Origin of the sequence: Streptomyces sp. NPDC096132, assembly GCF_044763345.1 — a bacterium.
Lineage (GTDB): Bacteria > Actinomycetota > Actinomycetes > Streptomycetales > Streptomycetaceae > Streptomyces.
In genome coordinates, this window is the sequence record NZ_JBIWGA010000003.1 from 226895 (window position 1) to 284565 (window position 57671).

43 protein-coding genes and 3 pseudogenes (2 of these 46 running past the window's edge) are annotated in these 57671 nt (G+C 70.4%); 30 read left to right on the forward strand and 16 right to left on the reverse strand.

The genetic code is table 11. The features are described 5' to 3' along the window. A protein-coding gene (locus ACIRF9_RS08800; protein ID WP_403818380.1) for a carbohydrate ABC transporter permease crosses the window boundary here: on the reverse strand, positions 1-281 show its start. It extends 469 nt beyond the left edge of the window; the window shows 281 of its 750 coding nt (coding positions 1-281); it begins with the start codon at positions 279-281; the stop codon falls past the left edge of the window. Between ACIRF9_RS08800 and ACIRF9_RS08805 the strand changes: the two genes are divergently transcribed. The 4 genes from ACIRF9_RS08805 to ACIRF9_RS08820 all read left to right on the forward strand — a co-directional run bounded on the left by ACIRF9_RS08805 (position 247) and on the right by ACIRF9_RS08820 (position 6148). Continuing rightward, a complete protein-coding gene (locus tag ACIRF9_RS08805) occupies positions 247-1563 on the forward strand; it encodes a glycoside hydrolase family 36 protein (protein ID WP_403818382.1) in 1317 nt (438 codons plus the stop codon). The two genes, ACIRF9_RS08800 and ACIRF9_RS08805, sit on opposite strands and share 35 nt — an antisense overlap. A gap of 62 nt (positions 1564-1625) precedes the next feature. Continuing rightward, on the forward strand, positions 1626-2453 hold the full coding sequence (locus ACIRF9_RS08810) for an FAD binding domain-containing protein (protein WP_403818384.1): 828 nt from the start codon (positions 1626-1628) through the stop codon (positions 2451-2453). After that, on the forward strand, positions 2450-5167 hold the full coding sequence (locus ACIRF9_RS08815) for a molybdopterin-dependent oxidoreductase (RefSeq protein ID WP_403818386.1): 2718 nt from the start codon (positions 2450-2452) through the stop codon (positions 5165-5167). The genes ACIRF9_RS08810 and ACIRF9_RS08815 overlap by 4 nt, the downstream gene beginning before the upstream one ends. A 6-nt stretch (positions 5168-5173) precedes the next feature. Then, positions 5174-6148 carry an antibiotic biosynthesis monooxygenase gene (locus tag ACIRF9_RS08820; protein ID WP_403818388.1) on the forward strand — a complete coding sequence of 325 codons (975 nt, stop codon included), beginning with the start codon at positions 5174-5176 and terminating at the stop codon, positions 6146-6148. A 55-nt stretch (positions 6149-6203) separates the two neighbouring features. On the opposite strand, the gene ACIRF9_RS08825 is transcribed toward ACIRF9_RS08820, so the two are convergent. From ACIRF9_RS08825 to ACIRF9_RS08850, 6 genes are all read right to left on the reverse strand, one after another. Beyond that, a complete protein-coding gene (locus ACIRF9_RS08825) occupies positions 6204-6962 on the reverse strand; it encodes a DUF2182 domain-containing protein (RefSeq protein ID WP_403818390.1) in 759 nt (252 codons plus the stop codon). After that, positions 6959-7573 carry a DUF1326 domain-containing protein gene (locus tag ACIRF9_RS08830; protein ID WP_403818392.1) on the reverse strand — a complete coding sequence of 205 codons (615 nt, stop codon included), beginning with the start codon at positions 7571-7573 and terminating at the stop codon, positions 6959-6961. Before ACIRF9_RS08830 ends, ACIRF9_RS08825 begins: the two co-directional genes overlap by 4 nt. Before the next feature lie 88 nt (positions 7574-7661). Beyond that, on the reverse strand, positions 7662-8924 hold the full coding sequence (locus tag ACIRF9_RS08835; RefSeq protein ID WP_403818393.1) for a metallophosphoesterase: 1263 nt from the start codon (positions 8922-8924) through the stop codon (positions 7662-7664). Positions 8925-9391: 467 nt separating this feature from the next. Continuing rightward, positions 9392-9883 (reverse strand): DUF4188 domain-containing protein, encoded by a 492-nt coding sequence (locus ACIRF9_RS08840; protein ID WP_403818394.1) that lies wholly within the window; start codon positions 9881-9883, stop codon positions 9392-9394. Positions 9884-9917: 34 nt separating this feature from the next. After that, positions 9918-10127 carry a 2TM domain-containing protein gene (locus ACIRF9_RS08845; RefSeq protein ID WP_403818396.1) on the reverse strand — a complete coding sequence of 70 codons (210 nt, stop codon included), beginning with the start codon at positions 10125-10127 and terminating at the stop codon, positions 9918-9920. 50 nt (positions 10128-10177) lie between these two features. Next, positions 10178-10900, reverse strand: a complete 723-nt coding sequence (locus ACIRF9_RS08850) for an alpha/beta fold hydrolase (RefSeq protein ID WP_403818398.1) — start codon at positions 10898-10900, stop codon at positions 10178-10180. Between the two features lie 180 nt (positions 10901-11080). Here ACIRF9_RS08850 and ACIRF9_RS08855 point away from each other — a divergent pair, with 180 nt between their 5' ends. From ACIRF9_RS08855 to ACIRF9_RS08865, 3 genes are all read left to right on the forward strand, one after another. Further along, positions 11081-13648: an FAD-dependent oxidoreductase gene (locus tag ACIRF9_RS08855; protein ID WP_403818400.1), complete on the forward strand. Its 2568-nt coding sequence runs from the start codon at positions 11081-11083 to the stop codon at positions 13646-13648. 114 nt (positions 13649-13762) lie between these two features. Beyond that, complete coding sequence (locus ACIRF9_RS08860; protein ID WP_403818402.1) at positions 13763-16945, forward strand: ATP-binding protein; 3183 nt, start codon at positions 13763-13765, stop codon at positions 16943-16945. A 27-nt stretch (positions 16946-16972) separates the two neighbouring features. Further along, entirely contained in the window at positions 16973-17188 is a 216-nt protein-coding gene (locus tag ACIRF9_RS08865; protein ID WP_403818404.1) for a BTAD domain-containing putative transcriptional regulator, read from the forward strand. Here the strand turns inward: ACIRF9_RS08865 and ACIRF9_RS08870 are convergent. The 3 genes and pseudogenes from ACIRF9_RS08870 to ACIRF9_RS08880 form a co-directional block, all read right to left on the reverse strand. After that, a pseudogene (locus tag ACIRF9_RS08870) lies at positions 17166-17387 on the reverse strand (transposase family protein); the annotation flags it as partial. The gene ACIRF9_RS08865 and the pseudogene ACIRF9_RS08870 sit on opposite strands and share 23 nt — an antisense overlap. A 47-nt stretch (positions 17388-17434) precedes the next feature. After that, entirely contained in the window at positions 17435-18019 is a 585-nt protein-coding gene (locus ACIRF9_RS08875; protein WP_403818405.1) for a carboxymuconolactone decarboxylase family protein, read from the reverse strand. A 13-nt stretch (positions 18020-18032) separates the two neighbouring features. After that, the gene (locus ACIRF9_RS08880; RefSeq protein ID WP_403818406.1) at positions 18033-18566 is read right to left on the reverse strand and encodes a cupin domain-containing protein; all 534 of its coding nucleotides are present in this window, start codon (positions 18564-18566) and stop codon (positions 18033-18035) included. Between the two features lie 251 nt (positions 18567-18817). Between ACIRF9_RS08880 and ACIRF9_RS08885 the strand changes: the two genes are divergently transcribed. From ACIRF9_RS08885 to ACIRF9_RS08895, 3 genes are read left to right on the forward strand one after another with little or no spacing between them, the layout of a single operon-like run. Beyond that, on the forward strand, positions 18818-22021 hold the full coding sequence (locus ACIRF9_RS08885) for an ATP-binding protein (RefSeq protein ID WP_403818408.1): 3204 nt from the start codon (positions 18818-18820) through the stop codon (positions 22019-22021). Next, positions 22018-23211: a PLP-dependent aminotransferase family protein gene (locus ACIRF9_RS08890; RefSeq protein WP_403818410.1), complete on the forward strand. Its 1194-nt coding sequence runs from the start codon at positions 22018-22020 to the stop codon at positions 23209-23211. The genes ACIRF9_RS08885 and ACIRF9_RS08890 overlap by 4 nt, the downstream gene beginning before the upstream one ends. A gap of 48 nt (positions 23212-23259) precedes the next feature. Continuing rightward, a complete protein-coding gene (locus ACIRF9_RS08895; protein WP_403818411.1) occupies positions 23260-24615 on the forward strand; it encodes an MFS transporter in 1356 nt (451 codons plus the stop codon). A 55-nt stretch (positions 24616-24670) separates the two neighbouring features. On the opposite strand, the gene ACIRF9_RS08900 is transcribed toward ACIRF9_RS08895, so the two are convergent. Beyond that, positions 24671-25849, reverse strand: coding sequence for a globin domain-containing protein (locus ACIRF9_RS08900; protein ID WP_403818413.1), 1179 nt, complete (start codon positions 25847-25849; stop codon positions 24671-24673). Between the two features lie 173 nt (positions 25850-26022). Here ACIRF9_RS08900 and ACIRF9_RS08905 point away from each other — a divergent pair, with 173 nt between their 5' ends. Next, positions 26023-26163 carry a hypothetical protein gene (locus ACIRF9_RS08905; protein ID WP_403818415.1) on the forward strand — a complete coding sequence of 47 codons (141 nt, stop codon included), beginning with the start codon at positions 26023-26025 and terminating at the stop codon, positions 26161-26163. Positions 26164-26266: 103 nt separating this feature from the next. On the opposite strand, the gene ACIRF9_RS08910 is transcribed toward ACIRF9_RS08905, so the two are convergent. The 3 genes from ACIRF9_RS08910 to ACIRF9_RS08920 all read right to left on the reverse strand — a co-directional run bounded on the left by ACIRF9_RS08910 (position 26267) and on the right by ACIRF9_RS08920 (position 32383). Further along, positions 26267-26869 (reverse strand): hypothetical protein, encoded by a 603-nt coding sequence (locus ACIRF9_RS08910; protein ID WP_403818416.1) that lies wholly within the window; start codon positions 26867-26869, stop codon positions 26267-26269. Then, entirely contained in the window at positions 26829-29147 is a 2319-nt protein-coding gene (locus ACIRF9_RS08915) for a BTAD domain-containing putative transcriptional regulator (RefSeq protein ID WP_403818418.1), read from the reverse strand. The genes ACIRF9_RS08910 and ACIRF9_RS08915 overlap by 41 nt, the downstream gene beginning before the upstream one ends. Positions 29148-29461: 314 nt before the next feature. Continuing rightward, positions 29462-32383, reverse strand: a complete 2922-nt coding sequence (locus tag ACIRF9_RS08920) for a BTAD domain-containing putative transcriptional regulator (protein WP_403818420.1) — start codon at positions 32381-32383, stop codon at positions 29462-29464. Between the two features lie 737 nt (positions 32384-33120). On the opposite strand from ACIRF9_RS08920, the gene ACIRF9_RS08925 reads away from it, so the two are divergent. The 9 genes and pseudogenes from ACIRF9_RS08925 to ACIRF9_RS08965 form a co-directional block, all read left to right on the forward strand. Continuing rightward, the gene (locus ACIRF9_RS08925; protein ID WP_403818422.1) at positions 33121-33924 is read left to right on the forward strand and encodes an alpha/beta fold hydrolase; all 804 of its coding nucleotides are present in this window, start codon (positions 33121-33123) and stop codon (positions 33922-33924) included. Between the two features lie 35 nt (positions 33925-33959). After that, positions 33960-36143, forward strand: coding sequence for an MMPL family transporter (locus tag ACIRF9_RS08930; protein ID WP_403818424.1), 2184 nt, complete (start codon positions 33960-33962; stop codon positions 36141-36143). 324 nt (positions 36144-36467) lie between these two features. Beyond that, the gene (locus ACIRF9_RS08935) at positions 36468-36890 is read left to right on the forward strand and encodes a hypothetical protein (RefSeq protein WP_403818425.1); all 423 of its coding nucleotides are present in this window, start codon (positions 36468-36470) and stop codon (positions 36888-36890) included. A 26-nt stretch (positions 36891-36916) separates the two neighbouring features. Then, complete coding sequence (locus tag ACIRF9_RS08940) at positions 36917-38530, forward strand: FAD-dependent oxidoreductase (RefSeq protein WP_403818427.1); 1614 nt, start codon at positions 36917-36919, stop codon at positions 38528-38530. Between the two features lie 719 nt (positions 38531-39249). After that, positions 39250-41226 carry a serine/threonine protein kinase gene (locus tag ACIRF9_RS08945; protein ID WP_403818429.1) on the forward strand — a complete coding sequence of 659 codons (1977 nt, stop codon included), beginning with the start codon at positions 39250-39252 and terminating at the stop codon, positions 41224-41226. 358 nt (positions 41227-41584) lie between these two features. Beyond that, positions 41585-44425: an AAA family ATPase gene (locus ACIRF9_RS08950; protein ID WP_403818431.1), complete on the forward strand. Its 2841-nt coding sequence runs from the start codon at positions 41585-41587 to the stop codon at positions 44423-44425. Positions 44426-44924: 499 nt separating this feature from the next. Next, the gene (locus ACIRF9_RS08955) at positions 44925-45455 is read left to right on the forward strand and encodes a hypothetical protein (protein WP_403818432.1); all 531 of its coding nucleotides are present in this window, start codon (positions 44925-44927) and stop codon (positions 45453-45455) included. Further along, positions 45452-48004, forward strand: a complete 2553-nt coding sequence (locus ACIRF9_RS08960; protein ID WP_403818434.1) for a M48 family metallopeptidase — start codon at positions 45452-45454, stop codon at positions 48002-48004. The genes ACIRF9_RS08955 and ACIRF9_RS08960 overlap by 4 nt, the downstream gene beginning before the upstream one ends. A gap of 70 nt (positions 48005-48074) precedes the next feature. Then, positions 48075-48269: pseudogene (locus ACIRF9_RS08965) on the forward strand (integrase); the annotation flags it as partial. 141 nt (positions 48270-48410) lie between these two features. Here the strand turns inward: ACIRF9_RS08965 and ACIRF9_RS08970 are convergent. Then, a complete protein-coding gene (locus tag ACIRF9_RS08970) occupies positions 48411-49241 on the reverse strand; it encodes a hypothetical protein (protein ID WP_403818436.1) in 831 nt (276 codons plus the stop codon). Positions 49242-49568: 327 nt separating this feature from the next. Here ACIRF9_RS08970 and ACIRF9_RS08975 point away from each other — a divergent pair. The 7 genes and pseudogenes from ACIRF9_RS08975 to ACIRF9_RS09005 all read left to right on the forward strand — a co-directional run. Further along, a pseudogene (locus ACIRF9_RS08975) lies at positions 49569-50141 on the forward strand (lipid II:glycine glycyltransferase FemX); the annotation flags it as partial. A 138-nt stretch (positions 50142-50279) separates the two neighbouring features. Continuing rightward, on the forward strand, positions 50280-50636 hold the full coding sequence (locus ACIRF9_RS08980) for a zinc ribbon domain-containing protein YjdM (RefSeq protein ID WP_403819017.1): 357 nt from the start codon (positions 50280-50282) through the stop codon (positions 50634-50636). Between the two features lie 631 nt (positions 50637-51267). Then, a complete protein-coding gene (locus tag ACIRF9_RS08985) occupies positions 51268-51609 on the forward strand; it encodes an ArsR/SmtB family transcription factor (protein WP_403818438.1) in 342 nt (113 codons plus the stop codon). After that, positions 51606-53297: a SulP family inorganic anion transporter gene (locus tag ACIRF9_RS08990; protein WP_403818440.1), complete on the forward strand. Its 1692-nt coding sequence runs from the start codon at positions 51606-51608 to the stop codon at positions 53295-53297. The genes ACIRF9_RS08985 and ACIRF9_RS08990 overlap by 4 nt, the downstream gene beginning before the upstream one ends. Before the next feature lie 55 nt (positions 53298-53352). Then, entirely contained in the window at positions 53353-53760 is a 408-nt protein-coding gene (locus ACIRF9_RS08995; protein ID WP_403818442.1) for a pyridoxamine 5'-phosphate oxidase family protein, read from the forward strand. Further along, the gene (locus tag ACIRF9_RS09000; protein ID WP_403818444.1) at positions 53760-54185 is read left to right on the forward strand and encodes an ATP-binding protein; all 426 of its coding nucleotides are present in this window, start codon (positions 53760-53762) and stop codon (positions 54183-54185) included. Before ACIRF9_RS08995 ends, ACIRF9_RS09000 begins: the two co-directional genes overlap by 1 nt. A 66-nt stretch (positions 54186-54251) precedes the next feature. Then, positions 54252-54665 (forward strand): STAS domain-containing protein, encoded by a 414-nt coding sequence (locus ACIRF9_RS09005; RefSeq protein ID WP_403818446.1) that lies wholly within the window; start codon positions 54252-54254, stop codon positions 54663-54665. Between the two features lie 111 nt (positions 54666-54776). Here ACIRF9_RS09005 and ACIRF9_RS09010 read toward each other — a convergent pair whose 3' ends face one another. Next, a complete protein-coding gene (locus tag ACIRF9_RS09010) occupies positions 54777-55253 on the reverse strand; it encodes a 2-phosphosulfolactate phosphatase (RefSeq protein ID WP_403818448.1) in 477 nt (158 codons plus the stop codon). 357 nt (positions 55254-55610) lie between these two features. On the opposite strand from ACIRF9_RS09010, the gene ACIRF9_RS09015 reads away from it, so the two are divergent. The 3 genes from ACIRF9_RS09015 to ACIRF9_RS09025 form a co-directional block, all read left to right on the forward strand. Next, entirely contained in the window at positions 55611-55961 is a 351-nt protein-coding gene (locus ACIRF9_RS09015) for an ArsR/SmtB family transcription factor (RefSeq protein ID WP_403818449.1), read from the forward strand. Between the two features lie 102 nt (positions 55962-56063). After that, complete coding sequence (locus ACIRF9_RS09020) at positions 56064-56420, forward strand: hypothetical protein (RefSeq protein WP_403818451.1); 357 nt, start codon at positions 56064-56066, stop codon at positions 56418-56420. A gap of 98 nt (positions 56421-56518) precedes the next feature. Continuing rightward, positions 56519-57671, forward strand: partial view of an ABC transporter ATP-binding protein gene (locus ACIRF9_RS09025; protein WP_403818453.1) — the 5' portion only. It continues 767 nt past the right edge of the window; the window shows 1153 of its 1920 coding nt (coding positions 1-1153); its start codon is at positions 56519-56521; the stop codon falls past the right edge of the window.

A 57671-nucleotide genomic window follows, 5' to 3' on the forward strand; every position in this document is an offset into this window, starting at 1 on the left:
GAGTTGAGCAGGCCCTCGTCGCCGGGGAAGTACAACAGCCGCCACACCTCGGCGACCACCGCGACCGCCGCGACGACCGGCAGGAACGCGGCCGAGCGCACGAACCACAGGGTCCGGGCCCGCCCTTCGAGCAGCAGCGCGAGGACGAAACCGACGAGGATCGCCCCCGCGGTCTGCGCCACCGCGTACACCGCGGTGTGGCCGAGCGCCCGGCGGAAGGTCTCCTCCTCCAGGATCCGCCGGTAGTTGTCCAGGCCCACCCACCGGTCGAGCCCCGCCACCGCCCTGCGCCGTCTCGCCGCCCGCCTCGCCGCCACCGCCGCGCAGCCGCCGCTCGGCCTGCCGCCGGCCGGCCGCGGCCCCGCCTACTCCACCTGGTACGCGCTCGGGCAGGACGTCACCGCCGACGCCGTGGCGCACGAGGCGCGGCTCGCGGCCCGGCTCGGCTGCGCACTGCTCATCCTGGACGACGGCTGGCAGCGCGGCGGACGCCTCCGCGGCTACGCCTGGGCCGGTGACTGGCAGACCGACCCGGAGAAGTTCCCCGACCTGGCCGCACACGTCGCCGAGGTGCACGGCCTCGGCATGGCGTACATCGCCTGGGTGGCCCCCCTGCTCGCCGGGCCCGACTCGCCCCGCTGGCGCGAGCCGGCGCCGCTCGCCCCGCTGCCCAGCCCCACCGCGCCCGGCGCCCATGTTCTCGACCCCCGCGACACCCGGGTGCGCGCCCATGTGGTCACCACCTGCGCCCGGCTCGTCGGCGACCACGGACTCGACGGCCTCAAGCTCGACTTCCTGGACGACGCCATGGTGTACGCCGAGGACGGGCGCGGCGACGTCAGCGCCGCCATGGACCTGCTGCTCGGCGAGATCCGCGACGCCCTCACCCCGCTGTACCGCGCCACGCCCCTCATCGAACTGCGCCAGCCCTACCTGGGGCCCGGCACCGCCGCGTACGGCAACCTGCTGCGGGCCACCGACTGCCCGGCCGACGCCGTCGCCAACCGCGTCCGCACCGTGGACGCCGGGCTGCTGCGCTGCGGCGGCGCCGTCCACTCCGACATGCTGATGTGGGACCCGGACCACACCCCGCAGGCCGCCCTGCGTCAGTTCCTGGCCGTCCTCCACGCCACACCACAGCTCTCCTGCGGACTCGGCGAGCTGCGGCCGTCGCACTACAAGGCGCTGAAGTTCTGGCTCGCGCAGTGGGCGAGACTGCGGCCGCTGTTCGGGGAGGGGGAGTTCGAACCGGGACGGCCCGACGAGCTGTACCCCGTCGTGCGGGCCGCGAGAGCGGAGCGCGAGGCCGTCGTCGTGCACGACGAGCGGACCGTGGCCCTGGATCTGACCCGGCGCCGCACGGTCGACATCGTCAATGCCACGGCCACCGACGCCCTCGTCCTCGACCTCACCGACGGCGGACCGTACGACATCTGGTGCAGGGCGTACGACGTGACCGGCGAGCTCGTGCACGAACACAGCCTCGACGCCGTCACCGGCGGCCCACTCAAGGTCGCGGTGCCACCCTCCGGTCTGCTGTCGCTGCGTGTACGACTGGGGTAAAATATGACAAAAGGGTCTGGGGTGGGAAGGCAACCGTTCCGTTGCCCCATAGGTCGGCTTTCATGGACCTCAACACCATCACCGAAGTAGTCCGGCGACCGTCCGAGCGGCCAGGCCAGGACTGGCAGGAGGGTGATGCCTGGCTCGCCGGCGGAACATGGCTCTATTCCACGGAGCAGCCGGACCTGCGACGGCTGATCGACCTGACGGCGTTGCGCTGGGAGCCTCTTGTTGTCACGGACAAGGGCCTGGAGATCAGCGCGACATGCACCATTCGCGATCTGTACGCCTTCCCGTGGCCGGAGGGCTGGACCGCCGGAATCCTCTTCCGGGAAAGCTGTGAGGCATTCCTGTCGTCGTTCAAGGTCTGGAACGCGGCGACCGTCGGCGGAAACATCTGTATGTCCCTGCCCGCCGGCCCGATGATCACGTCGACCGTGGCGCTGGAGGCGCAGTACGAACTGTGGGCGCCCGACGGCTCCGTGCGCTTCGTCGACGCCCTCGACTTCGTCACCGGCGACCACCGCAACGTCCTCACGCCCGGGGAGATCCTTCGGCGCGTCACCATTGCGGAGCGTGCGCTGCGCAAACGCACCGCGCGCCGTCGCTTCTCACTGACCCGGCTCGGCCGTTCGACCGTGTTCCTCGTCGGCACGCAACGGCCGGGAGCGAGTGACCTGTTGCTCACCGTCACGGCCGGTACCACGCGGCCGGTCCGCCTCGCCTTCGACGTCCTGCCCGATGTCCGGACCCTGCGGCAGAGCATCGACGCCGTGCCGGCCGACGTCTGGTTCACCGATCCCAACGGAACCCCTGACCACCGTCGTCATCTGACACGGCACTTCGCCGAAGAGATTCGCCGCGAACTCATGGAGGGGGACCTGCCATGAGCTACCTCGTGAACGGCAGGGAATTCGACCGGGAGCCGGCCCCCGGCCAGTGCCTGCGCACCTTCCTGCGCGAACTCGGCCACTTCGGCGTCAAGAAGGGGTGCGACGCGGGCGACTGCGGCGCCTGCACGGTGTGGCTGGACGGCGCACCGGTACACAGCTGCATCACCCCCGCGTTCCGCGCGGACGGCCGTCAGGTGACCACGATCGAGGGTCTTGGACGGCCCGGCGCCCCGCATCCGATGCAGCGGCAGTTCGAGGACGCCCCTGGCTTCCAGTGCGGTTTCTGCACCGCCGGGATGATCATGACGTCGGCGACCTTCAGCGAGGAGCAGAAGGCGGACCTGCCCAGGGCGTTGAAGGGCAACCTCTGCCGTTGTACCGGATACCGGGCGATCGAGGACGCCGTGAAGGGCGTCAGTGCGGTGGAGACGGCGGCACCGGGCAAGGCCGTCGGGACGAGTGCCGGCGCGCCCGCGGGCCACGATGTGGTGACGGGGCACGCCGAGTTCACCATGGACACGCGGATCGACGGCATGCTGCACCTCAAGGTGCTGCACTCACCCCACGCGCACGCCCGGATCCGCTCGATCGACAAGAGCGCCGCCCTCGCGGTGCCCGGCGTGCGCCGGGTCTACACCTGGGAAGACGTACCCCGCAGACGCTTCACCACGGCGATCCACACCGACCACCTGGTCGATCCGGACGACACCCGCATCCTCGACGACACGGTCCGCTTCGCCGGCCAGCGTGTCGCCGCGGTCCTGGCCGACACGGTCGGGGCGGCCGAGGAGGGCTGCCGGCGTCTCGCGGTCGAGTACGAGGTGCTGCCCGCGGTGTTCGACCCGGAGGCGGCGATGGCCGACGGCGCACCCCAGTTGCACGGCTCCGACGATCCGTTCGTCCGTGACCCGGTCCACAACATCCTGCTCGAACTCCACTCCCACATCGGCGACGTCGACGCCGGCTTCGCGGCGGCCGACGTGATCCACGAAGGCACGTACTTCTCACCGCGGGTGCAGCACGCGCATCTGGAGACCCACGGTTCGATCGCCTGGATGGAGGACGGCCGGCTGAACGTGCGCACCAGTTCGCAGTCACCGTCGATCGCGAAGGTCAAGCTGGAGTACCTGTTCGGGCTGCGCCCGGACCAGCTGAGGGTGTTCTGCAAGCGCGTGGGCGGCGGATTCGGCGGCAAACAGGAGGTGATCGCGGAGGACCTGGTCGCGCTCGCCACCCTGGACACCGGGCGGCCCACCTGTCTCGAGTACACCCGTGAGGAGGAGTTCACCACGGCCTCGCCGCGGCATCCGATGACCCTGACGGTCACACTCGGCGCGAAGGCCGACGGGACGCTCACCGCCCTCCAGGTACGCAATGTGTCGAACACGGGCGCCTACGGCAACCACGGCGGCGAAACGGTGTACGCGGGCGGAGCCGCCGTCATGATCTACCGCTGCCCCAACAAGAAGTACGACGCGTACTCCGTCTACACGAACACCGTGCCGAGCGGGGCGCTGCGCGGCTACGGAATGACGCAGCCGGCGTTCGCCGTGGAGTCGGCGATGGACGAACTGGCCCGCGCCCTTCACATCGACCCGCTGGAACTGCGCCGACGCAACATCGTGCGGCCGGGTGAGCCCCTGGTCGCCCTGCACGACGGCCCCGACGACGTGGTCTTCACCGAGGACGGACTCGCCCAGTGCATCGACCTCGTGGGCGGCGCCCTGGCCCGTACGGCCGACCAGCCGCCCCCTGGCCCGGCGTGGCTCGTCGGAGCCGGCGTGGCGAGTTCCCTGCACGAGACCGCGCCCCCGACGGAACACCTCTCGGAGGCCTGGGTCACGCTGGGCGACGATCTCATCTACGAACTGGCCGTCGGGACCGCCGAGTTCGGGGAGGGAACCTCCACGGCCCATGTCCAGATCGCAGCCGGTCAGCTGGGCACGACGCCGTCGCGGATCCGCCTGGTGCAGTCCGACACCGACCGCACGGGATTCGACACCGGTGCCTTCGCGAGCGCGGGCCTCTTCGTGGCGGGCAACGCGGTCCTGCGGGCGGCCAACGCGGTGCGCGACCGCATCCTGGAATTCGCCGCGGCGCACACGGGCGTCCATGTCGTGCTGTGCACGATGGACGACGACGGTGTCGTCTGCGGGGACCGGCGGGTGTCGCTGGCCGAACTCGTCGCGCTGGCCCGGACGCGTGGAATCCGCTTCACGGCCGCACGCAAGGCGTACGGCTCGCCCCGGAGCGTCACCTCCAACACGCAGGGATTCCGGGTCGCCGTGCACCGCGTGACGGGTGAGATACGGATCCTCTACAGCGTGCAGGCGGCCGACGCCGGTGTGATCATCAATCCGGCGCAGGTCCGGGGACAGGTGGAGGGCGGTGTCGCCCAGGGAATCGGCTTCGCGCTGACCGAGAACCATCACGTCGACGACAGCGGCGTCATGGTCAACCCCAACCTCCGGAACTACCGCATCCCCACCTACGCCGACATTCCCCGTACCGAGGTCCTCCTGGTGGACTCGGCGGACTCGGTGGGGCCCATGCGGGCGAAGGGGATGGCGGAGTGCTGCATCAACCCGGTCGCCCCCGCGCTCGCGAACGCGGTGCAGGACGCCACGGGCGTCCGCTACCGTGCGCTGCCGCTGACTCCGGAACGCATTTACGGCCGGCTCCCCGCGGAGCAGTCGGCGTCGGCGGGTTGAGCCACCATGAGCGCCGAGAGGAACATGGCCGCCGCGGCGACGGCGATCATCGGCCAGAAGGTCCTGCCCGGGATGGAGCGGGAATTCGAGTCGTGGCAGGAGGACCTCAACACCGCGGCCGCCTACTACCCCGGCTTCCTCGGCGCCGAGATCTCCCCGCCGACCCGGCTGCAAGCCGACTGGGTCGTCGTGTACCGGTTCAACTCGGTGGCGCATCTGCAGGCGTGGATCAACAGCGCGACCAGGCAGACGTATCTCGACGTCGGTGCCAAGTACTTCGACGGTCCGGCGACCCAGCAGGTGGTCAGCAGCGGCACCCAGTCACTGGATCCGCTGGTCACCGTGGTGGTCACCCACCGCGTCCACCCGAACCAGGTCGACGACTTCCTCGACTGGCAGCACCGCATGGTCCAGGAGGAGAGCAAGTTCGAGGGGTTTCGCGGGACCGAGCTCTTCCGCCCCGTCGAGGGGCTCCAGGAGGAATGGACGACGCTGTACCGCTACGACAACGCAGAGCACCTCGACGCCTGGCTGACCTCGCCCGAACGGCACCAGATCCTGGCCGAGGGCGCCAAGTTCAGCGACTTCGCACTGCATACGATCGACAACTCGTTCGGCAGTTGGTTCGCCTTCGAGGGCAACGGCAGGGAGGCACCGCCGCCGCCCTCCGAGACCAGAACCTCCCTCGCCGTCTGGGTCGGCCTGTACCCGACGGTCGTGCTGCTGACGCTCGCTCTGTCCCCGCTGCACATGCCGCTCTGGATCGGCCTGCTCGTGGGCAACCTGCTGTCGAGTTTCATCATGAGCTTCCTGACCATGCCCTACTACGTGAACCCGCTGCTCGGGCGATGGCTGCGGCCACTCCCGACCGAGCCTGCGGCAAGAACCAATTTCCGAGGCCTCGGTGTCGTCGCTGTGGCGATGGCCTTCTGGGCTGTCGTCTTCTACCTCGTCACGGTCCGGCTGTGGACGCTGCCCTGACCGGCGACCGCATAGACGGACCGGAAGACGGCATCACGCGGGCGAGGCCCCCTCCTCACATCCCGCCCATGCCGCCGCCGGTGAGGCCCGGAGCCAACGCGGGGACCCAGAAGACGGCGCCGGCCAGGGCGATCGAGACGATTCCTGTGGCACGGGCCACCAGGCGGCCGGCCGGAGCCAGCTTCTCAGCGGTGATCACGGCGGTCAGGGCCACCATCGCCCAAAGGTTCATCACACCGAACGCCGCCAGCAGCACCATCAGCGACCAGCAGCAGCCCAGGCAGAAAGCCCCGTGGTGGGCTCCGGCACGCAGATCGCGCGAGGGCCCCGGGTACGAGGCGTAGCGCAGCATCAGCCCGATCGGCGAGCGGCACTTCGCCAGGCAGCGGTCTTTGAGTGGTGTGAGCTGGTAGACGCCGTTGACCGAGAACACGGCCGCGGCCACCGCGGTCCCCGCCATGGCGGGGAGGCCTGCCGCGTGACCCAGACCGGTGGCCAGCCCGTACGCGGGCAGCCCGGCCGCGGCCCAGACAAGCAGGTAGGCGACCGTGAAAACGACCATGCGCGGAGCCCGGTGCACGGTGATGGTACGCGCGTAGAGCGCGGCGACGGACGCCGTGGCGGGCAGCATCATCGCAGCCGTCATCAGCGTCCACATGCCCAGGAAAGCGGGCAGGCCCAGGCCCATGGTGCCCGGCATCGCCTGCTGGTCGCCCCAGCGTGTCACCATCCAGACCCAGGCGGTGGCAGCCGCGACCAGCAGCAGTCCCGCAGGACTCGCCCTGCGGCTTACGGTGACCAGCCGACTGGTCACGCGGACCACGTGAAGGGCGCCGAGTGTCCGTTGCCGCCGGAGAAGTCCCAGGACCGGCCGTACACGCCCTCACCGGTCGCCCGGGTGGACCGGGCGACGGTCACCGTGCTGTTCACCGGGTGGAACAAGCCGGTCAGGCTCATGACCGGACCGTCCTCGCCGAACTGTGGGGCAACCTGGTCCGCGATCTCGACGTCGATGGCGTCGCCCACCCGTACGGAGTGGCGGCGGCCGTCGTCGCGGTAGTCGATGGGAACACGCTCCACGCCGAGGACCTCGCCGATGAGCGGAGCGAGCGCAGCCATCGGCCCGCCTGCCTGGCCGGAGAAGACCTTGCCCAGCGCCTCCGCCTGGTCGTCGTCGGCCGCGGCGTCCAGGTACAGCGCCACCTGCCAGCCGCCTTCGGCCATCACCCGGGGTGCGTCGACGAAGACGGCGACGCTGCGGTCGGAGACGTCCACGCCGTCCAAGTTCCCGCTGTCCACATGGAACGCGAGGGTCAGCTGGCAGCGCTCGTGGTCGGCCGGTGCGGTGAGGCCCGAGGTGGTGCAGGGGCACACCACGTCGCAGTTGCAGCTTTCCAGATACGTGCCGGTCAGATTCCAGGGCATGGCTCTTGGCCTCCCTCTATTACGTCCCCCTCGGCAAAGGGCATGCATCGGGAGGCTCCGCTCCGTCCCGGTGCCACTCCTCTCCAGCCTATTCCCGACGACCCTCGTCTCGCAGATCCGCTGTCGGCGCAGCTCCCGCGGCCCCAGGATGCGGGCTGCGGAGTACGAGCAGGGTGATCTCGCTGGGGGCGAAGACGCGGAACGGCGGGCCCCAGAAGCCGGTGCCGCGGCTGGTGTAGAGGAGGGTGCGGGTGCCGTGGTGGCTGAGGCCGGCGAGGGCGGGCTGGTCGAGGCGGACCAGGTGGTGGAAGGGCCAGATCTGGCCGCCGTGGGTGTGCCCGGAGAGCTGGAGGTCGATGCCGGCGGCTGCCGCCCGGTCGATGAACTTGGGCTGGTGGGCCAGGAGCAGGACGGGCAGGTCGGGGTCGGCGCCGTTCAGGGCTCCGGCGAGGTGGGCGCGGTGGCCTGCCAGGCCGGAGGACTCGGCGGTGACGTCGTCCACGCCGGCGACCACGAGGGTGTCGCCTCCGCGTTCGAGCAGCAGATGGCGGTTGCGCAGCGGTTCCCAGCCCAGCTCGTCCATCAGGTCGACCCAGCCCTGGGCCTCGCTGTAGTACTCGTGGTTGCCGGTGACGTACACACGGGCCCGGGTGGCCCGCACGGTTGCGAGTGGGGCGGCCTGGGCGCGGCGGCGTTCGGCCGTGCCGTCCGCGATGTCGCCGGTGTGGCAGACCAGGTCGGCTTCCAGGGTGTTCACGGTCTCGCACACCCGTGCCGACCAGCGGGCGCGGTCGAGTGGGCCGTAGTGGGTGTCGGTGATGAGGACGACACGGATGCCGTCCAACCCGGCACCCAGTCGCGGGAGTCGCACGTCGAGGCTGCGCACGCGTGGCACGCGGCGCGCCTCGGCGTACCCCCAGGCGAGCAGCACGGCGGCGGTGCCGAGGACGGCCCAGGTGACGATGCGGGCCCGGTCCTGGCTCTCGCCGACGCCGGCCACGGTCAGGGCGAGCCGCACGAGGACGCCGAGCAGAACGGACCAGGTGAACAGCACCCAGCTGGTGCCCAGCAGGGTGTCACCGATGATCGCCGCCCGGTCCTGCTGGCGCCGGCCGTGGCCGCGCACCATCGCGAGCGGCATACCGACGAGGCCGAGGACGAACAGGACGGTGCCGACCAGCCTGACGGGCAGCGGCCACTGCTGCCCGCCGTACAGGAGCACCCAGCAGGGCACGGCCCACAGCAGGACCGGGGCGATCAGGGGGATGTAACGCATCAGGCGGTGCAGCCGACTCTGCCGCGGCGCTCGCGCCTCACCCTCGGCGGACCGGGCGTTGCTGGTGTCGGTCACGCTTCCCCTCCCTGACCAGACTGCCGTCTCGCGCACTGTATCCGGTCGCCTCGGGCCGACCGGACCGGCGTCTGAGGTGCTGCGCACTCTATGCAAGTCCAAGGGACTGCGGCTGTGCCAGGCCGCCCCCGTGCCCGCACCCGTACAGAATCCGTTTCCGCAGCGGCTTGGGGCAGCAGATCGAGCAGGGCGGCTTCGACACGCAGGACGATGCGATCGAGCGCCTCACCCGGGGAATGAGGTCAACATATTGCGCACCCTCAAGGCGATTCTGCGGGACGCCTACGACAAGGGGGCGAGACCTCGTCAAGGGCCTATGTGAAGCAGGCTTTGGCTGTCGCGGGTGACGTGGCCGAGCGGATGGGGCACAGGTCGATCGAGGAGACGTACCGCACCGCCTGTGATCGCTCGTGACGCGTGAGGACCCCCGTCGGCTTGCTCCGGCGGGGGTCCTGCGTAGACCTTCGTCACCTCTCTGCCGCCCTCAGACGCTGGGCCGCCGTGTCGCCGCGTCGACCGACCGGTACGACACCTGTCGCGGCGCCGAGGCCGTAGGCGGGCATGTCGACGTACACCGACTCGTAGGAGCCTGCCGGGACGATGAACGTCTCGTGCCAGATACCCACATGCCCCTTCCCGGCGCGTGCTCGTCGGTTGAACGCCGACCATGCGGGCCGGTGCTCCTTGTCCTGCTGGTGGGCGTAGGCGAGGAGCCGTTCCTTGTCGGACCAGTACTGGATGACGTAGAAGTCTCGGAGGCTGCCGTAGAGCACCTTGTAACCGAGAAGCCCGCTGGTCTTTTCCTGCGACAGCTCACGCAGCATTCGCGGCATCGACATGAATGCCGGCAGCCAGCTGGAGAATGCTCGCAGCCGGTTGATCCGTAGCCCGATGTGGAAGACGACGACGTCGCCTTCGGCGGCGGCGGTGTTGCGACCCGGAACCACTTTCTCGGACATGATTCTCCTCTGGTCCTGCTGGCGATGGTTCAGGTCATGACCGGGCGAGTGATCGGGACTTCGAACGGATCGCCCAGAAGTGGATCACCAGCCCGATACCCCAGCCCAGAATCGACCACAAGGGCCAGAAGAAGTGGTCGGGTGTGAGAATCCCCCACAGCACCACCTGGGCCACATTGGCGATGACGTACCGGAAAAGGTGGACCCGCAGGCCCCACCTCATGGCCTTTTCGCTCTTGTGCACTTTCCCTCCCATGGATCATCGGATCGATGCACTCGCGGTGACCAGCGGTGCTATCGCGGGAGCGTCTGCTCCTGCACGGCTGTCTCGATGAGGGCCACGGTCGCGCCCGGCCGGGAGACGAACACCATGTGCGACGCGCCCTCGACCACCTGGGTCTTCGCGCCGGAGCGCTGGGCCATGAACTCCTGCGTCGCCGGGGGGATGATCCTGTCGGCGCCGCTGATCAGGTTGTAGTTCGGGATCGTGTGCCAGGCCTGCGGACCGGTGGCGGGCTCGCCCAGGGCGGCGCCGGTGGCCGGGCGTTGCGTGATCGAGTAGAGGGCGGCTTCCTCCGCCGACACGTCGGCCGCGAAATGGGGATGAAAGACCTTCGGGTCGATGTAGAGGTCCACCTGTCCGTCCGGCAGCGGCACAGGCTTCAGGGACTCGCCCACGGTGCTGCCCGGGAACTTTTCGACCAGTGCCTGCGCGCTCTCGCCCGTCTCCGGCACGAACGCCGCCAGGTAGACCAGTGCCTTCACGTTCGCGTTTCCCTCGGCGGCGGCGGAGATGACCGCACCGCCGTATGAGTGCCCGACCAGCACGATCGATCCCTCGATGCTGTCCAGCAGTGCCTTGACGTGTGACGCGTCAAAGGCGAGCCCTCGCAGTGGATTCGGCGCGGCGACCACCGGATAGCCGTCGGCGACAAGCCGCTTGGCGACGGCGTTGAAGCCGCTGCTGTCGGCAAATGCTCCGTGTACGAGCACGATCGTCGGATTCCCGCTCACCATGGACCAACCTCTCTTTCGGGGGACCCTCACGCCCGGCGCAAAGCTATGACGGCGCACTGGACGGGAATTGAATGAGACCGGCACCTGGTTCCGGGTGGCCTTCCACTGATCATTCAGTCGACGTCAAGTCGGTTCGGCCAATCTGAGCTCTCGGAGGACGGATGACTGGGGGGGTTGCAGATGGTGTCGGACGAGGAAGCCGATGTGGTGGTGATCGGGTCGGGTATGGGCGGTCTCGCGGCGGCGCGCACGATCGCGCAGTTCGGCGGGAAGCGTGTTCTCGTCCTCGAACAGCACTACACGCTCGGTGGGATGACGCACGAGTTCTCCCGCGCCGGGCGATACCGGTTCGGCACCGGGCTGCATTACATGAGCGCGAGCGCCGGCCCGTTCCTCGGGTTCATGACGGACGGGCGGGCGCAGCTCTCGCCCCTGCCGGACGAGTACGACGCACTGCACTTCCCGGGGTTCGATTTCGCCGTCCCCGCCACGAAGGAACGGTTCCGTGCGCGTCTGAAGGAACGGTTCCCCGCCGAGGCCGGCGCCATCGACGGCTTCTTCCGGACGACGCGCTGGGCCATGGCCGGGCTGACCGCGCGCAATGTCTTCGCGTCGTTCCCCGCCGGCGTACGAAGAGCGGGTGCGCCCTTCGTCGAGCGGCTCTTCCCGTCGACGTTCCGATCGTTGCGGGACCAGGTTTCCCGCAGTTTCCGCGATCCGCGACTGCGGGCCGTGCTGGCCGCGCGATGGGGGCTCTACGGCACTCCGCCGGCATCGAGCGCGTTCGGCTATCACGCGGCGGTCCCGCTGACCTTCTTCATGGAAGGCACCGCACATCCCGTGGGCGGCCCGCAGGAGCTCAACCGGGTCGTTCTGGAGATCCTTCAGCGGTACGGCGTGGTGCTGCGCTCCCGGCAGCGGGTCCATGAGGTCGTCGTCGAGGGCGGCAAGGTGGCCGGCGTCGACGTCGAGGACACCGCCACCGGCCGCCGCTACCGTGTGCGGACGGACACCGTCGTCTCGGCGGCCGGAGTGCGCAACACGTACGCCCTGATCGGGAAAAGCCACGAACTGGCGGAGCTGCCCGAGGAACGGTCGGCGGTCATGCTGTTTCTCGGACTGAACCGGTCGCCGGCCGAGTTCGGGCTGCGCGGCGAGAACCACTGGTTCATGCCGGATCTCGACGAGCACGACAGCGTTCATCGCCCTCCGGGGGAAGGCACGCTGTACGTGTCGTTCGCGTCGCTCAACAACCCCGCCGCCCGGTTCCACACGGTGGAGTTGCTGGAACTCGTCGATCCGAAGCTGGTCGACCAGTGGCGTGGGACGCCCGAGAACGAGCGACCGGACAGCTACCGGAAGTTCAAGGACGAGCTGACCGGACGGCTGATCGCCCGCCTGGAGGAACGCTGGCCCGGCTTCCGGGAGACGATCGCGTTCGCCGAACTGGCGACACCGCTGTCGTTCGAGACCTACCAGCACAGCGTGCTGGGCTCGTTCTACGGACTCGCGGCGACTCCCCAGCGGCTGCGCTCGGCTCGGGCGGGATGCCGTACTCCGGTCAAGGGCCTCTTCGTGGCCGGGCAGGACGCCTGGGGGTCCGGCGTGGTGGGGGCGCTGGCGGGCGGGCTGATGGCGGCGAACGCCGTCCTGAAACCGCGGCAGCTCGGGACGATGTGGCAGGCCATCCGTTCCGGCGGGATCACCCGGGATCCGGCCACGCCCTGGGAGGGCTATCTGCGCGTGGCCGGCATCGAGGTGCTGACCCCGACGGTCCGCAGGATCCGCCTCGAACCCCTGGACGGGGGCACGATGCCGTTCTCGTTCGCCGCCGGGCAGTACGTGAAGGTCGACCTGCCCGTCGCCGTCGAGCCGATCGAACGGTCGTACTCGATCTGCAGCAGTCCCGGGGAGAGCGGCTTCGTCGAGATCGCTGTGAAGCACGAGCCGGACGGGCTGGGCTCGGGGTTCCTGCATGAGGAACTGGAGGTCGGGCCGGCGTTGCGGGTGAGCGGCCCGCACGGCGAGTTCACCTGGGAGCCGGGCGGCGAGGCGGACACACTCCTGCTCATCGCCGGGGGCGTCGGGATCACCCCGCTGATGAGTGTCCTGCTCGCGGCCGCCGACGCCGGTCACACGGGGCGGATCGTCCTGCTGGCGAGCTTCCGGACCGAGGACGAGGTGGTGTTCGGGCCGGAGATCGAGGCGCTGCGGTACCGGCTGCCGGGGCTGGAGGTGTCGGTCTTCACGACCGACCGGAATCGGCGGATCGGTCTCGACGAGTTGCTGCCCCATGCGGGCCCGACGACCCTGGTGCACCTGTGCGGGCCGGCGCCCATGATGCAGGACATGATCGGCCGCCTGAGGGAACTGGGGGTGCCACGAGAGGCCATCCGCACCGAGGCGTTCGTGTCGGGCCGGAGCAAGGAGACCCGCCGGGAGAAGGCGCACGCCATCGCCGTCGCCGCCGCGGCGGCCGGTGTCACCGAGTTCGTGATCGGCAGGGCGGGCGGCGCCCCGGCGTTCCCGTGCAGCCCCGGGCAGTCGGTCCTTGACGCCGCCAACGCCGTCGGCGTCGCGTTGCCCCAGTCGTGCGGCGAAGGCGCTTGCGGTACCTGTCGGGTGCGGGTGCTCTCCGGCGCCTACGAGACGGATGACCGGGGGATGTTCTCCGCCGACGAGTTGGCGGCGGGCTGGCGGCTGGCCTGCCAGACACTGCCCACCGAGGACCTGGTGATCGGTCAGTAGGACGGGCCGGCTGCGGTTGTGCCTCGGCCGGCCGGCGCCCTGCCGCGTGAGTTCGTCCACCACGGGCAGCGCATGGCGGCGAGGGCGACCCGGGACTGGGAATGGAAAAAAGGAATGGCCTCCTCCGACGCATCTCTGCGTCTGCAGGTACTCGGTCCGTTGCGGGTCTGGCGAGACGGTGTGGAACTGGACGCCGGTCCTCCGCAGCAGGCGTATCTGCTCGCCGTTCTCCTCGCCCGTGCGGGCGAGCCGGTCAGCATCAGCGAGTTGGTCGACCTGATCTGGGCCGAGGACGTCCCGGCCTCGGCGGTCAACATTCTCCAGAAGTACGTCGGCGCGCTGCGGCGGCTGCTGGAGCCGGCGTTGCCCGCGCGCGAACCCGGCTCGTACCTGCAGCGTCGCGGTAGCGCGTACCTGTTCGTGGCTGACCCCGGGACACTGGACGTCGTCAGGTTCCGTGAGCTGGTCGATGCGGCCGAGGGCGGCGTCGCAGAGCAGCGGCTCGCTGCGGCACTCGACGGGTACTTGGAAGCGGTGGGGCTCTGGCACGGCTCGGCCGGCGACGGGATCGCCTACGGCTCGACCGGTATGGCGATCTTCGCCGGGCTGGACGACGAGTTCCGTCACGCCTGTGTGGCGGCAGCCGAGTTGGCGACACGGCTCGGCCGGCCCGAACGTGTGCTCCCGTCCCTGCACATGGCGGCCCGGATGGCGCCGTTGCACGAGAGAGTGCAGGCGAGTCTCATCGCCGCCCTGGCTGCCGCCGGCCGGCCGGCCGAGGCGCTGTCGGTGTTCCGGACCGTCCGCGCCCGGCTGGCCGAGGAACTGGGCGTCGACCCCGGCCCGGCACTGGTGGCAGCTCACCTGCGTGTGCTGGAACGGGCACCGGCTGAGGAAATGCCCGATGAACGGCCTGCGGCACCCACCACCGGGGCGTCGACCGCCGACTGCCTGGTCGGCCGGGCCGAGGAACTGGCTGTGGTGCGGCATGCGGTGGAATCGGCACTCGCCGGATCGACGGGGCTCGTGCTCGTCGAAGGAGAACCCGGAGTGGGCAAGACCCGCCTGCTGGAGGAGGCCGGCGCCGAGGCGAACCGGCGTGGCGCGCTCGTTGTCCGGGGCCATTGCCTGCCGGGGGACGGCACGCCGTCGATGTGGCCGTGGGCGCAGGTCATCAACGTGCTCCTGGATGACGTGCCGGCCGCAGCGCGGGGGGACTGGCAGGCGGGCGAACTCGGTCGTCTCTTGACATCGCGGGGCAACGGCCACACGGCGTCGGCCCTGCCGGACAGCGGCGTCCGGTTCCGCTTCTTCGAGCAGGCTGTCGCGCTCGTCCGCCAGGTATCGGCGCGGCGACCCGTGGTGCTCGTCGTCGACGACCTTCAGTGGGCCGATGCCGCCTCGCTGGATCTGCTCGGTCACCTGATGGCCCGGTTGCCGGGCGGCACCGCCGTGATCGGGGCGCTCCGCGACCGTGCGCCCGCGCCGAGCTCGGAACTGGGGCGGATGCTCGCCGCGGCGAGTCGGCTGTCCGGTCACCGCAGGATCCCGCTCGGACCGCTCGGCCCGGCCGAGGTGGCCGAACTCGTCCGCCGTGAGACGGGGCAGGACCCGGGCCCGGGGGCCACCCGCCTCATCCACACCCGCACCGCCGGCAACCCCTTCTTCGTCCGCGAGCTGTCCCGGTTGCTCGCCGACGGGGATGTCCTCACGGAGGCCACCGCGGCCCGGACCGCGGTACCGGCCACCGTCCGGGATGTCGTTCGCGACCGGATGACCGGACTGGGGGCTGACGCCAGAAGCCTGTTGCAGATCGCCGCGCTGATCGGCCGTACCGTCGACCTCGCTCTCCTTGCCCGCACCGCCGGTCTGGACCACGAGACGTGTCTGGACCGCCTGGAGTCGTGCGAAGGGCTCGGCCTGCTCGAACCTTCGCCCGGGGATCCTTACTCGTTCGGATTTCCGCACGACATGGTCCGCGAATCGGTGGCCGAGACCATATCGCCGCCGCGCGCGGCCCGGCTGCACCTGCTGGTCGCCGACGCGCTGGAGCACAGGGCCGCGGACACCGAACTGGTGGCCGAGCGCCTCGCACATCACCTGTGGTCTGCCGGGCCGCTCGCGGATCCGGCCCGAACCGCGACCGCGCTCGTCCGTGCCGGCCGCTGCGCCGCGGCCAAGCTGGCGCTCGAGGCAGCCGCGCGCCGGCTTCACTCAGCCGCGCGGGTGGCACGGACAGCGGGCCTGGCGGAGCTGGAGCTGGCTGCCCTGTCGCTGTTCACCGCAGTGGACGGCATGCGGGCGGGATACGTGGGTTCAGCGGTCGACCTGCTGGAGCGGGCCGAACACCTTTCCCGTGGACTCGACCGGGAACGGGAGGCCGCCGACTTCCTCTTCTCCCGCTGGGCCGCGTACGCCCAAGGCATACAGCTGGACCGCGCCGGCCGGTTGGCCGGCCAGTTGCTGGAGCAGGGCGAGGCGTCCGACGACTCTGCCGTGCGTGCCTACGGCTGGTACGCCTGGGGCATCCACCAGTGGGGTGTCGGCAACATCGGAGAGGCGTTCCGGTACCTGAGCCGCACGAACTGGACCGTGCTGGACGACCTGGCCCATCAGGAGGAAGACCCGCTCCGGCGCGATCTGCGGCTGATCGCGGCCGGGATGCTCGCGATGATGACCGCGCTGCACGGTGACACCGACGCGGCACTGGCCCTGCTCGACACGATGGGGGCCACCGCAGGAGACGATCCCTACGTGATCACGGTCTGGGCGGCCTTCTCCGCACGGGTCGCCGCGTTGATCGGCGACCCCGTGCGGGCACTGAGCGCGGCTGAGCGCGGGATCGCCGTAGACCCGGCGTTCTCGTTCGGCTACCTGGGCAGCTACCAACGGCTGGCCCGCTGCTGGGCACGTGCCGTGACCGGCGAGGACCCGGCCGGCGCCGCCACGGAGGCGCAGGACCTGATCGTCGCGTCGCTCTCCGACCCGCCACGCTCGGGCCTGGCCACCTGGTACGGGCTCCTCGGCGAGATGTGGCTGGCAGCCGGAAAGCTGGACGAGGCCGACGCAGCGCTCGACCGGGCGGACTCGGCCATAGAAACGTACGGCCAGCGCTACGCCGAAAGCCTGCTGCTTCTGCTCCGGGCCCGGGTGCTGCAGGCACGCGGCGAGCCGGTCGCCACCCTCCGGGCCGTCGCCGAGCGGGCGCACGCACTGTCCGTCGAGCGCGAGGCCCACCTGTTCGCCCGCCGTGCCGAGCAACTGATGGCCGAGCTTGCGGACAGCACACCCCGCTGACCTCGGCGTTCACGACGTCGACCGCCGGTGTTCCGGACGGTTCGGGCCAGGCTCGTGGAGGAGTTGGGCATCGATCCCGGCCCGGCGCTGGTGGCGGCGCACCGGCGCGTGTTGGAACCGGCATCGGCCGAGGAGTCGCCCTTCAAGCGCCGTCGGCCCTCGGTGGCGGACCGCCGCCGGACGACCGCCTGGTCGGCCGGGTCGAGGAACTCGCGGTGTTGCGGCGTTCGCGGAACCGGATGATCCGGTGGGTGCGGGCAGCGGTCAGATCGTGGGCGCGGCCGGGCAGTACGGGCGAGATCCACAGCGGCCGCCCGGCCGGGTCGGTCACCATCTGCACGTTCACGCCGTGTCCGCGGTGCTTGCGGGAGTAGTCGGCCCGGCTGTCGCCGACCCGGTCGCACTCCGCGAGAGCGCCGTCGAGCGGGACATGGTCGGGATCTGTGACGATCCGCAACGCCGCAATCGTCGGCAGACATCTTGTCGTCGTCACGGCTGGGCAGTTGACGGATCCCGACCGGGGACCGGCACGTCGAAGCAGTTCAGCACCATCGCGATGAGGCAGTAACTGCCGATGAGGAACACGAGCTCGCCGACCCCGTCATGGCCCAGCAACTGCGTGGCCCGGTCGTATGTGGAGTCCGGCAGTACGTGCCCGGAGGTCAACGCCATCGCGACGTCGTGGGCGACGGCCTGTTCGTCACTCAGCCCAGAGGGTCGCCCGCCCGCCGCCAAGGTCGCGATCTGTGCCGCCGGAAGGCCGACCTCATCTGCCGTCTGCTCGTGTGCGTACAGCAGGTACCGGGCGCCGTAGGCGCCGCCAACGGTGAGGATCGCCACCTCGCGAACGATGGGATCGAGGCGAGCCTCGGCCGCGACCGCCCGCTGCAGAAACAGAGCCGGGACCCCGAACGTGGGGAAGTGCAGCATCGCCGCGAACGGCCCGACGAGCGCGCCGTCGTCGTCCAGGATGACGACGCGGCCCTGCTCCTCGGTGACGAGGCCGGCGATGCCGTCATGCACCTCGCGGAGTTGAGGGTTGAGCTCATCGGGTGGGATGGGTCGAATACGCATACGATGCTCCTCCTCAGAGTCCGTCGGTGTACTGGCCGTCGATGAGTACGAAGGCGACCCGGCAGTTCGCAGCCGACCGGTTCGCCCATGCGTGGTTGGTGCCGCGCTGAATCACGATGTCTCCGGTGCGGACGATGGTCTCGCCATCGTCGAGAACCAGCGTGAGCTCGCCCTCGATGACGATCCCGTAGTCGATCGTCTGCGTGCGGTGCATCAACGGATGCGGGGCGCCGGCAGCGGACCGTGCGGCGTCGGCACCGCCCATCTCCCCGAACTTCTCGGCCGCCTCGACCCCCGTCAGGTTCCGGATTCGGTCGTCCTCCGGAGGGAAGTCGATCACCCGGATGCGAGTGCCACGCTCGGGAGGTCCGAGCACCAGCCCGTCCTCCGCCGGCTCACCCGACTGCCGGTCGATGACGGCCGGCGTCTGGCGTGTGTTCCACACCTCATAGAAGATCGGGCCACCAGGCCCGCCGATCTCCACCACGCGAGTCGGCGGTGCGTCCTGCGTGATCACCGCACGGTCGGACGCGTCATGGCCGGTCACGATTCTCCGGAACGGTTGCACTGGGCTCATATGGCGAGTCCCTCCCCTTGTAAGCAGCCCGGCAGGCATGGACGCCGCCGCGCACCGAAAGACTGGCGCCCGCCACTTGACGCGGAGTGGACCGTCTGCGGACCGTGCTCCACTGTCCGTAAAGTCCCGTACCCAGCGGTGGAATTCGGCCGGTCCACGTACACTCGCACGAAGCCGAAGAAGATCACGTCGTGTCCGTCCCGGGATCGAGGAGTGCAGCGGTGCCAGTCCTTGCGGCCCGGTCCGGCGGTGAAGATCAGCCGGCCGGGAGAGGCTCGCCGTATCTGCAGATCCTGGGCCCGTTGAGGATCTGGCGCGACGGTGTCGAACGGGATGCCGGGCCACGGCAACAGGCGTACCTCCTGGCTCTGCTGCTGGCCCGCGCCGGCAGGCCGACCAGCACGAGCGAGCTGATCGACCTGATCTGGGGCGATGCCGTCCCCTCCAGCGCCCTGAACGTTCTTCAGAAGTACATCGGCGCGTTGCGACGGCTGCTCGAGCCTCTGCTGCCCGCCCGCGAAGCCGGCTCGTTCCTCCACCGTCGCGGCACTTCCTACCTTTTCTCCGCCGACCCCGCCACGCTGGACCTCGTCGCCTTCCGGGAACGCGTCGATGCCGCCAGGGCCGCGCTGGCTCGGCACGATCACGAGGTGGCCCTCGATCACTACGTCGGAGCGCTCGGGCTCTGGCACGGCCCGGCGGGCGACGGCATCGCCGACGGGACCATCGCCACGACGGTCTTCGCCGCACTCAACAACGAGTTCTACGACGCGTGCACGGCGGCGGCGGAGCTCGCCGTGTCGACGGGCCAACCGGAACGGGTGCTTGCGGCTCTGCAACTGGCCGCATCGATGGCACCGTTCAACGAACCCGTGCTGGCCGGTCTCGTCGGCGTTCTCGGCGCCACTGGACGCCAGGCGGAGGCGCTGTCGGTGTTTCGTCAGGTCCGCGACCGGCTCGCCGACGAGCTCGGCATCGACCCGGGTCCGGCGCTGGAGGACGCGCAGCGGCGGATTCTCACCCAGTCCCCGGCCTCGCCGCTCGTGCGGGAGGCGGACCACGAGATCGGGCGGACCACGGCGGCCACCTTGATCGGCCGGACCGAGGAACTCGCCACGCTGCGGCGCATCGTGGAGCGCGCACTCGCCGACGACACCGCGATCGGCATCGTCGAAGGCGAACCCGGCGCAGGCAAGACCCGGCTGCTGGAGGAGGCCGCCGCCGTGGCGGGCCGGCTGGGTGCACTCACCGTCTGGGGCTCCTGCCTGGAGGGCGACGGGACACCGGCGATGTGGCCATGGGAGCAGGCACTGAGTCAGGTCGTCCACAGTCTGCCCGCTCCGGCGAGCGAACAGTGGCTCACCGGCGGGCTGGGAAGCCTCCTTGCGGCACGGGACGACGCAACCCGGGAACTTCCCGACGGCAACGCCCAGTTCCGGCTGTTCGAACAGGTCGTCGCCCTCGTCGGACAAGCCTCGGCGCGGCGGCCGACACTTCTGATACTCGATGACCTCCAATGGGCCGACGCCACCTCCCTGCAGTTGCTGCAACACCTGGCGGGGCGGCTGCCCCGGGGCACCGCGCTCATCGGCGCGTTACGCGACCGCGCACCCACACTCAGCCCGGACCTCTCCCGGGTGCTGGCCGCCGCCGGCCGGCGGCCCGGTCACCGGAGGTTCCGGCTCGGCCCGCTCGGTCCGGCCGACGTGGCCGAACTCATCCGCCACGAGGCCGGCCAGGATCCCGGCGACGCCGTCGCCCGCGCCATCCACGCCCGTACCTCCGGCAATCCGTTCTTCGTCCGCGAACTGTCCCGGCTCCTCAGCGGGGCCGGCGCGATCGGCGACGGCGACACGCCCGCGTCGGCCGGCGTCCCGTCCACCGTCCATGACGTCGTCCGCGACCGGATGGCCGGGCTCGACGACCGCGCCCGCGACCTGCTGCGCGTGGCCGCGCTCATCGGCCGCGACGTCGACCTCAGGCTGCTGTCCCGCGCCACCGGTGTGGACGTCGCGGACTGTCTCCATCGCCTCGAACCGCTGCACACGCTCGGGCTGCTCGAACCCGGGCCGCAGGACCCGTCCTCGCTCCGCTTCGCGCACGACCTCGTTCGCGAGTCGGTCTCCGAGACCGCGACGAAACAGCAGGTCACCCAGCTGCATCTGCGCGTCGCGGACGCGCTCGAACAGATCCATGCCGACGACGAGGACGTCGCCGAACGCCTCGCGTACCACCTGTGGGCCGCCGGCCCCCTCGCCGAGCCCGTACGCGCCGCGGAGGCGTTGATCCGCGCCGGGCGCCGCGCGGCAGTCAAACTCGCGTTCGAGTCCGCCAATCGACAGCTGCGCTCCGCCATACAGGTCACCCGGGCTTCCGGACTCATGGAGCTGGAGTTCTCCGCCCTCACGCTGCTCGCCATCGTCGTCAGACGACAGTCGGGGTACGACGCCTCGACGTTCGATCTGCTGGGGCGGGCCGAATACCTGGCCCGCACCCTCGGCCGGGAGGCGGAGGCCGCCGACTTCCTCTTCATCCGTCTGATGGGCGCCTACACCTCCATGGAGAAGGGCCGCGGGCAGTTGGCCCGCCGCATGCACGAGTTCGGTCAGGCGTCCTCCGCTCCCGCGGTCCGACGCTACGGCCGGCAGGCCTGGGGCCTGCATCAGTGGGACATCGGCAACATAGGGGAGGCCTACCGTTCCTTCAGCAAGGAGGATGTCGCCGCCGCCGACGGCACCGTCGCCCCGGACGAGGAGACACCGCTCCGGCTGGACGGCAGCATTCCCGGGGAAGGGCCCGGCTGGCGGGCAGTCATGACCGCGCTGCACGGCGATGTCGACACGGCGCTGGCTTTCGTCGACACCTGGGACACCCCGGGGGACCCGTACGCGGCCTCGGTCTGGGTCTACTACACGACCATGATCGCTTCCATGGCCGGGGACGCAGAAACGGCACGGCGAGCCGGCGAGCGGTGGGTCGCCGCCGGCCTCGCCCGCCTCAGCGCCCACATCGACCACTACATCCGGCAGTTCTGGTGCTGGGCACGCGCCCTCACCGGCGAGGATCCGGCCGGCGCCGCGGCCGAGGCCGAGGAACTCCTGGCCGCCCACCTGCTCGATCCGCCGCAATGGGGCGTCGCCTACCACTACGCGCTGATCGCCGAGATGTGGCTGGCGGCCGGATCGCCCGACCGGGCCGACGCCGCTCTCGACCGAGCCGACGAGGCGATGTGGGACCACGGCCAGCGTTACGCCGAAGGGTTGCTCCTGCTGCTGAAGGCGCGCCTGCTGCAGGCCCGCGGCGCACCCCTCACCGCTGTCCGGGCCGCCGCCGAACGGGCCTACACGCAATCCACCGCACGTGAGGCGCACCTGTTCGCGCGACGCGCCGAACGACTCCTCTCAGGACCTGGAGGCAACGCATGACCGGCCCTGAGGAACAGAGCGGGCTGACGGCCCTGGCCCGTGGGCTCTCGGTGCCGAAGGGCTTCGTCGACGCCAGCCTGGCCGCCCCTGCCTCCGGCGCGATCAGCCTGCTGGGTGGCATCCCCGCGCCCGAGGCTTTGCCGGTCGAGGCGATCGGCCAGGCAGCGGCGCAGCTGTGGCAGGCCCCCGACGCCGCGGTCGCGAGCCTGCAGTATGCGCCGGCGCGCGGATCCGCCGCGCTGTGCGACTGGATCGCGAAACGGGAGGGCGTCGACCCGAGCCGGATCGTGGTGACGAACGGTGGCATGCACGGCCTCGCGCTGGCGGTGCTGACCGTCGTCGAGCGCGGCGCCACCGTCGCGGTGGACGATCCGGTGTTCCCGGGTTTCCTGTGGGCCCTGGAGGTGTCGACGACGCGGATCCTGCCCGTACCGGTAGTGGCCGACGGATTCGACGTCGAACACCTCGCCCGGCGGCTCGCCACCGGCGCCCGGATCGCCGCGGCCTACACCGTGCCCGACTTCCACAACCCGGCCCAGGTCAGTCTCTCGGCGCCGAAGCGGCAGGCACTGATCGAGCTCGCCGAGCGGTACGGCTTCTACGTGATCGTCGACAATCCGTACCGCGAACTGCGCTTCGGCGGCCAGGACCAGGGTGTCGCGGCCTTCCACCAGTCGGATCGGGCGATCCACGTCAACACCTTCACCAAGACCCTCGGCCCCGGCTGGCGCGTGGGCTGGCTGGTGCTGCCGGACCACCTCGTGGACCCGGTGATCCGGCTGCGCAACCGCCTCGACGTCCACACATCCTCGGTGACCCAGGCGATGATCGAACGGCTGCTCACCGACGACGCCCAATTGTTCGACCGGATCGTGGACAGCGCCGCCGCGCTGTACCGCGAACGCGCCGGCGTGCTGATCGACGCCCTGCGGGAACAACTCCCGGACGCCTTCCACATCGTGGCCCCCGAAGGCGGGCTGTTCCTCTGGCCGCGGCTCACCGACGACGCCGTGGACCCCGCGGCGCTGTTCCGGCGGGCGGCCGCCCACGGCGTGCTCTACCAGCCGGGCGAGTTCTTCGCGGCGGACCCCCGGCGGCGGTCTGCGGCCCGGCACCTGCGGTTCGCCTACAGCGACCGCACCCCGGAGGAACTGCGGGAGGCCGTACGCCGGCTGACCCTGGCCTTCTGAGGACGCACTACGACAGTCACCCCATGGTGGATTTCCGGAAGGCGGCTCATGACCCACGTTCGGCTCCCCCTGCGCGCACTCGTCCCGTTCGCCGCCGGTTCGATCGGCATGGGCATCTGGGTCACCGTGCCGGGCATCTTCCTGCTGTACTTCCTGACCGATGTCCTGGCCGTGCCGCCGTACGTGGCCGGCCTGGCGTTGCTGCTGCCGAATGTCGCCGACATCGTGGTGCACCCGTGGGTGGGCCGGCTCTCCGATGCCAACCTGGCCACCACTGGCCACCGACGGCGACTGATGCTGGCCGGCTGCGTCGTGGTGCTCGCCTTCGTGGCCCTGTTCGCCGTGCCGTCGGACCTGCACGGGACGACCGCCGCGATATGGGTCTCGCCGGCGCTGGTCGCCGGCAACCTGCTCTACTCGCTCTACCAGGTTTCCTACCTCGCCACACCGGCCGACCTGGGCATCGGCTACCACGAGCGGACCCGCCTCATGGGCTACCGCAATGTCGTGATCACCGTGAGCGTCCTGCTCGCCGGCGTAGCCGCGCCGCTGGTCGCCGGCGACGATCCGGGCGTCGGCGACTACACGAGAATGGCCCTGCTGCTCGGCGCGGTCATGCTTGCGGCGATGCTGGTCGGCATCACCGGCGTCGCCCGCCTCAACCGGGCCGCGCCGGGCACCCCGGCTGGGCCGGGAAATCGGGGCGGGCTCCTTGTGGCGCTGCGCGACCGGCAGTTCCGTGCGCTGACCGCGTCCTATCTGACCGTCGCGATCACGATGAACCTGGTGCTGGCCGCCATGCCGTACTTCGCCGAGTACGAGTTGGGCCGCTCCGCGCTCACGACCGTGCTCATCGCGGCGTTCATGGCGCCGGCGGTCCTGACCACGCCCCTGTGGGTACTGGTGGCCCGGCGTCTCGGCAAGCAGCGCAGCCTGCTCGCCGCCCAGGCCGCGTTCGTGGCCGGCTCGCTGGTGCTGGCCCTGGGCGCCGCGGCCGGCCTGCCCCTGCTCATCGCAGCCGTGGCGGTGCTGGGCGTCGCGTTCGCCGCGATGCAACTGATGCCGCTGTCGATGGTGCCCGACGTCATCGCCGCCGCCGGGCCGGCCGGGACCGCCAGTGCGGGCAGCTACACCGGCGTGTGGACCGCCGCCGAGGCCACCGGCGGCGCATTGGGGCCGTACGTGTACTCGGCCTGCCTGGCTGTGGGCGGGTTCGTGGCCAGTACCGCGGGCGAGCACACCACGCAGTCTCCCGGCGCGCTGGCGGCCGTTCGCTACGGCTTCACCCTGGTACCGGCCGTGCTCATGACGATCGCCATCCTGCTGCAACGCCGGTACACCTTGGACAAGCGCGCCCACACCGCGGCGCCGCGTGCCGTCGCCCAGGACGAAGCAGTGGGGTGACGCCCGCCCGCTTGCCACGCCGGAACTGCGAGACCACTTGTCCTCGGTCAGTAGGCTAACGCGCCAACCACAGGTCGGGGCCGAAGACCTCGTAGTGGATCTCAGATGGGGCCACGCCCTTTTCGATGAGCTGGCTGCGCACTGCCCGCATGAAGGGCAGCGGCCCGCACAGGTAGGCTCGTGTGCACTGCGGGACATCAACTGCCTCAAGGTTGACGTAGCCCGTGTGTTCGGCACCGCTGCTGTCTTTCTCGTACCAGACGTGCATGGTGCCTCCAGCCAGCCTTCGCGCGTACGTTTCGTGGTCAGCACGCAGTGCGTGATCTGCGGGAGCGCGGTCACCGTGGACGACGATGACAGGGCCACTGTGTCTGTCCTGGGCAAGCTGCGACAACATGGCGACCATGGGGGTCACACCGATGCCGGCTGAAGCCAGCAGCAGCGGGCGCTCAGCGTCGTCGACGTCGAGAACAAGATCGCCGCACGGGGCCGACACGTCCAGGACGTCGCCCTCACGTACCTGCGAGTGCAGATGATGCGAAACCTCGCCCTCGGGCGTGCCCCCTACTTTCTTGACGCTGATCTGTCGCAGTGCCCCGCCAGGCACACCGGACAGGCTGTACTGCCGAATCTGCCGGGCGCCGTCAGGAAGTTCGACTTGCACTGATACATACTGCCCGGCCCGGAAAGCAGGCACGGGACCCTCGTCGACGGGACGCAGCAGGAACGTCACGACGTCTGCCGTCTCGGGGACGCGCTGGACGACTTTCCACTGTCTCCAGCCGTGCTCCACCGCTTCCTCGTCCAAGCGCCGCTCGATCGCCATGAGTGCGTTGGCCATGAGCCAATAGACTTCGTCCCAGGCAGCCGCAACGTCGGGCGTCACAGCTTCGGCGAGGACTTCGGCGATCGCGGCGAAGAGGTGCTCGTGCACGATCGCATACTGTCCGGCTTGAATGCCCAGAGAGACATGCTTGTGTGCGATTCGACCGAGCATTGCGTCCGGCCTCGTGTCGGGGTGCTCGATGAGATGTGCGGCGAAGGCCGCTATGGAGCCGGCCAGTGCCTGGCTTTGCGTCCCGGCTGCTTGGTTGCCCCGGTTGAACAGATCGCGCAGGAGTTGGGGATGTGCGGTGAAAAGACGTTCATAGAAGCGCGCGCTGATCTTGTTGATTGCAGCATCTACGAGAGGAAGGGTGCCGCGGACGGTAACGGTCGACTTTTCGGACAGCATTTTGCCCCCTGTGGAATCCATTCACCCTGACCGGCCGCCGCGAGACCGCCCGTGCCCGGCCCGATCGCAACGGCATCGGCTTCCTCGTCCACCGCCATCCACGACCTCCACTTGTCCGTCTCCGGGGGCTCAGACTGGCCGACCCGGCTTGACGGCGACTGGATGATCCGTGGATGCCGCCCGGAACCGTGCCCGATATCCAGCAGTTCTTGGGCACGGTGGGCGAAGAGACGGGCTTCGCGTTCGGTGGACAGCGCGTGGGCCCGTTCGGCGGTGGCCCGGACGGTGGAGGCGGGTTCGTCGCGGGCCTGTGACACTCACGCCCGGAGCACGAGCAGGAGACCTTCGGCGTAGCGCTGGCCGTACGTGTCGAGGGCTGCGGCGGCTTCGTCGAGCTTGCCGGCCGCGAGCCACATTTCACCGAGGAGGCCGTACCAGGTGGCCAGGCCGGAGCGTGGTGGCCTCGGCCAGTACCGCGGTGATCAGTCGTTGTGCTTCCGCCGCGGCGCCGGCCGGGTCCTCGCCGGTCACGGCGTGCGCCCAGCACAGAGCCAGCCGCTGGTGGCTGCGGAGGAAGACGAACGAGAACTCGGCGTCCAGGGCGCTCCCTCGCGCGGCCGTGCGCAGCGCCTGCGCCGGGTCGCCGGCCAGTGCTGCGGCCGTGCAGGCGAAGGCGGCCCGGACAATGATCACGCAGGGGTCGTCATCAGCGGTGGCCTCGATCGTGTCGAACAGTGCGTGCGCTGTGTCGAGGTCGCCGTGCAGCGCGGTCATCAGTGCGAGCATGGCGGGCCCGAGCAGTCGCAGATCGCGCCGGAGCGGGTACTCCCCACGGTGGGCCAGGTCGTCGAGTACGGTCGAGTCGGTCCGGCTCAGGTACCCGAGCGCCTCGCCGATGTTGCCGACGTCCCCTTGGTGGATGCCCCAGGCGTACTGGCCGTATGTGCGGACGACGGGGTCGGCGGATGCCTCGCCCTGTTCAGCAGCAGTCGGTGGCTTCCCGTTCCCTGCCCGGGCCATGTGCCAGGTGCTCGGCCCGCTCCAGCAGTTCGAGCGCCGAACCGACGTACCCCGCCCGCATCCCGTCCACCGCGTTGAAGAGCGACAGGGCGGACAGTTCCAGCTCGGCCAGGCCCACTGTGCGCGCCACCTGCGCGGCCGACTGCAGTTGTCGTGCGGCGGCCTCGCATGCTGACTTTCCCGCCGCGCAGCGACCCGCGCGTATCAGTGCGGCGGCGGTGCGCGCGGGGTCCGCGAGTGGGCCGGCGGCCCACAGGTGATGGGCGAGGCGCTCGTCGTCCGCTGTCGCGTGCTCCAGTGCGTCCGCGACGAGCAGGTGCAGTCGGATCGCCCGCGGTGGCGGTGTGGCCCCGACGACGGACTCGCGGACCAAGTCGTGCGCGAAGCGGACCACATACGGGTTTCCGGGCGAGGGCTCAAGGAGGCCGAGTTCCTGTAAGGGCTCAAGGCGGTCGAGGCAGGTCTGCACGTCTGGTCCGGCGGCGCGTGCAAGCAGTGCGAGGTCGACGTGCCGGCCGATCAGTGCGGCGATCTGCAACAGCCGTACGACATCGCTGTCCAGTCCGGCCATCCGGTCGCGAACGATGTCCCGGACGGTGGCGGGTACCGCGGTTCGTGCGGTGACGGCCTCGGTGAGGACGCCGCCGTCGGCGAGGAGGCGGGACAGTTCCCGGACGAAGAAGGGGTTGCCCGCGGTGCGGGTGTGGATGTTGCGGGTGGCACCGGGGCTGGGGTCCTGGCCGGTCTCCTGGCGGACGAGCACGGCCACTTCGGCCGGGTTGAGCGGGCCGAGCCGGATCCGGCGGTGGAGGGGAAGCCGGCTCACTGCGGCGAGCATCCGTTCCAGCTCCGAGCCGGGCGCCGGCGCCCGGTCGCGGAGAGCGCCGATCACGGTGGTGCCGCTGGGCAGATGAGCCGCCAGGTGGCTGAACAGATCCAGCGAGGAGGCGTCGGCCCATTGAAGGTCATCGACGACGACCATCACCGGCCGACCCGCCGACACCTGGCCGACGAGCGCGACCGTCTGCTCGAAAAGGCGGAACTGGTTGCCGCTGTCCGGCAGTACCGGAGTGGTGGGAACGTGGCCCCGCGGCCCCGCGAGGCGGCCGAGCTCGCCGACATGCCACTCCCGGCGCGCCGCGGCAGGCAGACCGCCGAGGACCGCACCGACGGCCTGCACCCAGGGCCACATCGAGGGCGTGCCGTCCCCCTCCAGGCAGCGGCCCCAGACGACGAGCGCCCCGCGCCGGTGGGCTTCGGCGCCGGCCTCCTCGATCAGGCGGGTCTTGCCCACTCCGGGATCTCCCTCGACCAGGACGAACCCTGTGCCTCCGGCGAGCGCCGACTCCACCGCCTGCCACAGCACCGCGAGCTCCGCGGTCCGCCCGACCAGGCAGTCGGCGGACGAGGTTCCGCTGGAAGGGGCCGACGGCCGTTCGTACGGCGTTTCCTCGGCCGGTGCCGGTGCCGGTGCCGGTGCCGGTGCCGGTGCCGGTGCCCGTGCCTGTTCCAGCACGCGCCGGGATGCGGACACCAGCGCCGAGCCGGGATCGATGCCCAACTCCTCGGCCAGTTGGGCGCGAACGGTCCGGAACACCGACAGCGCCTCGGCCGGCCGGCCGGCGGCAGCCAGGGCGGCGATGAGACTCGCCTGCACTCTCTCGTGCAACGGCGCCATCCGAGCGGCCAGGTGCAACGACGGGAGCACGCGCTCGGGCTGCCCCAACGACACCGCGAGTTCGGCCGCCGCGACGCAGGCGTCGAAGAACTCGCCGTTCAACGCGGTGAAGACTGCCATCGCGGTCAATCCGTGGGCGAGTCCGTCACCGGCTGAACCGCGCCAGAGCCCTACCGCCTGCACGTACCCGTCGAGCGCGACATCCGACTGCTGTTCCGCGGCGGCGGTTCCGGCTGCCTGGACCAGCGTCCGGAAGGTGACGACGTCCAGCATGCCGGGGCGGGCGGCGAAGAGGTAACCGTTACCGCGGCGTTGCAGATACGAGCCGGGTTGACGCGCGGGCAGCTCGGGCTCCAGCAGCCGCCGCAGCGCGCCGACATACTTCTGGAGAATATTGACAGCCGAGGCCGGGACGTCCTCGTCCCAGATCAGATCGACCAACTCGCTCATGCTGACCGGCTTGCCCGCGCCCGCGAGCAGCACTGCCAGCAGGTACGCCTGCTGCGGAGGCCCGGCATCCAGTTCGACGCCGTCCCGCCAGACCCGCAACGGACCGAGAAGCTGCAGACGCAGAGCCGCGCCGGAGGCAACCATGCGCATTCCTCCTACTCCTGCTTCTGCTCCTGCTCACCGGCCGACCGCGATCGGCCGCCGGGCCAGGCACTCCAGGGTGAGTTGCCACCAGGAACCTCCGGAGTCGGCCTCTCCTCAAGAGAACTGGACCGGTGTTCACAACCGATGCACATCCGATTCACTGATGAGGGACGCCCTCGGATCCCACCTCTTCGGAGAGCGGCTTCGGAGAGAGCACGGAGCGAGAGCGCGGGGCGCCGGGCCACGGTGAGCCCCCGACGAATACGCCAACCGGCCCGGCCGACGGCACTTGGCCGACCGGGCTCCGGAGCGAAGACGGGCTACGCGTCGGTGAGTGCGGTGTCCGCCTGTGAAGAGCTGCTCGGTCCGTCGAGCCGACGCAGTTTGGTGTGGAGCGGCTCGGTGTCGGCGTGGCCGAGCCGTTGCATCAACTCCAGCCCCTCGGTCCACGCGGCGCGGGCCGGGCCCGGTTGTCCGGCGCTGAGGTGGGTGTCCCCCAGGCGTATGAGGGTGCCGGTCACGAACCCGGGGAAGTCGCCCCGCTGATAGAGGTCGAGGGCGTTGCGATAGGCGGCGACGGCCTGCTCGTACTGGCCGAGGTCGTGGTGAGCGTGGCCGATGCTGTCCCACGTGTGCGCCGCGTTGGTGTCGTCTCCGAGTTCCTGGTGCAGAGCCAGCGCCTGTCGGCAGTGGTCGAGGGCTTGGCGGTTCTGGCCGAGCAGGGTGTGGTACCAGCCGACCGCGTTGAGAGCGAATGCTATGGCCATCCGGCCACGGTCGTCGTCCGCATCACGGCCGTTATGTTCTCGTCGTATCGCGAGGGACCGCTGTGCGGCGCCGAGCGCGGCTTCCGGATCGCCCTGGCGCTCCTGCACCCAGGCCAACATGAGATACGCCTCGGTGCAGGCTCTCGTCTCGCCCGATTCGGTGAAGAGTTCGATGGCACGCTCGGCATGAACCCGTGCCTCGTCGATGCGGCCCAGATCCCTTGTGGCGCCGGCGAGACCACAGTGGACATGGGCCTGGGCCGTCCGGTCACCCAGTCGGCGCGCCGCGTCGACGGCGGCGCGGTGCACGGCCTCCTCGTCCCGTAAAAGGCCACGCCAGTGCAGGTGGTCATCCATGGTCCAGGCGAGTTGCCAGGTGTGCACGTCGTACTGGTGGGCGACGGCCTGTTCGAGGAGCGCGAGCATCACCGCCTGCTCGGCCGTGAACCAGGCCGCCGCCTTTTCGGCGTCTTCGCCGAAATCCTCAGCACGTACCCCCTGAGCCCTGGGAGCGAGCGATACCAGCACGCGCGCACGAGCCGTCAGCCCGACCGCCTGATGGGCCGTGTGCAGGTAGTGGTCGAACATCCTGAGTCGGGTCGCTCGCACCTCCTCGGGCCGCTCGACGGCTTCGGTCAGTTCGGTGGCGTAGGCGCGCAGCAGGTCGTGGAATGCATAGCGGCCCGGGACGTGTTCGTCCACGAGGTGGGTCTGGGTGAGTTCGGACAGGAGCCGACGGGTGTGCGGGACGGTGAGCCCGGCCAGGCTGGCCGCCGCGGGCAAGGTGATGTCGGGGCCGGGGTGCAGGCCGAGCAGCCGGAACAGGCGGGCGGCCTCGGGGGTGAGGGCGTGGTAGGACCAGGAGAAGACGGCGCGCACGTCGGCCGCGGTATCGCCGAGGTGAAACGCCTCGAGGCCGCCGGCGCTGTCGCGCAGGTCGGTCACGATCGCCGCCAAGGGGAGAGCGGACCGGGTCGCGGCGCGGGCGGCGGTGACGGCCAGGGCCAGCGGCAGCCTGGAGCACCGGGCGATGATCTCCTCGGCCGCGTCCGGTTCGGCCGAGACCCGGCCGGGCCCGAGGCGCCGGGCGAGCAGCTCGCGGGCCTCCGGCACGGAGAGCACGTCGAGGTGGAGGGGGTGGGCGCCGTCCACGGCGACCAGCCCGGCGAGCCGGTCGCGACTGGTGACGATGACCAGGCAGCCGGGCGCCCCGGGCAGCAGGGGCCGCACCTGCGCGGCGTCGCGGGCGTTGTCCAACAGCACCATGACACGCTTGCCGGTGATCAGGGTGCGGTACAGGGCCGCGAGCGCGTCGACGTCCTGCGGGAGGCTGCCCGGGTCGGCGCCCAGCGACTCCAGCAGCGTACGCAACGCGTGCTCCGGCGGAACCGGCACACCGACCGGCTCGAAGCCCCGCAGGTTCAGATACAGCTGACCGTCGGGGAAGCGGTCGGTGACCTGTCGCGCCCAGTGCACCGCGAAGGTGGTCTTACCGACGCCCGCCATGCCCGCGATGGCGCTGATCACCACGGTGCCGCCCGACGGCAGCTGGGTCACCTCGGCCAGTTCGGCATCACGGCCGACGAACACCGGCAGGCCGGCGGGCAGTTGGGCCGGGACGACGCGGGCCCGGGCCGGGGTGGGCACCGGTGCGGGAGCGGTGTCGGCCGGGGCAGGTTCCTGTGCCGGGGTCGCCGAGCCCGGCGCAGCGAGCAGATCGGCATCGGCCCGCAGAACGCGCTGGTACAGAGCCTGCAACGGCGGCCCGGGATCGACCCCCAGCTCGCTCGCGAGCAGCGCCTGCGCCTCACGGTAGGCGGCAAGCGCGGCCGCCTGCCGCCCCGACCGGTACAGGGCGAGCATCAGCAGCTCCCGGAACCGCTCGTCCAGTGGATGCTCGGCGACCAGCCCGGTCAGTTCCGCCACCGCCTGCGCAGGGACACCGGAGTCGAGTTCGGCCGTCAGACGGGCCGTCTGCGCGGACAGGCGCAGCTCGCCCAGCCGCTGCCGCTGCAGCTGCGCGTAGTCCCCCCGCACACCAGCCAGCGCCGCGCCCTGCCACAGACCGAGCGCATCCCGCAAATACGCCGCCGCACCCTTGTTGTCCCCCGCCCGCCGCGCCCGCTCGGCCCGGGCCAGCAACTCCCGGAAGGCACCCAGGTCCAGTTGGTCCGGCGAGATCCGCATCTGATAGCCGTCCCCCGTGGAACGGATCACGGACGACGCCGTCTCCTTGGCGGGCTCCAGCACCTTCCGCAGCCGGTGCACATAACTCCGCAGAATGCCCAGCGCCGAGACCGGGGCCCTGACTCCCCACACAGCGTCGACCAGCGCGCTCGACAGCACCTGCGAGCCCTCCGCGAGCAGCAGTACCGCCAGCACCGCCCGCTGCTGCGGCGGACCGAGCTCGACCTCCTCCGTCCCCCGCCACGCCCTGACCGGCCCCAACACCGAGAACCGTAAGTGCCCTTCCAACGGGCTTCCTCCCTGGGTGATTTTCATCCGAAGCCAACCAGCAGGGCCGGCCTGCGGGCCCTGCCGAACTCTAGACCAGCACCTCGGCCGGAGGCGGGTTGTTTCTTGAGCGCAAGCCCGCAGATCAGGGGGCGGACTGCTGGTAGTCCATCACCGCGCCGAGTACGACCCCGGCGCCGCTGCGGGCCTCGGCCCGCCACCAGCAACAGGCTGCAACACGGCCGCGCGGCCCAACGTCCGCCGAGCTCGGTCGCGATCGACCGGGGGAGGCCCCGACTACGAGCACCGCGCGGCGCATGAGCGGCAGCGAGCCGGCCTCGGGAGCGGTGCCGGCGCACCTGGAGGAGCAACAGCGCGAGATCGCCGCGCAGGCCGAAAGCCACGCGGGGACGCATCGCGGAACTCACCGCGCAAGCGAAGGAGTTCGACCGGGGCGCCGAGGAGGTCCGCATCACCCGCAAGACCCTGCTGGCGGCGCCTCGTCCGTCCCCGCCGACGCCGTCGGCCGCGAGGCTGCCGGACCATCCGGCCCACCGGCAGATCATGGCGGTGTAGAGGCCACAAGCAATTTCACCGATGCGTATTCCGGCTTTTCGACGTGCTTGACAGCAACGGAACTGATGGTGAAGCGGCCCCTGAATGGTGCCCGGATTTCTGTTCAGTGCTCGTCAAGTAACCGGCTCTACGCTGACCCGCGATCACCACCGAGAACGCCGGTTACCGAAGGGCATACATCGATGACGACAACTCGCCGGGGGCTGTTGGCCGGGTCCGCCGCGGTCGTTGTGGGCGCCGCGCTCGACGCGCCCGCCGCGCAGGCACACACCGGAAGCGGAAGCGGCAGCGGCCGGAAGCCCACCGTGGTACTCGTGCACGGCGCGTTCGCCGACGCCTCCGGCTGGAACGGGGTCGCCTCCCGGCTCATCCGCGACGGCTATCCGGTCATCGCACCGCCCAACCCACTGCGCGGCGTGGCCTCCGACTCCGCCTATCTGGCCGGCATCCTCGCCACCCTCAGCGGCCCGCTCGTCCTCGTCGCGCACTCCTACGGCGGGATCGTCGTCACGAACGCCGCGACCGGCAACCCCAACGTGAAGGCGCTGGTCTACGTGGCCGCGTTCGTGCCCGATCAGGGTGAGACGCTGCTGGGCCTGCAGACGAAGTACCCGGGAAGCAGGCTCAGTGAGGCGGCGCTGGACTTCCGTCCCTACGGTGAGGGCCTCGTCGACGGCTACATCAAGAGGGAGTTCTTCCACGACGTGTTCGCCGGTGACCTGCCGAGGTCGACCACCGAGCTGATGTGGGCCGGCCAGCGGCCGGCGGACGTGCGCACCCTCGGGGAGCCGTCCGGCGCCCCGGCCTGGAAGACCGTTCCGTCCTGGTACCTCGTGGGCCGCGACGACCAGGTGCTGCCTCCGGCGGCGCAGCGGTTCATGGCGCGCCGGGCCGGCGCGCACACCGTCGAGGCCGACACCTCGCATGTCGCGATGATCGCGCGGCCCGCGGCGACGGCCGCCCTCATCAAGCGCGCCGCGCGCTGACACCACCGAGCCGACGAAGCCAGGAAGGGACGGCGATGTTCGAGAGGTGGGGGCGGACGGTGGTCAGCCGACGCTGGTGGGTGATCGGCCTGGCCGCGGCCTTCCTGGCGCTCGGCGGCATCTGGGGCACGCGGGTCTTCGGCTCGCTGACCACCGGAGGGTTCGACGACCCGGCCGGCCAGAGCTCGCGCGCGGCCGCACGTGCCGAGGCGACGCTGGGCCGGACGGGCAACGACGCGGTGGTCCTGTACAGCAGCCCCAGCACGACAGTTGACGATCCGGCGTTCCAACGAGCCGTCACCCAGACGCTCCAAGCGCTTCCCCATGACGTGGTGACCCGGACCGTCACCTATTGGAGCACCGGCAGCCCGGCCCTGGTCAGCCACGACCGGCACGCCACCTACGCGGTGCTGACCCTGGCCGGCGACGACGAGGAGCGGCGCGGCGAAGGGCTGGACGAGATCGAGGACGAACTGGCCGCGCCCGGCCTGCGGACCCAGGTCGGCGGCGCCAGCACGGTCGACCGCGACATCCGCGAGCGGGTCGCGGCGGACATCGCCTTCGCCGAGACGATCTCCATACCGGTGCTGCTCGTGCTCCTGGTCGTCGTCTTCGGCAGTGTGGCCGCGGCGAGCCTGCCGCTCGCGATCGGCGCTCTGGCCATCCTCGGAGCGTTCACCGCGCTGCGTGGGATGACCTACCTGACCGACGTCTCGGTCTTCTCGGTCAACGTGGTGACGATTCTCGGGCTGGGCCTGGCGATCGACTACGGCCTGTTCATGGTCGGGCGGTTCCGGGAGGAGATCGCCCGCGGGCTCGGTGTCGAGGACGCCGTCGCCCGCACGATGGCCACCGCCGGTCGTACGGTCGCGGTCTCCGGCGTCACCGTCGCCGTCTCGCTGGCCGGACTGCTGATCTTCCCGATGTCCTTCCTCCGCTCGATGGGCCTCGGCGGTCTGTCCGCGGTCGTGGTGGCGATGGTGGCGGCACTGACCGTGCTGCCCGCCCTGCTCGCCGTCCTCGGCCCCCGGGTCGAGGCACTTTCGGTGCGGCGGCTGTTCCGCCGCCCGCCGCCGGCTCTCCGGCAGGACGAGGTCGCGCACGGGTTCTGGTACCGCCTCGCGCACAGCATCATGCGCCGCCCGGTCGTCTACGCGACCGGGGTGCTCACGGTCCTGTTGCTGGCCGCCGCGCCCTTCCTGCGCGTTGAGTTCGGCGGTATCGACCCGAGGGTGCTGCCGACGGGTACCGAGAGCCGTGTGGTCTCGGAAACCGTCGACCGGGACTTCGTACGGAACGGTCAGGTGCCCATCGAGGCGATCGTGACCTCGTCGGACCGGGCCGGTCTGGAGCGCTACGTCGACGCCGTCCAGACTGTCGACGGGGTGTCAGGAGCCGAGGTCACGGGTCGGTCCGGCGACGTCGCCCGGGTCACGATCATGTACGAGGGCGACCCCATATCGCCCCGGTCGAGGGATCTCGTGAGCCGGATCCGGGCCGTACCGGCACCGCCGGATGGTGAGGCGCTGGTGGGTGGCCAGACCGCGCAGTTGGCCGACCAACTCGACGCCGTGGGCGATCTGCTGCCCTGGATGGCGCTGATCATCGGCGGCGCCGGCTTCGTCCTGCTGTTCCTCGCCTTCGGCTCCGTCGTGCTGCCGGTCAAGGCGATCGTGATGAACATCCTGTCGCTCGGCGCCTCGTTCGGCGCACTGGTCCTGATCTTCCAGGACGGCCATCTGTCCGGCCTGTTGCACTTCACCTCCACCGGGACGCTGGAAGCGACCCAGCCGATCCTGGTCCTCGCGGTCGTGTTCGGGCTGTCGATGGACTACGAGGTCTTCCTGATGTCCCGGATCCGCGAAGAGTACGACCGGACCGGCGACAACACCGCGGCGGTCGCGGTCGGGCTGCAGCGCAGCGGCCGGATCATCACCAGCGCCGCGCTGCTCATCCTGGTCGTGATCGGGCTGTTCTCCGTCTCCGGAATCACGTTCATCAAGCTGATCGGGGTGGCGATGCTCATCGCCGTCCTGGTGGACGCGACGATCATCCGGGCGCTGCTGGTACCGGCCACGATGCGCCTGCTCGGAAACGCGAACTGGTGGGCGCCGGCGCCCCTGCGGCGCTTCTACGCCCGCCACGGCCTCCGGGAAGGCGACGACCGGCCCCCCACGCCCGATCTCCGTCCCGCACCGGCCCCAACGCCGTCCGACTGACCCTCCTGCCGAGGACGAGACGAGGCGAAATGATGCATCAGCGCGCATACGACAGCCAGTGCACCGCCGAGGAGCAGCGGCACACCTCCGCCAAGTCACCCATCAGGCATCCGAGACTGACGTTGTTCGCACTGGCGTTGGGGACCTTCGCGATCGGCGCCGGCGAGTTCGGCAGCAACGGCGTCATCCAGCTGTTCGCGTCCGATCTGGATGTGTCCGTTCCGGTCGCGACCTACGCGATCACCGCGTACGCCGTCGGGGTGATGATCGGCTCTCCGGGACCCCTCGCTCATCCCGATCGCGCTCGCCGTTTTCGGCCTGGGCATGGCGGTCGGCAACCACGTCGGCGGACGTGTCGCCGACCGGTACGAGAACCGCGGTCTGATCCTGGGCTACGGCGGTGCTCTGGCGTTCCTGGTGCTGATCGGTGTGGCAGGCGGCAACCTGGTGATCCTGCTGCCCTGCCTGTTCGGCGTCGGCGCGACCATGATGTTCGCCATCCCCACCATCCAGGTCCGGCTGACCGCTTTCGCACCGGACGCCCCGACCTTGATGGGAACGCTCAACCTGGCCGCCCTCAACCTGGCCAACTGTCTCGGCGCGATCGGCGGCGCGGTCGCCCTCGACGCCGGCTGGGGGACCTTGTCCACCGTGTGGGCCGGCTTCGTCCTCACCACCGCGGGTCTGCTCCTGTACGTCACGACCGTCGCCCGGGTGAAGCCGGCGCCCGTTCCGGTCCGCGCCTGAACAGCCCGACTCAACGGAGGAATTACTTGAACGACGGTGCGGCACAGCGCGGGCCGGTCCTGGACGACGAGCAGTTCCGGCGGCTCGCCGAGTACGGCGAGGTGGAACACACCGAGCCCGGCCGGGATCTGTACACGTCCGGCGACGACACCTACGACTTCTTCCTGCTCCGGTCGGCGACCGTGGACATCGTCCGGGACGCGACGGCGATCGAGCCGGAGCGTCTGATCTACCGGGGCGGCCCCGGAGACTTCCTCGGCGAGCTCAACCTGCTGACCGGTCAGCACGTCTACCTCACCGCCCGGGTGGTGTCCGCCGGGACAGTCGTCCGGATCAGGGCGGCGATGTTGCGCCGGGCCCTCGCCGAGCAGGTCGACATCGCCGACACACTGATCGAGGCGTTCAGGGAACGACGCGAGGTGATCCGCGGGGCGGCAGGCAACGCCCTGGAGCTCGTCGGCCGGCCGTACGCCGCGGAGACGCTGGAACTACGCACCTACGTGACGCAGATGCTCCTGCCGCACTCCTGGCTCGACGCGGCCTCGCACCCCGGACGCTCGCTGATGACACTGGCGGGGCTCGGCGAGGACGACCTCCCCGCCGCGATGGTCAACGGTTCGCTGCTGAGGCGCGCGACGCCCAGAGCCGTTGCCGAGGTGCTCGGTCTCACCTATCGAGCCGACGGGCGGCCGGTCGATCTCGTCGTGGTGGGCGCCGGCCCGGCGGGTCTGGCCGCCGCCGTCTACGGGGCGTCCGAGGGTCTCGTCACCGTACTGCTGGACCGCGCCGGGCTCGGCGGCCAGGCCGCCAAGAGCGCCCGCATCGAGAACTATCTGGGCTTCCCGCACGGAGTCAGCGGCGAAAGCCTGACCCGTCTGGCGATGGTCCAGGCACTCAAGTTCGGTGTACGGATCCACTCGCCCTGCGCGGTGTCCGGCCTGGACCTCTCCGAGGAGCGACGGCCGGCCGTCCTGCTGGAGGACGGCGCACGCATTGAGTGCCGCGCGGTGATCGCCGCGACCGGGGCGCGCTACCGGCACCTCGACCTGCCGCAATGGACGACTTTCGAGAGGTCCGGCTGCGTCCGGTACGCCGCGACCGAGCTGGACGTCCGAGGCTATGAGGACCAGCCGGTGACGGTCGTCGGCGGCGCCAACTCGGCCGGGCAGGCGGCCCTGTCGCTCGCCGCCCGTGGTGCGACGGTGGATCTGATCGTCCGCGGCGCCGATCTCGGGGCCCGGATGTCGTCCTACCTGACCGACCGGATCCGAGCGCATACGCGGATCCAGGTCCACACCAGCAGCACGATCCGCGAACTGGGCGGCGAGGACACCCTCGCGTCGATCGTCGCCGAGAAGTCCGACGGGCTGCGGGACCGTTTGGCCAGCCGCGCCCTGTTCTGCTTCATCGGCGCCGACCCGGTGTCGGGCTGGCTGGACGGCGTGGCCAAGGACCACGACGGCTTCGTCCTCACGGACAGCCGCCTGCCTGCCGGTACGGCACTCCCGTTCCAGACCAGCGCACCCCGGGTCTTCACAGTCGGCGACCTCCGGGCGGGCTCGACGAAAAGAGTGGCCACCGCCGTCGGCGACGGCGCCGGCGCGGTCTCCTCCGTCCACGAGGCACTCGCCGACGACTGACACGTCCCTCGGCCGCCGGCGGGGGTTTCACCTCTGTCGATACCTGAAGGGCCGAGCCGAGTAGGCAACTGGGGAGGACACCTCGTACCGGGCGCCTGCCCGCGGCCGTTGTCGTCGCCTACCTGCTCACCACGGCGGTGGCGACGGCAGCCTCGGGGCTCGCCCCGATCGTCCGGCAGTTCTTCCTGGCCGTGGCCATGAGGCTGTTCATGGTGATGAGCATCCCGACAGCGGCGGCGCCGTGCCCGCGCCGATGCCAGGGCCTCCGAGGTGAGTGGAGACGTCAAACTCCACTACGCCCGGAGGCCCCCCAAGATCAACAGCGGACCGGCGTACGAGGATGTGGCAGAGCCGATGTTCCGGGGTCGGATGACGAAGCGGGGTGACCAGGGAAAACCGGGATGTGAGACGCGGTCGCCCCGTCCTTGGCGTGTCTCCGGTGCCTGATGTTTCGTCAGGTAAGTCAGTATCCGGCCAGCACTTGGTGACCGCCACGGCGTCAAGGACTGTGAGAAGCCCCCGTGCCGAACCCGGGGACTCTCCACTCCCGGCTTCCTCATCAGCGCTTCTGCTTGACTACGGCATCGCTGACGACTCCCTGAGAGGACGGCGCTCATTGTGATGATGCACAGATAACATCCAGCTTCCAGGCATGGGCGTACCCATTCGGCGCGCGTCCGGCCTTCGTACTCTGCCGGTGACGGAGAACGGAAGCCCCCGTGAGCAGTACTCGCTCCGGCGGGCGGGTGCTGCCCGCCCGCCCCGGTGACCCGAAGCGGGTCGGTCCCTACCGGATCATCGGCCGTCTCGGCTCGGGTGGTATGGGCACCGTTCACGCCGGCCTCGACGCCGCCGGCCTCCGCGTCGCGGTGAAGGTCGTTCATTCCACGCAGGCCGAGGATCCCGAGTTTCGGGCCCGGTTCCGCCGCGAGGTTCAGCTCTCCGCGCGTGTGCAGGGGCCGTTTCTCATACCTCTGGTTGCCGCCGATCCGGATGCCGATGCGCCGTGGCTGGCCACTGCGTACGTTCCAGGGCCAACCCTCGACCGGCATCTCGCCGCCCACGGGCCGCTTGCCGAGAGCACCTTGTATGCCTTCGCGACAGGCACTGCTCAGGCTCTCGCGGCCATCCACGCTGCCGGCGTCGTCCATCGGGATGTCAAGCCGCAGAACGTCATACTCACCCCTGCCGGCCCCCGCGTCCTGGACTTCGGCATTGCCCACGCCGCCGACGGCACGTCCGTGACCCGCACCGGCATCGTGACCGGCACCCCCGGCTGGATCAGCCCCGAGTATTACCGCGCCGGCAGCGCCGGCCCCGAAAGCGACCTGTTCGCCTGGGGCGCGCTCGTCGCCTACGCTGCGACCGGACGCCTGCCCTTCGGCACGGGAGCTCCTGACGTGGTCGCCTACCGTGTCATGTCCGAGGAACCCGACCTCCATGGCGTTCCCGGCGAACTCCGCACCCTCGTGGAGAGTGCCCTTGCCAAGGAGCCGGGCAGCCGAACCACCGCGAGTGAGGCCGCCGAGGAATGCGCCGTTCTTCTCGCGTCCCAGGCCACACAGGTCATCCCGGCCGGTGCGGAACCGACGCTGGTCGGTGATCTCGTCGCGGCCGAGTGGGACGTGCCCGCCCTGGACGACCCGGCCTGGCACCCTCACGCCCGTTCACGCAGACGCACGGTGGGCATCGCCGTGGCCACGGGCGTCGTCATCGGCGGCCTGACGGGTGGAGCGCTCGCCCTTCAGCCCGACAGGTCGGAGACACCGCCCTCGAGTTCCCGCCACCTCGACAGCGCGTCCTCCACGACGATCACCGATGCGTCCGCTCCCGCTTCACCGAGTGCAAGTCCCCGGACTTCGGACCCGTCACCGTCCGCGGACGCCGACGAGGCGACGATCACCACATGGCGTGCGGCCCGCCGCGCCAAGGGGGAGGCCGAGATCGAGACCGAGGCCGCGCTCGGGCACGACGTCAGCCTGGGAGTCGGCGAGGAGTACAACTACAGCGGCCGGTACGACGTGAGCTACGCCCAGCCGAGGAAAGAGATCTACGTCGCGATCAGCGGCCCGGCAGTCGAGTCACGCGTCATCCAGGGAGCGGCCAAGGACGCTTGTCTCACCCTGCGCATGATGGCGGACATCTACAAGGATCTTCCGTACGACGAGTACGTGCTGGTGGACAACACCACTCCCACGGCACCCGCCATCGTGTGGGAGGACGACTTCCGTACCAACACCGGCTGCGTCACACAGACCATCGAACGCACCACCAGCGACCAGGGGCAGGATCCGAACTGGAATCCCACCGAGGCCGGCCTGACGGCCGCGCGGATCCCGAGCGTCGACAAGGACGAGATCCGCGTGGCAACCGAGGCGGTCCACCAGCTTTTCGTGGGGTGGAACGGCAATTCCCGGCTGGTCCATGACCCCCGCTACATCAGCGACGAGAACACCAGCATCGGCTTCGCCCCGGACGAAGGCGTGATGTACGTGTGGGCGACCAAGCCCGAATGGGACCAGAGCATGCGGGAGGACTGGGGGCAGACCGCCGCAGGTGTGGCCTGCCGGTCAGTCCTCACCGAATCCCGCGCCCGGCCGGAATGGGGCTACGCCCGGTACGCGGTTGCGGTCCTCGACGGGGCCGGCGGTGCGGATTTTCTTCGCTGGGGTTCCGTCGGCAACTGCGAGAGCTGACCCCCTCATCTCGGCATCTGGGCGAAGGAGGCGGCTGCCGGCCTCAGCGTGTGGATACCTCACAAGTGGCCGGCCACGACTACTCCTGCCGCTGGCTGCTGGTCCGGCGAGGACCACGCCTGAATGGGTACCTACCAGCGGCTGGGGCGTCCTGAGGGGGTAGGCGCGGGTCTGCCAGGTCCCGCTGCCGCCCCGGTGCGGGGCTGTCTCGGTCGCGTGGGAAAGCCGGCGGCTCCGCAAGCATGCCGACGCGGCCGATGGGGAAGAGGGCACCCTGGTGATGTGCTGGAAGGCCGCGTTGGCTCAACGGGGGCACGGCCACTTCACAGACCGCAGCGCCGGGTTGATGGGGGGCGGGATGCACACCAGCCACCGTCTGTGGAACCGAGGTGCGACTGAGGCGGGAGCCGGTACGGCCGCACCCATGCCACTGGTCGGCAGGGAGCAGGAGTGCGGCTTGCTGAACAGCCTGCTGGCGGGGCTTCCCGATCGTGGTGCGGCGCTGTTGCTGCCCGGCGACCCGGGGATCGGCAAGAGCGCGCTGCTGGAGCACACCGCCCGGCGCAGTCACGCTCGGGTGCTGCAGGCCCGGGGTGTGGAATCAGAAGCGATCCTGCCGTATGCGGTACTCGCCGAGGTCCTGTTGCCGCTGCGTGAGCACTTCGTGGAACTGCCGGCACCTCAGCGGCGGGTGTTGGAGGCCTGCTTCGGCCTCTCCGAGGCTACCGGCCCGGACCCGTACGCGGTGTGTGCGGGTGCGCTCGGCGTACTGGCCGCCGCCGGCAAAGCGGAACCCCTGGTTGTGCTCGTGGACGATCTGCACTGGGCGGATCCGTCGTCCCGGCAGGTCCTGCATTTCGTGGCGCGACGCCTGGAGTCGGAGCCGGTCGCGCTGGTCATGGCAGCGAGGACCGGCTCGGACACCGAGACGGCATGGGAGGGCATACCACAGCTGCCCCTGTCCGGACTGGACGACGACGCGTGCGACGAACTGCTGCGACAGCGCGGCCTCGACCCCGGAGAACCCGAGTCAGCCCGGCTGGTGGAACTCAGCCTGGGAAACCCGCTGGTGCTGGTGGAGTACGCGGCGGTACTGCGGGACAGCAGGCACAGCGGGCCGGATTCGTGGGAGAAGACCTGGGAGACGCCCGGCCCCCTGGTGGAGCGAGCGTGGCGGGGAGCCCTCCAGGCGCTTCCCCCGGAGACTCGAGAGGCTCTGGCATATGTGGCCGCGAGTCGCTCGGGGGACATTCCCGTGCTGGAGCGGGCCTTCACCGCGGTCGATCTGCCGATGGCAGCCCTGACACCGGCCGAGACAGCGGGACTGGTACTCATGGATCCGGGGGGTGGCTACCGACTGCGCCATCCCGTGCTGCGGCCGTTGGTCCTGCGCGGGTGCGGGCCGGACCAGAGACTGCGGGTCTACCGAGCCCTGGCCGAGTCGTCGCCGGCCGGCCTGCGCGCCTGGTACCTCGCGGCCGTGGCCGACGGGCCCGACGAGGAGGTGGCGGGGGCCCTGGCCGCCGAGGCCGCGCAGGCGCGGCGGCTCGGGGCCCCGGGAAGCGCGGCCGAAGCCTGGTACCGGGCGGCCGAGTTGTCACCTGCGGCGCACGACCGGGCCGTACGTCTGCTCAAGGCCGCGTCGGACAGCTTCCACAGCAGTGCTCCCCGGGATGCCGTGCGGTGGTGCGAGCAGGCGCTGCGGTGGAGCCACGATCCCCTCCTGACTGCGGACATCGAACTCCTGCGCGGCCAGGCCTGTGCCTGGCTGGGAGACCCCGCGAAGGCGCATCAGCTGCTGGTGGCGGCTGCCGAGGCGGTCCGGACCACGGATCCGGCCCGGGCGGGTGCCCTTTACGGCGCGGCCACACTGCCCGCGGCGATGGCCGGGCGGGTAAGCCTGGCCGTGGAACTCGCCCAGAAATGTGCCGGACTCGCTGATACCGCGCGGGCCGACGACAGGGGAGCGGTCCAGCGACAGCGCCGTCCGGGAACCGTCCTGCTCGGGGCTGCCCAGGCGCTGGCCGGGCGGGTCCGGGAGGGCCGGGAGCTGCTGCTGCGAGAACGCGCGACGCTCCCCGAGGCCCGGACGCCCGAACTGCAGCAGCTGACAGTGCAGATAGGCGAGGCTCTGTCATGGGTGGATGAGGACACTGCCGCCAGGTCCGTCCTGAGCGATGCCGTCGACCGGATACGGCGCGACGGTTTACCCGGAATACTTCCGTATGCTCTCGCGGGCAGGTGCGAGGTCGAGAGCTGGAGACACTGGACGGCCGCTCGCGCGGATGGCGTCGAGGCCGTGCGCTGGGCGCGGGAGCTCGGGCAGACGGCAATGGGCGGCTACGCGCTGATCCTCTTGGCCCGCCTGGACGGACAGCGCGGCGACCGCGCGGGCTGCGAGGCCCACATCGCGGCATACCGGGGACACGGAGGCGGGCCTGGGGCACGCGGTCTGGAGGTCTTCGCACAGGGTGCCCTCGGATCGGCCGCTTTCACCGCAGGCGACCTGGACGACTGCGTACTCCACCAGGAACGGGCCTTCGCGCTGGCCCAGGAGACGGGTCTGGCCAACCCCAACATGCTGACCTTCGTCGCGGACCTGACGGAGGCGCAGGTCCGCAGAGGTCGGCATGACCGGGCGGCCGAACTGGTCGCTTGGTTGGACGAGCGTGCCCGGGCAACCGGACTGGCCTGGCCGGAGGCCGTTGCGGCGCGCTGCCGCGCCCTCCTGGCGACCCGGGCCGATGAGGCAGCGGAGTGGCTGGCGGTGGCGGACCGGGCCCACGCCCGCCGGGAAATGGTCTTCGAGCACGCCCGAACCCAACTGGTGCACGGCATGGTGATGCGGCGGCTACGTCGCCCGGCGGCGGCGAAGGCCCCGCTGCTCGCCGCGCACGCCGCCCTCACCACATTGGGCGCTCGTCCCTGGGCGGCCAGAGCCGAAGCCGAACTGGCGGCATGTGGACACCGCACGGCCGCGGAAGGCGTTCGCGCACCGGCGATCCACCTCCTGACGGCCCAGGAACTGCAGGTCGCACGGACCATCGCCCAAGGACTCAGCAACGTGGAGGCGGCGAGCGCCTTGTTCATCTCCCGCAAGACAGTAGAAGTGCACCTCACCCGGGTCTACCGCAAGCTCGGCATCCGTTCCCGCTCCGACCTGGCCCGCACCCTCACCCGCGCGGGATTGGTGGACTGAGGGAGTTCCCTGATGCGGCACGCGCAGGCGCGGCCTTCACTGGTGGCTGACCGAACCGTGCTCGAGTACCTGGGTCCGAAGCGGCCCGGCACTGTCTTCAGGGGGGCATAAAATTTCATACCTGTTGAATCCGAGTTTCGAGGCAAAAGACGCCCACTGGACTCGAATCAATCACCCCAATGCGACCAGCTTTCAATGGGGTTCTCCACATGTCGGCGCGATGTCCGGCGGCACCTACCTGGCGCTGACGTCCACGGTGCCCGGCGGTTCAGTGGGCCAGGACGTAGCCATACCCGGGCGACTGACGAGCATCTCGCGTTCTGAGGAGGGCCGGCGCGATGCGAGGTGCCGTGACTGTGCGCCGCCGGAACAGATGTTCACCAGAGCGGCCACGCACCCCGGACGTTCCTCGGAGCGTCCGGGTCCGGAAACGCGCGGTGCACCGCCGACAGGATTCCCACACCAATACAGAGGCAGACAGAGGGTTCAGGGGGTGCCCATGCCGAGGGACGAATCCGCAGCGACTCAGGCCCGGCTCCGGGTTCTGGCGTTGTCCGAGCAAGCGATCAAAGCTCTGGCTCCTGACGAGCTTCCCTACTTCGCCGAATGCGGCGAATCCTTCCTCCGTAATCCGAAACGCGCTCTTCGGCTCGCGCATCCCGATCGTGCCGCGGGTGGCGAAGACGTCGGCTTCGGAGCGGAGTTGGTCGAGGTCGTGACGCCTCTGGTGCTGGTCGCAGTGGCGGAGGTGGTGCTGCCTCCGGTTCAGGGGCTGCTGCGCTCCTGGGGATCCCGTGTGGCGGCCCGGCTCCGGAGGCTGCGGGGCCGGTCGGAGGCCGCGCCTGCGGAACCGGCCTCTCAGGCAGGGGACCCGGAAGAATTGACGCACGAGGACCTCGTCCGCGTCCGGGAGGCGGCGCTGGTGGTGGCCAGGCGGTTCCGGCCCGAGGAAGAAGCGCTGCTCTTCGCGGACGCACTGTACGGATCCCTGTGCGCGCCGCAGGTTCCCCCGGCCCAGCCGCCGGCATGAGCACGCAGTGGTCCAGCCAGGCGCCGTCACCGACGACGGCCCGAACGGCGCTGCTGGTCGCGGCGGTGGCGGCGTCCACCACGGGCACCCACAACCTGACCTACTACGGCATGGTGTCCCGGGACAACGCCTATCTGAGGCGCACCCAGGAATGCTCGGTCCGTGTCGCCGAAGCAAGCACCGCGGATGGCTTCGCCGCACGCCAGGCGGCGTGCATGGCTCCGTTCGACCGGGCCGTCGCGGGGTGGATCCTGGTGACCGGAGCGCTGCTGATACTGACCGCGGCCGGGTTGTACGCGGTGTACCCGCGGTGGCGCCTGTGGCGTGACGACGCCCGACCGCTCACCGGCCCGAAGCAGCCGGAACTCGACCGCGAACTGCACCAACTGGTGGCCCGGGCCGGCCTTCCGGTGTCGCCCGAGTTCCTCGGCGCACCGATCCCCACCGCGGACGCGATCACCTTCGGACGGGCGGGGCGTTACCGGATCCGGCTCAATTCCGGTCTGCGGCAGTTGCTGCACCGGGACCCCGGCAGGTTCCGCGCCGTGGTCCTCCACGAACTCGCCCATGTACGACACCGCGACGCGCATACTCACTACCTGGCGAAGGCCCTCTGGTGGGCCTTTGCCGTCACCGCTGTCCTTCCGGTCCCCCTGTCCCTGCTCACCACCGACCGCCAGTCCGGCTACGCCTGGCTCTGGCGGCTGGTGGCCCTGACCTTCCTGGTCCACATCGTGCGCACCTCACTCATCAGAGTCCGCGAGTACGAGGCCGACCGCACGGCATGCGACTGGCTCGGAGGACCGGACGATCTGATACGGGCTCTGCCCACCGCGCATCCGCCCGGCGCGACGGCACCGAACCGGTGGCGCACCCGCCTGCGCCGCCGGTTCGGCATGCACCCCGCACCCGAAAGACGCATCGCACGGCTCCTAGCCCCCGCCGCGGCCTGGCAGCTGGGCTTCTGGGAGAGCGTTGCCGCCGGCGCCACCGCGGCCCTGGCCGTCGAGGGGCTGAACTCCTTTCTCGTTCTGGCCTTCGGGAGCGCCGGTCCGGACCTGCTGCGGTGGGCGGCGTCGCTGGCTCCGGCGCTGTTCCTGAGCGCGCTGGTCGCCGCGGGAGCCTGGCGCGAGGCGGTTCTGTCGGCACCTGGCGCACTCCGCTCCTGGCCGACCACCGTGCGTGTCGGGGCCGGTCTCACCGCGGGACTGCTCGCCGGTTACCGGATGGCTCCCTCCGGCATCGGGGCCGATGTCGGGGGATGGGGCGGTGCGGGATCCCCCCTCGCCTGGCCGGTGCCGGCCACCGCACTGCTCGCCGTGGTCACTGCCGCTGTCGCCTGGATCAGCCTCGGTGCCCGCATCTGGCAGTCCGGCGGCGCTCCGTGGCGTGCGTGGAAGCCCGCTGCGCTCGCGCCGGCCGTGCCGTTGACGGTGGTCCTCACGTTCTGGCCGTTGCTCGCCGACTTCGGCGCCGACCTGAACGAGCCACTGGACCGCCTCGCCAGAGACGGATACGAACTTGCCTCAGGCGCGATGCCGGCCGGACCTTTCTGGTTCTACGTGCTGTTCGAGCATCCGATGGTGACCAGACTCGCTCTGTGGGGTCCCGCGCTGGCCGCGGTCGTCGTGCTCTGGCTCTTCCCGTTGAGCGCGCCCCGCGCCGGACGGCAGATCCTGGGCCATCGCACGGTGTTGGTGCTCCCTGTGGCCGCGGGCGTGCTGTTCGCCGGTGGATCTGCGGCAGCGCGGCTCCTGCTTCGCGCCGACGTCCCCGAGGAAACCCGGACGACGGATGGTTTCCTGTGGGCTTTCTCCCACTGGTCGCTCGTCGCTGCCGTCCTTCTGGCGGCAGTCGCGTCGCTGCCGGTACTGCGCGACTTTCGGCGGAAAGGCGCGCCTGCCCATTTCTCCGTTCCCGCAGCGCTCTTCAGCGGTGGGGCCGCTGCGCTGCTGAACGCAGTCGCGCTCATCGTCGTCAACAGCGGCTTCCGGTGCGTGGACGGGCTGAGGGCCGGTGCCGGCTGCACAGCGGGCGTCGAGGCCGGATGGGTGTTCGACACCACGATGAGGATCCTCGTGCTGGGCACCCTGGCCACCTGCGCAATGGTGCTGGCCGCCGCACCCATGATGCGGTGGAGTCGGCCGGTGGTCATACGCGGGGCACCGCCACGCCCCGCACGGATCACGGTGTCTCGCACCGTGCTGGGCGTCGGCCTGTGCTTCGTGTTGTACGGGATCGCGGGTGCCCCAGCCCCTGGCTACACGAACGACCCAACCGACGAACCCACGCACGCGACCGGCCAGGACTCCGCTCGCAAAGCGTGCGAACTGCAGGCCGCGCTGTTCGCCGCTCCGCCGGGCCCCACGGAGACCAACATGAAGCTTTTCGACTCCTTACGGCTGGCCACCGACAGCGGAGACGCCGAGCTGATGCACGCCATAGGCGACCTCACCACAGCAGGCATGGAGAACGAAGCCGCCGCATTCGGTGCGGCAATACAGCGGATCAGATCGGCCTGCGCGGTTCACGGCGTCGCGATCCCCTGAGGAGGATCGGGGACTGGAAACGAAGTACCCGACGCCGACGCCAACAGTGCACTTCTCGGAAGCTGATATCGAGCCGGAGTATGTTCGCCAGAGGGTGGTCCTTCCGGACCTGGCCCATGTGAAGCAGGCTCTGGCTGTCGCGGGTGACGACCTTGCGCTGGAGATCGTGATGATGGCGGGGTGCGGACTACGCAACGGCGAAGCCCGGGCCGTGAACATCAACAACGTGGTAGCGGACGACGTGTACCGGGTGCAGGAGCAGATTCTTTGTCCCTCGGCCGCAGCCGGCATGGACGCCTACGTCTCCGGGCCGCCGGACCCGTGAGCCCGCTCCGCGTGGCCCTCGCCTGCGGCTGGTGCCCTGGGCCTCTGCCTGCATCGCCCCCACGGAGGCAACTGTGTTCGCCTACTGCGGCCCGCCCGGCTGGTCCTTGGCCCACCACAGGAACGCGGCGGAGTGCTGCTGGTTGGCGAACCCTTCGCCGACCAGGGCACGCAGGAGGTCGTTGCTCCAGAGGATGAGCCGGCCGAGGGTCCAGTTCACCGACTCCGGCGCCGGCAGCTCCAGGCCGTAGACCATCTGCGCGATCTCCCGCTTGCCGCCCGCCTCCGTCGTGTACTTGAGGATCGACAGGAACCGCTCGGGCTCCATCACGCAGAGAACCCTCGTGAGGAGGGCTTCCTTGAAGCCGGTCATGGCGAACGGCTGGGCGCCGCTCAGGAGCTGTTGCAGCCGGTCCTCGACCGGGACGTCGTCGGGCCCGTACAGGAGGTACGCGATGGTCTTGCTCGTGGCCCGGCCGGCCGCGGTGTCGCCCATGGCGTTCCACGCGGAGTTGAACGTGGCCTGGTTGCCCGGGTGGGCTCCGATGTCGGAGTTGGCGAAGTCCTTGAGAAGCCTCGGATCGCTCGTCCGCAGTCCGTCAGGAGAGAAGATCTGCTGGTACTTCGCCCAGTAGGCCGCCACTTCAGGGTGGAAGCCGGGATGGGTGGCGAGGTATTGCTTCTTGAGCCGGGTCGCCCGTTCCCGCCACCGGGGCTCGACGTCTTCGGGCTTCGGGAAGCGGGCTTTGAGGTCGCTGAAGGAGCGGGGGAGATTCCCCTGAGGGGTGACGGCCGCCCGATGCTTCCACTCGAAGCCGCACCGGTGTCTGACGAGTTGGCGTCCGTCGTCGAGGGCACCCACCACCTCGATGTCCTCGTCGTCACTGCACAACGGACACATGACCACTGCCATGGCTACCCCCGGCTCCCGGCGTCGCTCGTACTTCAGTGCGAGCCCGTGCATATTCGCTCAAGGGCCGCATTCTTGCATTCGGCCCTGCCCGGCGAAGGACGTGGGGAGCCAGCCTCGGGTGGGGCCATGGACAGACGAAATCCTGTGTCCAGATGGTCCGAAGCCCCGCACATGCCGTTCCTGGCCTCCGAGTGGGAGGGAGCTCAGCGGCTGTTCGGCTCGTCAGCTGTCCGTGGGGTGCGCCAGGCCGAGGTCGAGGGCGGTTGCCAGGGTCGGGGTGAGGCCGGGTTCGTGGACGGCGGGCAGCAGGTTGCCCGGCTGGGCACACTGGGCCAGCCTGTGGTGGCCCGTCGCTGGAGTGCCGAGGCGGTCAAGTCCGCGATCGCCGGTCCGCAGGCTCGGCGGCTGCGGAACGTGCAGCCCATCGCGCGCGACCCCCGGGCCTTCGAGATCGCCGACCGGCTGCGCCGGATGGGCTGGCAGCAGACGGAGCCCGGCAGCGAGGACGGCTTCGCCGCCGGTCAGCCGCGCTACGTGTTCCAGGTGCCTTTCGCGGGACGGCCGTTGGAGGAGGTCCGGCGCGGCCTGAACCAGCAGTGGCGCCGCAACATCAAGAAGGCCGAGAAGGCCGGCGTCAAGGTCGTCCAGGGCGGCTACGAGGACCTGGCCGCCCCCTACGAGATCTACGTCAAAACTGCCGAGCGGGACCGGTACATCCCGCGGCCGCTGTGCTACTTCCAGCGCATGTGGACGGCGCTCGGAGCCGAGGACCCGGACCGCATGCGGCTCCACCTCGCCCGCCATGAGGGCGAGGTGCTCGCGGCGGCCACCATGCTGACCGTCGGTGAACACGTCTGGGCTGGCCCGGCGCGGTCTGTACACGCCCGGCTTCATGTCCGGACGACATGGATGCCCACAGAGCCGACGCCCGTCGAACTGGGCGACGGCGACGGCTGCCGTCGCCCTCTGGTTCGGGCGGGGGTTGCGGGGTGCTTCTCGCCCGGTTGGGGCAGGGATGGCGCCGGATACCCTGGCGAGGTGATCGATAACCTTCCTCCCTGTCCGAAGTGCTCCTGTGAGTACACCTACGAGATGAACGCCCTCGTGGTCTGCCCGGAGTGCGGCCACGAATGGGTGCCCGCCGAGGGCGCCCAGGATTCCGGTGCTCCCGCCGAGCGGGTTGTCAGAGATGCCGTCGGCAACGTTCTGCAGGACGGTGACTCCGTGGTCGTGGTCAAGGCGCTCAAGGTCAAGGGAAGCCCCTCCGGTATCAAGGCCGGCACCAAGGTGCGCGGCATCCGCCTCGTCGACGGGGTCGACGGACACGACATCGACTGCAGGATCGACGGCTTCGGGGCCATGCAGCTGAAGTCGAGTGTGGTCAAGAAGGCTTGACCTGGCCCGCGGGTAGGTTTGCAGGGCGTCAGCCGGATGGTGAATTGCCAATTTTCGCAATTGGTTAGATGCTGTCAGCCGTTCGCCGCCGGCCGGAGCCCCTGTCGTCGGCCGTCGTCGATGCAGGCAATGCCTTCGACGGCGGCCGACGTATGTCGGCGGTGGCAGAGCCGGCGGTCATGGTGACTGCACATGACCAGGCTTCGCTTTGTCATCGGGCGCGGACTCCCGTGCCCGTGCCCGGCGTGACCGGCGGCTGTCGACCCGGGACTTCGTCCCGCCGGGCTTCGTGCTCCCGGCTCGAGGTGGGGCTTTTCGTTGTATGGAAGCGTGCGGAGCGTCGCGGTGTTCATGGCTGCGGCTGTCGCGGGTGTCACCTGTGGCGGGCGGGGCGTGCCTGGACCAGTGACGGATGGCCCAGTGGGACGCGGAGCGGGAGCGGGCCGACAACCGGTGGGGCGGTCGGACCGACTGAGCAGCAGGTGGTCACAGGCGGTCACCATGGATGCTGAATTGCAAAATTCTGCAATTGGTTAGATGCTTTGTTTGCTGCGCCTGCAATGGTTGCCGCGGGCGCAGCACCTTCCGCGTGGCCCCGGGTGGGGTGCTGTCTCCAAGAAGTCGAGGGGTCGTGTCGGTTCCGCTGTACCAGGCCAAGGCCGAGTTCTTCCGGATGCTGGGGCATCCCGTGCGGATACGGGTGCTGGAACTTCTCCAGGACGGACCGATGCCGGTGCGGGACCTGCTGGCCGCCATCGAGGTGGAACCGTCCGGCCTGTCGCAGCAGCTCGCGGTCCTGCGCCGGTCCGGGATCGTCACCTCCACCCGTCAGGGCTCCACGGTGGTCTACGCACTGGCCGGCGGGGACGTAGCGGATCTGATGAAGGCCGCGCGCCGGATCCTGACCGAGATGCTCACCGGGCAGGGCGAGCTGCTGGCCGAGCTGCGGGAAGCGGAGGTCGTCGCGCGATGACCCCGAGGATCAGCCGGGCGTGGGCCCGGATCACGTTTCTGCTGCCCGGCCGGGCCGATCTGGCGGACGTGCGGCGCGACCCGCGCCGGGATCTGCTCGCGGGGCTGACCGTCGCGATCGTGGCGCTGCCGCTCGCGCTCGGTTTCGGGGTTTCCTCCGGGCTGGGTGCCGAGGCGGGGCTGGCCACCGCGGTTGTCGCGGGCGCGCTGGCCGCGGTCTTCGGCGGATCGAATCTGCAGGTGTCCGGGCCCACGGGGGCGATGACCGTCGTCCTGGTGCCGATCGTCGCCGAGTACGGGCCGACCGGGGTGCTGACCGTCGGACTGATGGCCGGCGTGATGCTGGTGACGCTGGCCGGGCTGCGGGCCGGGAAGTACATGCAGTACGTTCCCGCCCCCGTGGTCGAGGGCTTCACCCTCGGCATCGCCTGCGTCATCGGCTTGCAGCAGATCCCGAACGCCCTCGGCGTGCCCAGGCCCGAGGGCGACCGGATCCTGGTGGTCTCCTGGCGGGCGGTCGAGGAGTTCGCGAAGGCTCCGAACTGGACGGCCGTCGGCTTCGCGGTCGCCGTGGCCGTGGTCATGCTCGGCGGTGCCAGGTGGCGGCCGACGATCCCCTTCTCCCTCGTCGCGGTGATCGCCGCCACCCTCGTCGCCCAGCTCGCGGGCCTGGACGCGGCGAAGCCGATCGGCGACCTGCCGTCCGGCCTGCCCGCCCCTTCCCTTTCCTTCCTCGACCCGGGCGCGCTCGGCTCCCTGCTCGCCCCCGCCGTCGCGGTCGCCGCCCTCGCCGCCCTGGAGTCCCTGCTCTCGGCGTCGGTCGCCGACGGCATGACCGTCGGCCAGAAGCACGACCCCGACCGGGAGCTGTTCGGCCAGGGCCTGGCCAACATCGCCGCCCCGCTGTTCGGCGGCGTCCCCGCTACCGGCGCCATCGCCCGCACCGCCGTCAACGTCCGTACCGGCGCGACCTCCCGGCTCGCCGCGCTCACCCACGCCGCGATCCTCGCCGTCATCGTCTTCGCCGCCGCGCCCCTCGTCTCCAAGATCCCACTGGCCGCGCTGGCGGGTGTGCTGCTGGCCACCGCGATCCGCATGGTCGAGGTCGGCTCCCTGCGGGCCATGGCCGGGGCCACTCGCTCCGACGCGCTGATCCTCGTCCTCACCGCGGTCGCCACCCTGGCCCTGGACCTCGTCTACGCCGTCATCATCGGCCTGGCGGTGGCCGGCGCCCTGGCGCTGCGGGCGGTGGCCAAGCAGGCCCGCCTGGATCAGGTCCCCCTGGACCGCGGCGACCACAGCGCCGAGGAACACGCCCTGCTCGCGGAGCACATCGTGGCGTACCGCATCGACGGGCCGCTGTTCTTCGCCGCCGCTCACCGTTTCCTGCTGGAGCTGACCGAGGTCGCGGACGTCCGGGTGGTGATCCTGCGCCTGTCGCGGGTGTCGACGATGGATGCCACCGGTGCCCTCGTCCTGAAGGACGCGGTCGAGAAGCTGCAGCGGCGCGGCATCCTCGTCCTGGCCTCCGGCATTCGCGCCGGCCAGCGTCAGGTCCTGGACTCCGTCGGCGCGTTGGAGCTGCTCCGGCACGACGGGCGGGATCACGCCACCACGCCGGAGGCGATCCGCAGCGCTCGCGAGCACCTGGAGCTGGCCGGAGTCATGCCCACCGCCGGCGGACGATGATCCCGAACAGCACGAAGTCCACCGAGTCCACCGAATCCGTTGAGGAGCCTGCCCGATGACCCTTCCCTCCGCGGCCCTGCGCATGGTCGAGGTGTCCGGCGCGGAGGCGCTGTGGCTGGTGGAGGGCAGCAGCCTGGGCCGGCTGGTGTATGTGCAGCGGGAGCAGACCGTCGTACGGCCGGCCCGGCATGTGTGGGAGTACGGGCGTCTGATCGTCCGGGCGCCCGTCCAAGCGGCCGTCGTACCCGAGGCGGTGACGTATCAGGTGGAGGAGATCCGGGTCGTGACCGGCACCGGCTGGACGGTCACCGTGTCCGGCCCCGCCGAGGTGATCGGCGACCCGAACGAAGCCGCCCACTACCGGCGCACCCTGGCCGGCTGGAGCCATGGGCCGCACGACACCGTGCTGCGCATACACCCCAAGACCGTCACAGGCTTCCGCCTCGCCCGCGCGGAGAGCTGATGTCCGCCGGGCTCGAAGCACTGCCGCACCGGCATGTGCTCACAGTGCCCAGTGAGCCGTCCGCCGTCCGCGTGGCGAGGGAGACGGCCGAGCAGGCGCTGGTCCAGTGGGGAGTCGGCCTGCGTCATCCCACGGTGGATCCGGCGCTGCTGATCCTGAGCGAGCTGGTGACCAACAGTGTCCGGCATGCCGCAGTGCTCTCCCCACAGGTCACCGTGATCTACGCGGCGGGCGCGGACTGCCTGGTCCTCGGTGTGCACGACCGCCACCCCTATCAGCCTCCGCTCCACGGGTCGGCCGCCGGACCCGGCGCGAGCGGGCTCGGGACCGTCATGGAGTTCGTCATCGCTCTGGGTGGTACCGCGGTGGTCCGCGGTGACGCGGACGGCCGGGGCAAAAGCATCTGGATCACCCTCCCCCTCTGAGATCACTCTCCCCTCGGATCTGAGCGCAGACCCCACCACCCGACCCGCGCAAGGAAGTGCACCACGATGACCATCGACTGGCGCTACACCGTCCAGGACGATCTCGGCGTTCTCTCCGTCGCCGGACACCTTGGCCCCGACGCCGTGCGCCGCTTCAGCGGAGCCGTCGGCTGGGCCCTCGCGCGTGGCACCGGCCCGCTCATCGTCGACCTCACCGAGCTGCGCAGCTGGTCGGCCGAGGGACAGCGGGCCATCACCGACGCCGCTCGCCGCCTCGCCGAGGTGGGCCGCAGACTGGAGCTGGCGGCGATCCCCGCCGACGGCTCACTCGTCCCGGCCGGTGACTGCCCGTCCATCCCGGTGCACACGGACCTGTCCGCAGCTCTCGCCGCAAACCACAGCGGACAGAAGGCGGATCAGGGCGAGGAGCGCCAGGAGTGGCGCACCACGGGCTGGCCGACGGAGGACGCCGGCCCCTGACGTTGCCGGGTCATCCGCGGGCGAAGGCGCCGTCGCCGTCCCGTACCGGTACGAGCGCGCAGGCGTCCTCCTGTGTGGCGATGGCGATGTCCTCCGCGAAGCCCAGCGCCGTCAGCTCGCGGCCCGAGGCACCGGCGGTGACCGCGTGGCGAGATCGGCCGTGCCGTCGTAGGCGGCCCTCGCGGCGGCGGCCTCGACGGAGAGCGGGACCGCGCCCTGCGCGTGCAGGTCGCTGATGAGGGCGCCGGCACCGAGGAGGTCCTCGACGGCGGGGCGCAGCCGGCCGTCCGGCCACTGTTCTCCTGCGGCGATGACGGCGACCGGGTGCGCGGGGGAGCCGTAGCCACGCTCGGTGAGCCAGCTGCCGACGGCGGTGATGTTGCGCAGGCACGCGGCGACCAGCGGCACCCTGCGCGGGGTGGCGACCGTGATGGACGCGCCGTTCGGCGAGGGCAGCACCAGACGGGCCACGAACGGAGCGGTGCGCAAGTGCGCAGGCGAGAGCGACCACGGGGTGTCGGGCGTGACGGCATGGCGTCCGGCGGCCAGCCGGGCGCCCGACTGGCGGGCGAATGCCTCGGCGGCCATTGCCGCGCCGGCATGCTCGATGTCACCGGCGCCCGAGGCCGGCCACCAGAAGGGAAGGACGCGGATGCCCTTCTCGGTGGCGACGCGGCTGCCGTGTGCGGATCAGCCGCGGTCGTTCTGCGCGTGCTGGTGGGTGGCGCCCTCATGTAAACCTCCCTCACGTAGCCTAGGTAATTGCTAATGTTGGCAATTACTGAGTTCATCACCGCTGGAATCGGTGGTCCGGTATCTCGGCGCGGATTCGGTGTGACCGGCTCCGCGGGTGAGGATGGGCCGCATGTGTGTGACGAGTGGGTGGATGCGATGCGCCGAGGTCCGGCCGGCGGTGCTGTGTTGCTGCGGGGAAGGGAGGGCCCGGTGAGTACGCCGCTGTACCAACTGAAGGCCGAGTTCTTCAAGACGCTCGGGCATCCGGCCCGCATCCGGGTCCTGGAACTCCTCAGCGAGCGCGAGCACGCCGTCGCGGAGATGCTGCCCGAGGTGGGCATCGAGCCCGCACACCTCTCCCAGCAACTGGCGGTGCTGCGGCGGGCGAACCTGGTGGTGACCCGCAGAGAGGGTTCCACGGTGTACTACTCGCTGACCAGCCCGCATGTCGCAGAGCTCCTGCGGGTGGCCCGCACGATCCTGTCCGGTGTGCTGACCGGCCAGGCCGAGCTGCTCGCCGACCTCCAGGCCGCCCGGACCCAGGCCGAACCGCCGTCGTGACGACGGCCCGCATCCGACGGCCGTCTCCCGTGAACTGGACAGCAGATGCGGATCGGGAGGCGGCCGTCCCCTCACCCGTACGAGGAGAGGTTCACGGGGCTGTTGCGCAAGGTCCGTGAAACGGGGCGGGTGGCCGAGCGCGCTCCGCCGCGCCCGGCGGGCGACGTGCCGGAGAAGGCGCGGGAGCTGGGCGGTTCGGCGCAGGTGTGGTGTGTGGACGCGGGCTTCTGCAACGCCTGCGAGATCAAGATCGCGGCGGCCTTCAACCCGGAGCTCGCCGGTGGCTACGGCGTCGAGGGCGCGGTCTCCGATGTCGTACCGGTGGATCTGGCGGTGCCCGGGTGTGGCTGCACGGGCGGAAGTGGGTGGACAGCCGCCTTCCCCGGGGTGGACGCGCTCGCGGGTCTGTTCATGGCGGTCGTAGTGCTCATCACTGGAGAACCCTGCTGCTTCCGCTGAACGCGTTGATGTCTGTTAGTCACCCGTCCGCGGTAAATGCCTGGACTGAGGGCCTTCCTTGACGGGAAACTTCCGACTTCCGAACCTCCGGGAGTGTGATGGGGACAACAGATACGCAAGGGCCGACGCCGGGCAGGAGCGCGGTCGTTCTGGCACTGCGCCGCTACGGCCGGGAACTGTTGCGACTACGACGGCTGGCCCTGCCCGCGCTGCTGCTGCCGGCCCTGGGCAATATCGGCACCCGCTACGTCGCGCCCCTGCTGATCGCCAAACTGGCGGGACAGGCCGCCGACGACGGTGGTCTCACTCTCGCCTCGGCGCTGCCGTACGTGCTGGGCTTCGGGGTGACGCTGCTGCTCGCCGAGGCCGTGTGGCGGGTCGGGCAGCACTGCCTGAACCGCGTGGACGCCCTTGGCATGGAACACCTGTACGTGAGCGGCATGGATGAACTCCTCGCCAAGGACGCGGCATTCTTCCACGACAACTTCGCCGGCTCCCTGACCAAACGGGTGCTGAGCTTCGGCAAGCGCTTCGAGGACTTCGTCGACACGGTGACGTACCGGATCGTGGGCAGTCTCGTCCCCCTGGTGTTCGGTGCCGTGGTGCTGTGGAGCTACGAACCGATGCTCGTCGCCGGCCTTCTGGTGATGATCGCGCTGACCGTGGCAGCCGCGACACCTCTGATCCGTCGTCGGCAGAGGCTCGTCAACGACCGTGAGGCGGCGATCGCCCGGGTCTCCGGCCATGTCGCCGACAGCCTCATGAATATGGAGACCATCCGGGCGTTCGCAGCCGAGCGGCGGGAGGCCGACGAACACCGCAACCGTGTCGCGCACTCCCGGCGCCTGACGCTGAGGTCGTGGGACTACGGCAATCTGCGCGTCGACACCCTGATCGCCCCCATGTCCGTGCTGACCAACGTGCTGGGTCTGTTGGTCGCCATCGCCTTCGGTGGTCCGGGCCAGGGAGTGGAGGAGGTCGTCGTCGCTTTCACCTACTACTCCAACGCGACGCAGATCATGTTCGAGTTCAACCAGATCTACCGGCGTCTGGAAAGCTCGATGACCGAGGCCGCGCAGTTCACCGAGCTGCTGCTGGAGCCGCCCACCGTGCTCGACCCGACGGGACCCGAACCGCTCGCACCGCGGGACACCGGCATCCGCTTCGAGGCGGTGACCTTCGCTCACGCGGGCGCGAAGCCGATTTTCCAGGGACTCGACCTGGACGTGCCCGCAGGCGCACGGATCGGTC

Bases quoted from the DNA above. Each gene is read 5' to 3' on its own strand.
- ACIRF9_RS09010 (WP_403818448.1), bottom strand. From the start codon at position 55,253: ATGGCCGCCGAGGCATTCGCCCGCCAGTCGGGCGCCCGGCTGGCCGCC.
- ACIRF9_RS08990 (WP_403818440.1), top strand. From the start codon at position 51,606: ATGACCCCGAGGATCAGCCGGGCGTGGGCCCGGATCACGTTTCTGCTG.
- ACIRF9_RS08935 (WP_403818425.1), top strand. From the start codon at position 36,468: ATGGCGGTCGGCAACCACGTCGGCGGACGTGTCGCCGACCGGTACGAG.
- ACIRF9_RS08830 (WP_403818392.1), bottom strand. From the start codon at position 7,573: ATGCCCTGGAATCTGACCGGCACGTATCTGGAAAGCTGCAACTGCGAC.
- ACIRF9_RS08910 (WP_403818416.1), bottom strand. From the start codon at position 26,869: ATGGCCCGGGCAGGGAACGGGAAGCCACCGACTGCTGCTGAACAGGGC.
- ACIRF9_RS08875 (WP_403818405.1), bottom strand. From the start codon at position 18,019: ATGCGTATTCGACCCATCCCACCCGATGAGCTCAACCCTCAACTCCGC.
- ACIRF9_RS08950 (WP_403818431.1), top strand. From the start codon at position 41,585: ATGCACACCAGCCACCGTCTGTGGAACCGAGGTGCGACTGAGGCGGGA.
- ACIRF9_RS08850 (WP_403818398.1), bottom strand. From the start codon at position 10,900: ATGGTGAGCGGGAATCCGACGATCGTGCTCGTACACGGAGCATTTGCC.
- ACIRF9_RS08895 (WP_403818411.1), top strand. From the start codon at position 23,260: ATGACCCACGTTCGGCTCCCCCTGCGCGCACTCGTCCCGTTCGCCGCC.
- ACIRF9_RS08855 (WP_403818400.1), top strand. From the start codon at position 11,081: ATGGTGTCGGACGAGGAAGCCGATGTGGTGGTGATCGGGTCGGGTATG.
- ACIRF9_RS08915 (WP_403818418.1), bottom strand. From the start codon at position 29,147: ATGCGCATGGTTGCCTCCGGCGCGGCTCTGCGTCTGCAGCTTCTCGGT.
- ACIRF9_RS08810 (WP_403818384.1), top strand. From the start codon at position 1,626: ATGGACCTCAACACCATCACCGAAGTAGTCCGGCGACCGTCCGAGCGG.
- ACIRF9_RS09000 (WP_403818444.1), top strand. From the start codon at position 53,760: ATGTCCGCCGGGCTCGAAGCACTGCCGCACCGGCATGTGCTCACAGTG.
- ACIRF9_RS08860 (WP_403818402.1), top strand. From the start codon at position 13,763: ATGGCCTCCTCCGACGCATCTCTGCGTCTGCAGGTACTCGGTCCGTTG.
- ACIRF9_RS09005 (WP_403818446.1), top strand. From the start codon at position 54,252: ATGACCATCGACTGGCGCTACACCGTCCAGGACGATCTCGGCGTTCTC.
- ACIRF9_RS08905 (WP_403818415.1), top strand. From the start codon at position 26,023: ATGCCGCCCGGAACCGTGCCCGATATCCAGCAGTTCTTGGGCACGGTG.
- ACIRF9_RS08900 (WP_403818413.1), bottom strand. From the start codon at position 25,849: ATGCTGTCCGAAAAGTCGACCGTTACCGTCCGCGGCACCCTTCCTCTC.
- ACIRF9_RS08890 (WP_403818410.1), top strand. From the start codon at position 22,018: ATGACCGGCCCTGAGGAACAGAGCGGGCTGACGGCCCTGGCCCGTGGG.
- ACIRF9_RS08955 (WP_403818432.1), top strand. From the start codon at position 44,925: ATGCCGAGGGACGAATCCGCAGCGACTCAGGCCCGGCTCCGGGTTCTG.
- ACIRF9_RS08815 (WP_403818386.1), top strand. From the start codon at position 2,450: ATGAGCTACCTCGTGAACGGCAGGGAATTCGACCGGGAGCCGGCCCCC.
- ACIRF9_RS08820 (WP_403818388.1), top strand. From the start codon at position 5,174: ATGAGCGCCGAGAGGAACATGGCCGCCGCGGCGACGGCGATCATCGGC.
- ACIRF9_RS08925 (WP_403818422.1), top strand. From the start codon at position 33,121: ATGACGACAACTCGCCGGGGGCTGTTGGCCGGGTCCGCCGCGGTCGTT.
- ACIRF9_RS08840 (WP_403818394.1), bottom strand. From the start codon at position 9,883: ATGTCCGAGAAAGTGGTTCCGGGTCGCAACACCGCCGCCGCCGAAGGC.
- ACIRF9_RS08970 (WP_403818436.1), bottom strand. From the start codon at position 49,241: ATGGCAGTGGTCATGTGTCCGTTGTGCAGTGACGACGAGGACATCGAG.
- ACIRF9_RS08995 (WP_403818442.1), top strand. From the start codon at position 53,353: ATGACCCTTCCCTCCGCGGCCCTGCGCATGGTCGAGGTGTCCGGCGCG.
- ACIRF9_RS08960 (WP_403818434.1), top strand. From the start codon at position 45,452: ATGAGCACGCAGTGGTCCAGCCAGGCGCCGTCACCGACGACGGCCCGA.
- ACIRF9_RS08930 (WP_403818424.1), top strand. From the start codon at position 33,960: ATGTTCGAGAGGTGGGGGCGGACGGTGGTCAGCCGACGCTGGTGGGTG.